This is a genomic window from Streptomyces sp. NBC_00328, assembly GCF_036139655.1.
Taxonomy (GTDB): domain Bacteria; phylum Actinomycetota; class Actinomycetes; order Streptomycetales; family Streptomycetaceae; genus Streptomyces.
Genome location: NZ_CP108013.1, coordinates 6886339 through 6943683, shown reverse-complemented (window position 1 = coordinate 6943683; position 57345 = coordinate 6886339). Strand labels below are relative to the sequence as shown.

General features: G+C 71.6%; 49 protein-coding genes and 4 pseudogenes (2 of these 53 cut by a window edge). 20 read left to right on the top strand and 33 right to left on the bottom strand.

The window, feature by feature from the left end; genetic code table 11:
• The 4 genes from OG485_RS30625 to OG485_RS30610 all read right to left on the bottom strand — a co-directional run.
• Positions 1-266, bottom strand: partial view of a hypothetical protein gene (locus OG485_RS30625; protein WP_328671831.1) — the 5' portion only. The gene continues 1024 nt to the left of window position 1, outside the view; 266 of the gene's 1290 nt are visible here — the first part of the coding sequence; the start codon lies at positions 264-266; the stop codon falls past the left edge of the window.
• Positions 267-580: 314 nt separating this feature from the next.
• A complete protein-coding gene (locus OG485_RS30620; RefSeq protein WP_328674726.1) occupies positions 581-2026 on the bottom strand; it encodes an aldehyde dehydrogenase family protein in 1446 nt (481 codons plus the stop codon).
• A gap of 293 nt (positions 2027-2319) precedes the next feature.
• Positions 2320-3987 (bottom strand): PucR family transcriptional regulator, encoded by a 1668-nt coding sequence (locus OG485_RS30615; RefSeq protein ID WP_328671830.1) that lies wholly within the window; start codon positions 3985-3987, stop codon positions 2320-2322.
• A gap of 180 nt (positions 3988-4167) precedes the next feature.
• The gene (locus tag OG485_RS30610; protein WP_328671829.1) at positions 4168-6573 is read right to left on the bottom strand and encodes an ATP/GTP-binding protein; all 2406 of its coding nucleotides are present in this window, start codon (positions 6571-6573) and stop codon (positions 4168-4170) included.
• A 302-nt stretch (positions 6574-6875) separates the two neighbouring features.
• Here OG485_RS30610 and gabT point away from each other — a divergent pair, with 302 nt between their 5' ends.
• Positions 6876-8210: a 4-aminobutyrate--2-oxoglutarate transaminase gene (gabT, locus tag OG485_RS30605; protein ID WP_328671827.1), complete on the top strand. Its 1335-nt coding sequence runs from the start codon at positions 6876-6878 to the stop codon at positions 8208-8210.
• Positions 8211-8655: 445 nt separating this feature from the next.
• Positions 8656-9306, top strand: a complete 651-nt coding sequence (locus OG485_RS30600; protein ID WP_328671825.1) for a phosphatase PAP2 family protein — start codon at positions 8656-8658, stop codon at positions 9304-9306.
• Here the strand turns inward: OG485_RS30600 and OG485_RS30595 are convergent.
• The 8 genes from OG485_RS30595 to OG485_RS30560 all read right to left on the bottom strand — a co-directional run bounded on the left by OG485_RS30595 (position 9245) and on the right by OG485_RS30560 (position 18979).
• Entirely contained in the window at positions 9245-11080 is a 1836-nt protein-coding gene (locus OG485_RS30595) for a chitinase (protein WP_328671823.1), read from the bottom strand. The two genes, OG485_RS30600 and OG485_RS30595, sit on opposite strands and share 62 nt — an antisense overlap.
• 119 nt (positions 11081-11199) lie before the next feature.
• Positions 11200-11658 carry a hypothetical protein gene (locus OG485_RS30590; RefSeq protein ID WP_328671821.1) on the bottom strand — a complete coding sequence of 153 codons (459 nt, stop codon included), beginning with the start codon at positions 11656-11658 and terminating at the stop codon, positions 11200-11202.
• 131 nt (positions 11659-11789) lie between these two features.
• Positions 11790-13217, bottom strand: a complete 1428-nt coding sequence (locus tag OG485_RS30585) for an NAD(P)/FAD-dependent oxidoreductase (RefSeq protein ID WP_328671819.1) — start codon at positions 13215-13217, stop codon at positions 11790-11792.
• 30 nt (positions 13218-13247) lie between these two features.
• Positions 13248-14048: an ABC transporter permease gene (locus OG485_RS30580; protein ID WP_328671817.1), complete on the bottom strand. Its 801-nt coding sequence runs from the start codon at positions 14046-14048 to the stop codon at positions 13248-13250.
• A complete protein-coding gene (locus OG485_RS30575) occupies positions 14049-14978 on the bottom strand; it encodes an ABC transporter permease (protein WP_328671815.1) in 930 nt (309 codons plus the stop codon).
• Positions 14978-16126: an ABC transporter ATP-binding protein gene (locus tag OG485_RS30570; protein ID WP_328674725.1), complete on the bottom strand. Its 1149-nt coding sequence runs from the start codon at positions 16124-16126 to the stop codon at positions 14978-14980. The genes OG485_RS30575 and OG485_RS30570 overlap by 1 nt, the downstream gene beginning before the upstream one ends.
• 5 nt (positions 16127-16131) lie before the next feature.
• The gene (locus tag OG485_RS30565; RefSeq protein WP_326785190.1) at positions 16132-17379 is read right to left on the bottom strand and encodes a polyamine ABC transporter substrate-binding protein; all 1248 of its coding nucleotides are present in this window, start codon (positions 17377-17379) and stop codon (positions 16132-16134) included.
• Between the two features lie 73 nt (positions 17380-17452).
• A complete protein-coding gene (locus tag OG485_RS30560; protein WP_328671813.1) occupies positions 17453-18979 on the bottom strand; it encodes a gamma-aminobutyraldehyde dehydrogenase in 1527 nt (508 codons plus the stop codon).
• Positions 18980-19187: 208 nt separating this feature from the next.
• On the opposite strand from OG485_RS30560, the gene OG485_RS30555 reads away from it, so the two are divergent.
• Entirely contained in the window at positions 19188-19769 is a 582-nt protein-coding gene (locus OG485_RS30555) for an NADAR family protein (protein WP_328671810.1), read from the top strand.
• A 129-nt stretch (positions 19770-19898) separates the two neighbouring features.
• A complete protein-coding gene (locus tag OG485_RS30550) occupies positions 19899-21494 on the top strand; it encodes an MFS transporter (protein ID WP_328674724.1) in 1596 nt (531 codons plus the stop codon).
• A gap of 66 nt (positions 21495-21560) precedes the next feature.
• On the opposite strand, the gene OG485_RS30545 is transcribed toward OG485_RS30550, so the two are convergent.
• The gene (locus tag OG485_RS30545; protein ID WP_328671808.1) at positions 21561-22814 is read right to left on the bottom strand and encodes a DUF4190 domain-containing protein; all 1254 of its coding nucleotides are present in this window, start codon (positions 22812-22814) and stop codon (positions 21561-21563) included.
• 94 nt (positions 22815-22908) lie between these two features.
• On the opposite strand from OG485_RS30545, the pseudogene OG485_RS30540 reads away from it, so the two are divergent.
• The 3 genes and pseudogenes from OG485_RS30540 to OG485_RS30530 all read left to right on the top strand — a co-directional run bounded on the left by OG485_RS30540 (position 22909) and on the right by OG485_RS30530 (position 26234).
• A pseudogene (locus OG485_RS30540) lies at positions 22909-24083 on the top strand (adenosine deaminase).
• A 17-nt stretch (positions 24084-24100) separates the two neighbouring features.
• Positions 24101-24784 carry a glycerophosphodiester phosphodiesterase gene (locus OG485_RS30535; RefSeq protein ID WP_328671806.1) on the top strand — a complete coding sequence of 228 codons (684 nt, stop codon included), beginning with the start codon at positions 24101-24103 and terminating at the stop codon, positions 24782-24784.
• Positions 24785-25037: 253 nt separating this feature from the next.
• A complete protein-coding gene (locus tag OG485_RS30530; protein WP_328671804.1) occupies positions 25038-26234 on the top strand; it encodes a serine hydrolase domain-containing protein in 1197 nt (398 codons plus the stop codon).
• Here OG485_RS30530 and OG485_RS30525 read toward each other — a convergent pair.
• Both OG485_RS30525 and OG485_RS30520 read right to left on the bottom strand, forming a co-directional pair.
• Positions 26227-26478 (bottom strand): annotated as a pseudogene (locus OG485_RS30525) (hypothetical protein); the annotation flags it as partial. The gene OG485_RS30530 and the pseudogene OG485_RS30525 overlap by 8 nt on opposite strands.
• Positions 26479-26507: 29 nt before the next feature.
• Complete coding sequence (locus OG485_RS30520; RefSeq protein ID WP_328671802.1) at positions 26508-27788, bottom strand: RNA-guided endonuclease InsQ/TnpB family protein; 1281 nt, start codon at positions 27786-27788, stop codon at positions 26508-26510.
• 76 nt (positions 27789-27864) lie between these two features.
• Here OG485_RS30520 and tnpA point away from each other — a divergent pair.
• A pseudogene (tnpA, locus tag OG485_RS30515) lies at positions 27865-28276 on the top strand (IS200/IS605 family transposase).
• 91 nt (positions 28277-28367) lie between these two features.
• Here tnpA and OG485_RS30510 read toward each other — a convergent pair.
• The 6 genes from OG485_RS30510 to OG485_RS30485 form a co-directional block, all read right to left on the bottom strand.
• Complete coding sequence (locus tag OG485_RS30510; RefSeq protein WP_328671800.1) at positions 28368-29732, bottom strand: FAD-dependent oxidoreductase; 1365 nt, start codon at positions 29730-29732, stop codon at positions 28368-28370.
• A 169-nt stretch (positions 29733-29901) separates the two neighbouring features.
• A complete protein-coding gene (locus tag OG485_RS30505; RefSeq protein ID WP_328671798.1) occupies positions 29902-30411 on the bottom strand; it encodes a hypothetical protein in 510 nt (169 codons plus the stop codon).
• A complete protein-coding gene (locus tag OG485_RS30500; protein WP_328674722.1) occupies positions 30395-30886 on the bottom strand; it encodes an RNA polymerase sigma factor in 492 nt (163 codons plus the stop codon). Before OG485_RS30500 ends, OG485_RS30505 begins: the two co-directional genes overlap by 17 nt.
• Before the next feature lie 149 nt (positions 30887-31035).
• Positions 31036-31668, bottom strand: coding sequence for a class F sortase (locus tag OG485_RS30495; RefSeq protein ID WP_328671797.1), 633 nt, complete (start codon positions 31666-31668; stop codon positions 31036-31038).
• Positions 31665-32030 carry a sortase-dependent protein gene (locus OG485_RS30490; protein WP_328671795.1) on the bottom strand — a complete coding sequence of 122 codons (366 nt, stop codon included), beginning with the start codon at positions 32028-32030 and terminating at the stop codon, positions 31665-31667. The genes OG485_RS30495 and OG485_RS30490 overlap by 4 nt, the downstream gene beginning before the upstream one ends.
• A gap of 180 nt (positions 32031-32210) precedes the next feature.
• Positions 32211-32444, bottom strand: coding sequence for an SCO4402 family protein (locus OG485_RS30485; protein WP_328671792.1), 234 nt, complete (start codon positions 32442-32444; stop codon positions 32211-32213).
• Positions 32445-32539: 95 nt separating this feature from the next.
• Here OG485_RS30485 and OG485_RS30480 point away from each other — a divergent pair, with 95 nt between their 5' ends.
• A complete protein-coding gene (locus tag OG485_RS30480) occupies positions 32540-32701 on the top strand; it encodes a hypothetical protein (protein WP_328671791.1) in 162 nt (53 codons plus the stop codon).
• A gap of 143 nt (positions 32702-32844) precedes the next feature.
• On the opposite strand, the gene OG485_RS30475 is transcribed toward OG485_RS30480, so the two are convergent.
• A complete protein-coding gene (locus OG485_RS30475; RefSeq protein WP_328674721.1) occupies positions 32845-34317 on the bottom strand; it encodes a SulP family inorganic anion transporter in 1473 nt (490 codons plus the stop codon).
• Positions 34318-34663: 346 nt separating this feature from the next.
• Here OG485_RS30475 and OG485_RS30470 point away from each other — a divergent pair.
• Positions 34664-34862 (top strand): annotated as a pseudogene (locus tag OG485_RS30470) (hypothetical protein).
• Between the two features lie 339 nt (positions 34863-35201).
• Positions 35202-36260, top strand: a complete 1059-nt coding sequence (locus OG485_RS30465) for a PucR family transcriptional regulator (RefSeq protein WP_328671789.1) — start codon at positions 35202-35204, stop codon at positions 36258-36260.
• Positions 36261-36273: 13 nt separating this feature from the next.
• Here the strand turns inward: OG485_RS30465 and OG485_RS30460 are convergent, their stop codons facing one another.
• Genes OG485_RS30460 through OG485_RS30450 form a run of 3 tightly spaced genes read right to left on the bottom strand, consistent with a single transcriptional unit; the run spans position 36274 to position 39584 of the window.
• The gene (locus tag OG485_RS30460) at positions 36274-37464 is read right to left on the bottom strand and encodes a polyamine ABC transporter substrate-binding protein (protein WP_328671787.1); all 1191 of its coding nucleotides are present in this window, start codon (positions 37462-37464) and stop codon (positions 36274-36276) included.
• 51 nt (positions 37465-37515) lie between these two features.
• On the bottom strand, positions 37516-38931 hold the full coding sequence (locus OG485_RS30455) for a sensor histidine kinase (RefSeq protein ID WP_328671785.1): 1416 nt from the start codon (positions 38929-38931) through the stop codon (positions 37516-37518).
• A complete protein-coding gene (locus OG485_RS30450; protein ID WP_328671783.1) occupies positions 38928-39584 on the bottom strand; it encodes a response regulator transcription factor in 657 nt (218 codons plus the stop codon). Before OG485_RS30450 ends, OG485_RS30455 begins: the two co-directional genes overlap by 4 nt.
• A gap of 315 nt (positions 39585-39899) precedes the next feature.
• On the opposite strand from OG485_RS30450, the gene OG485_RS30445 reads away from it, so the two are divergent.
• Positions 39900-40562 carry a hypothetical protein gene (locus OG485_RS30445; protein WP_328671782.1) on the top strand — a complete coding sequence of 221 codons (663 nt, stop codon included), beginning with the start codon at positions 39900-39902 and terminating at the stop codon, positions 40560-40562.
• A 164-nt stretch (positions 40563-40726) separates the two neighbouring features.
• Here the strand turns inward: OG485_RS30445 and OG485_RS30440 are convergent, their stop codons facing one another.
• Positions 40727-42166, bottom strand: coding sequence for a gamma-aminobutyraldehyde dehydrogenase (locus OG485_RS30440; RefSeq protein ID WP_328671780.1), 1440 nt, complete (start codon positions 42164-42166; stop codon positions 40727-40729).
• 187 nt (positions 42167-42353) lie between these two features.
• On the opposite strand from OG485_RS30440, the gene OG485_RS30435 reads away from it, so the two are divergent.
• From OG485_RS30435 to OG485_RS30405, 7 genes are all read left to right on the top strand, one after another.
• The gene (locus tag OG485_RS30435) at positions 42354-42869 is read left to right on the top strand and encodes an Lrp/AsnC family transcriptional regulator (RefSeq protein WP_328671779.1); all 516 of its coding nucleotides are present in this window, start codon (positions 42354-42356) and stop codon (positions 42867-42869) included.
• The gene (locus OG485_RS30430; RefSeq protein WP_328671776.1) at positions 42854-44236 is read left to right on the top strand and encodes an aspartate aminotransferase family protein; all 1383 of its coding nucleotides are present in this window, start codon (positions 42854-42856) and stop codon (positions 44234-44236) included. The genes OG485_RS30435 and OG485_RS30430 overlap by 16 nt, the downstream gene beginning before the upstream one ends.
• A gap of 273 nt (positions 44237-44509) precedes the next feature.
• A complete protein-coding gene (locus OG485_RS30425; protein WP_328674720.1) occupies positions 44510-45247 on the top strand; it encodes an ABC transporter ATP-binding protein in 738 nt (245 codons plus the stop codon).
• Positions 45229-46923 carry a hypothetical protein gene (locus OG485_RS30420; protein ID WP_328671774.1) on the top strand — a complete coding sequence of 565 codons (1695 nt, stop codon included), beginning with the start codon at positions 45229-45231 and terminating at the stop codon, positions 46921-46923. Before OG485_RS30425 ends, OG485_RS30420 begins: the two co-directional genes overlap by 19 nt.
• Positions 46924-47064: 141 nt before the next feature.
• Complete coding sequence (locus OG485_RS30415) at positions 47065-47472, top strand: VOC family protein (protein ID WP_326785224.1); 408 nt, start codon at positions 47065-47067, stop codon at positions 47470-47472.
• A 387-nt stretch (positions 47473-47859) separates the two neighbouring features.
• Positions 47860-48975 carry an LOG family protein gene (locus tag OG485_RS30410; RefSeq protein WP_328671771.1) on the top strand — a complete coding sequence of 372 codons (1116 nt, stop codon included), beginning with the start codon at positions 47860-47862 and terminating at the stop codon, positions 48973-48975.
• 186 nt (positions 48976-49161) lie between these two features.
• Entirely contained in the window at positions 49162-49821 is a 660-nt protein-coding gene (locus tag OG485_RS30405; RefSeq protein WP_425870595.1) for an LAETG motif-containing sortase-dependent surface protein, read from the top strand.
• Between the two features lie 72 nt (positions 49822-49893).
• On the opposite strand, the gene OG485_RS30400 is transcribed toward OG485_RS30405, so the two are convergent.
• The 4 genes from OG485_RS30400 to rlmN form a co-directional block, all read right to left on the bottom strand.
• On the bottom strand, positions 49894-50952 hold the full coding sequence (locus OG485_RS30400) for an ABC transporter ATP-binding protein (protein ID WP_328671767.1): 1059 nt from the start codon (positions 50950-50952) through the stop codon (positions 49894-49896).
• On the bottom strand, positions 50953-52551 hold the full coding sequence (locus tag OG485_RS30395) for an ABC transporter permease (protein WP_328674719.1): 1599 nt from the start codon (positions 52549-52551) through the stop codon (positions 50953-50955).
• A 164-nt stretch (positions 52552-52715) separates the two neighbouring features.
• Positions 52716-53774, bottom strand: a complete 1059-nt coding sequence (locus OG485_RS30390; protein WP_328674718.1) for a thiamine ABC transporter substrate-binding protein — start codon at positions 53772-53774, stop codon at positions 52716-52718.
• 314 nt (positions 53775-54088) lie between these two features.
• Positions 54089-55195: a 23S rRNA (adenine(2503)-C(2))-methyltransferase RlmN gene (gene rlmN, locus OG485_RS30385; protein WP_328671765.1), complete on the bottom strand. Its 1107-nt coding sequence runs from the start codon at positions 55193-55195 to the stop codon at positions 54089-54091.
• 335 nt (positions 55196-55530) lie between these two features.
• Between rlmN and OG485_RS30380 the strand changes: the two genes are divergently transcribed.
• Positions 55531-55863 (top strand): hypothetical protein, encoded by a 333-nt coding sequence (locus OG485_RS30380; protein WP_328671764.1) that lies wholly within the window; start codon positions 55531-55533, stop codon positions 55861-55863.
• 104 nt (positions 55864-55967) lie between these two features.
• On the opposite strand, the gene OG485_RS30375 is transcribed toward OG485_RS30380, so the two are convergent.
• The 3 genes from OG485_RS30375 to OG485_RS30365 all read right to left on the bottom strand — a co-directional run.
• On the bottom strand, positions 55968-56504 hold the full coding sequence (locus OG485_RS30375) for a DUF4240 domain-containing protein (RefSeq protein ID WP_328671762.1): 537 nt from the start codon (positions 56502-56504) through the stop codon (positions 55968-55970).
• Positions 56505-56589: 85 nt separating this feature from the next.
• The gene (locus OG485_RS30370) at positions 56590-56910 is read right to left on the bottom strand and encodes a GYD domain-containing protein (RefSeq protein WP_328671760.1); all 321 of its coding nucleotides are present in this window, start codon (positions 56908-56910) and stop codon (positions 56590-56592) included.
• A 383-nt stretch (positions 56911-57293) separates the two neighbouring features.
• Positions 57294-57345: the end of a carboxymuconolactone decarboxylase family protein gene (locus OG485_RS30365; RefSeq protein ID WP_328671758.1), read on the bottom strand. 422 nt of this gene lie beyond the right edge of the window; the window shows 52 of its 474 coding nt (coding positions 423-474); the start codon falls outside the window, past its right edge; it ends in the stop codon at positions 57294-57296.

Here is a 57345-nt window from a genome sequence, read left to right as displayed (position 1 = left end):
ACCGTGTTGAAGTTGAGGGCCGCCATCGTCTTGGGCGTGAAGCCGAGGTTCGGGCCGATGAGCGTCTTGACGCGGTCGCCGGTGTTCGGCGCGATCTGCGTGTACGTCAGCCGGCCGTCGGACAGCGTGCCGTACATCGACACGTCGCCGCTGCAGGACGCGACGGCGTGCGCGGCTCCGCCGGTGACCACCACCAGGCCGAGGGACATCGCGCCGACGGCGACGGCGGCGGCTGTGGTGCGGCGGACGGCATGGCTCAGCTTCATGATTTCTCCTGCGGTGAGTAGGTCGAGCGGGCGAAGCCACATCCCTGGCCCAGACAGCTGCCCTGCAGGTGCAGCCGTGAAGGATGTCTCGGGTGTGGCTCCCGGTGACAGGAACTACTTTCGCCGCAGGTCACGGGGGTCGGAAGAGAAATCGCGTGGACGCAAACGTCCCTGGCCCGTTGCGTCCTGACGGAGCGTCGGCAGCACCGGAACACCGGGCACGCACGGAAACCGCCGTCCGAAGCACCCGGACACGCCGACGGCCGCAGCCCCCGCACAGTGGGCTGCGGCCGTCGGCCTCGGTGAGGTCTTCGTCAGAGGGCGAGACCCGTCAGCACGAGCACCCGCTCGTAGGTGTAGTCGTCCATCGCGAACCTGACGCCCTCACGGCCGACACCGGACTGCTTCGCACCGCCGTACGGCATCTGGTCGGCACGGTAGGACGGAACGTCGCCGATCACGACGCCGCCCACCTCCAGGGCGCGGTGCGCGCGGAAGGCGGTCTGCAGGTCGTGCGTGAACACGCCTGTCTGGAGGCCGTACTTGGAGCTGTTGGCGGCCTCGAAGGCAGCCGCCTCGCCGTCCACCTTCTGCACGGTCAGGACCGGTCCGAAGACCTCCTCGCAGGAGATCGTGACGTCGGCCGGAACGTCGGCGAGGACGGTCGGGGCGTAGGAGGCGCCGTCGCGCTTGCCACCGGTGAGCAGCGTGGCGCCGGCCGCGACGGCCTCGTCCACCCACGACTCGACGCGCTCGGCGGCGGCCTCGCTGACCAGCGGGCCGACGTCCGTCGCGTCGTCGGACGGGTCGCCGGTGACCTGGGCCTCGACGGCGGCGACGATGCGCGGCAGCAGCCGCTCGTACACCGCGGTGTCCGCGATCACGCGCTGCACCGAGATGCAGGACTGGCCGCCCTGGTAGTTGGAGAAGGTCGCGATACGGGTCGCGGCCCAGTCCAGGTCCGCGTCGCTCGCGAAGTCGGCGAGGACGACGGCCGCGCCGTTGCCGCCCAGTTCCAGGGTGCAGTGCTTGCGCGGCACCGAGTCCATGATCGCGTAACCGACCGTCTCGGAACCGGTGAAGGAGATGACGGGAAGGCGCTCGTCCTGGACCAGGGCGGGCATCTTCTCGTTGGCGACCGGCAGGATGCTCCAGGAACCGGCGGGAAGGTCGGTCTCGGCCAGCAGGTCGCCGAGGATCAGGCCGGACAGCGGGGTCGCGGGCGCCGGCTTCAGGATGATCGGGGCACCCGCGGCGATGGCCGGGGCGACCTTGTGGGCGCACAGGTTCAGCGGGAAGTTGAAGGGCGCGATTCCGAGGACGACACCCTTGGGGAAGCGGCGCGTGAGGGCGAGCCGGCCCTGACCGCCCAGGTCGGTGTCCAGGCGCTGCGCCTCGCCGCCGTTGAAGCGGCGGGCCTCCTCGGCGGCGAACCGGAACACGGACACCGCGCGGCCGACCTCGCCGCGGGCCCACTTGATCGGCTTGCCGTTCTCGGCGGAGATGAGCTGCGCGATCTCCTCGGTGCGCTCGGCCAGACGGCGCGAGACGTGGTCGAGGGCGGCGGCGCGTACGTGGGCCGGGGTCGCGGCGAACTCGTCGCGCACGGCGTGCGCGGCGGCCACGGCCTCCTCGACCTGGGCCTCGGTGGGCACGCTGACCTGGCCGACGAGGCGGCCGTCCCACGGCGAGGTGACGTCGAAGGCGGTCTCGCCCGTGGCCTGGCGGCCGGCGAGCCAGAAGGCGTGGGTGGCCCCCACGATTTTTTCCTGGGGCATGTGCGAGTCCCGGCCCTTCCGTATGGGGGTGACGATGGGGGGTGTTCCTGCTGGTGCTGCTCTCGCGTCCACGGTAGGGCCGGGACCACCACGGGTCGTTTGTCCGGCGCGTAACAGTCGGGGGGCGAGGTACGCCGGTTTGGACTGATCGCCGACTGATCGCCCACCGGGCGCCCACGGGGTGGGCCCACTGATCGCCGGGATCCGCCGAGCGGGATCGCCGGATGTCCGCCGGGCGAGCCGCCAGGCGCGCGGCCGTCAGCGGCGGGACCCGGTCACTCCCCCGTCGCGGCCGTGGCCTTCAGGGCCAGCCAGAGTTCCATCCGGACGTCGGGGTCGTCCAGGGAGCGGCCGAGGATCTCCTCGACCCGGCGCATCCGGTAGCGCAGCGTGTGCCGGTGGACCCCCAGGTCGGCGGCCGCCGCGTCCCACTGCCCGTGCCGTGACAGCCACGCCCGCAGCGAGGCGACGAGGTCCCCGCGGCCGGTGGCGTCGTGCTCGTGGAGCGCCCGCAGGAGCCCGTCGGCGAACGCCCGCACGGCGTCGTCCGCGAGCAGCGGCAGTACGGACCCGGCCGCCAGTTCCTCGTGCTCGACGAGGAGCCGGCCCCGGCGCCGGGCGACGGACAGTGCCTGTTCGGCCTGCTTGTAGGCGGCGCGGGCGGCGATCGGTCCTGCGGGGGCCGAGAGCCCGACGACGAGTTGGCCCTCGTCCCCGGCCGCCCCGGCGGGCTGCTCGCGCGGGACGGCCCGCGCGGACTCCAGCCCCGCGGCGTAGTCCCCGCAGGCCGCCACCGCGGCGCCTCCGTCCACGGCGAGAACGACCAGCCGCTCCCCGTCGGGCACGACGAGCACCGACTCCCCCGAACGCGCGGCGGCGGATTCGACGACCTCCGCGAGGCCGCCCAGCGGATCGCCCTTGGCGTCGGGCACGGCGACGGCGGTCTTCGAGGGCGCGGCGGCACCCGGGCGCGCGTGGGCGTCGGCGTGGGCACGGCCGGCCGACGCGGACACCGACTCGGCGATGATCAGCCGGAAGGGGGCGTCGAGCAGTTCGCCGTACAGGTCTCCGGCGACGGTGCGCGCGTGGTCGGGTTCCCCGGCGAGCAGCATCCCGAGCACGGCCGCGCCGATCCGCTGCTCGGCGGCGTGCAGGGACCGCGAGCGTTCGGTGGTGAGGGTCAGCAGGGCGATGGCCGAGTGCACGGCGTAGCGCTCGGCGGTGCCGAGCGCGCCGGCGGTCCCGACGGCGAGCGCGGCGCGCGGCCTGCGTCCCGTGCCGAGGGAGTGCAGTTCGACGCGGTCCTCCCCGCCCACCACGGAGCTCGCGGGGGCGGGCCGCTCGCGCAGCCGCTCCACGTCCGGGGTGAGGCGCGCGGCGCGGCGTCCCGCCCAGTCGGGGGCGGCGGCGACGACGGAACCGGACGCGTCGTAGAGCGCCGCCCATCCGTCGACCTGTCCGGCGAGCGCGGTGAGCAGTCCCTCCGGCCCGCCGTTCAGGGCCTGCTTGGTGAGCTCGCGCTGCGCGGCGAATCCCGCGGTGACGGCCCGGTACTGATCCGCGGCGATGGCGGCGGACACGGCCTTGCTGATGGCGAGGAACGGGGTGCGCCGGGGCACTTCGAGGAGCGGCAGTCCCTCTTCGGCGGCCGCGTCGACGAGCGCCTTCGGGATCTCGTCGTAGTTGACCCCGACGGCGAAGCCGATCCCGACGACTCCGGCACCGGTCAGCCGTTTCACGTACCGCCGCATGACCTCGGGATCGTCCGCGTCCAGCTTGAGCGCGGTGATCAGCAGCAGTTCCCCGCCCTCCATGTACGGCACGGGGTCGGCGAGCTCGCTGACATGGGCCCAGCGGACGGGCACGTCCAGGCGGTCCTCGCCCGCACGCACCGTGAGCTTGAGCGCGGAGTGGTGGACGAGCGAGGCGAGCGTGGGGGGCATGGGGCCTTCAGGTCGGTGTGATCTCTGTGATCTCTGTGATCTTTTGGCCGCGGCGTATGAACGGCCTGTGTCGATTCTGCCTCACCGTACGGTCGCCGCGTGCGTTCATCCCCGGACACCCTGGTCAGCGGGTCCGTATATCCATACGTCGCCTTCGATACGTCCCGCCCCGGGTGCCCGTCAGCCGCGCAGGTCCACCAGCAGCGGCGGGGCGTGTTCCCCCTCGACGCTGGTCAGCGACAGGACGGCGTGGCCGGGCGGCACCGCGTGCGCCAGTTCGGAGGCGGACCAGCGTTCCCGCTCGACCTGACGCACGGTCACGGCGTCCGTGGTCACCGCCTTGCCGGTCACCAGCTTGCGCAGGGCGTGGATGGCCCGGGTCATGGGCTGGTCGGCGAAGACGGTGTGCTTGGCCACGTCCTGCGTCTCGACCCACTCGGTGCCCCAGGACTCGGCGAAGCGGCCGCCGTCCCAGGTCGTGACGCCGGAGAAGGCCATGCGGCAGCCGACCGCGCCGTACAGCGGCCCGTGCAGGGCCTCGGGGATGTCCCCGATGGTCCGCAGGGCGAGGACCACTCCGGCGTTGTACGCCCGCAGGCCCTGGATGCGGCGTACCGTCTCGGCGGTCAGGGCGCCGGTCGCGTCGTCGAGGACCAGGCAGGCGAAGTGCCCGCGCCGGTCGCCGCCGCGGACGACGGCGGCGAACTGGGCGAGCAGCAGCCGGGTGAGGAGCTGGGAGGCCTCTTCGTACCCGCGTTCCGGCAGATCGACACGGACGCGCAGCGGGTGATGCGCCACCGCCCGGAGCGAGAACGGCCGGGCGCTGGTGCCCGAGCCGAAGAAGTCGGCGAAGACGGGCCGGTCCAGCAGCGCCAGGCGGTCGGCCAGAACGGGGCCGGGGTCGTTCGGGCCGCCGCTCTGCCGCAGCCGTGCCTCCAGTTCGCGGAGCATCGCGGGGTGGCCCCCGGCCGACAGGTCCTGCCGCAGGGGTTCCAGCAGCGCGGGCACTCCTTCGAGCAGTTCGCGCAGCACGGGAATCGTGGGGAACGTGCCGTGCACGGCCCGGTAGGGACCGAGCAGCTGGGCCAGGGCGGTGGCGGCGCGCCGGACGTCGACACCGTCGACGCTGCCGACCAGGCCTTCCGCGAGAAACGCGGCGGCCTCGTCGGGGTCCTCGCAGTCGGCGTACAGATCCAGGTCGTGGACGGACTCGGGGTCACCGAGCTTCACGACGACGTCGTACGACGCGTCGGGGCCGACCGGTGTCCCGGCGGCGGCCACGACGACGACGGCGCAGCGCGCGGTGAGGGCCTGGAGCCCGAGGGATTCGGCGACGGGCCGCACGAGGTGGCGCGTCTTTCCGGATCCCGCGGGTCCGACGGCGAGGAGCGAGGTGCCGAGCGTCGCCGGGCCGAGGGCGGCACCCGCGCCGGAGTAGGCGAGCGGAGTGCGCTCGCGGGCGACCCACCGGCCGAGCCGCACCTGGGCCGCGAGCAGGTCGTGCGAGGCGGCGCGGACGGGCAGGTCGCGGGCCCCGGACGGATGGGTCCAGGCCGCGGCGCCCCGCCGCAGCACGGTGTCGCTGAAGCCGGCGAGCCCTCCGTCGCGCTTGGCCGAGGTCCAGGCGCGCAGAATCCTCGCGCAGTCGACGTCGTTCATGCGTTCCGTCAGCACCTCGGAGGACAGCAGTTCCGCCGCCTTGTGCTGACCGGTCGCCCTCAGTTCGGGCCATTCGGCCGGGGGGGCGGACGGCTCTTCCGGTGCGGCCGGGGAGGCCGCCGCGGCCGGGCGGGAACCGAGGCGCTCCTTGGCGAGCGGCCACCATCCGCCCAGTTTGGCGAAAGGCAGCAGGACCAGCACGGTGATCAGCGCTTCGACGCCGTAGCTGACCACAAGTGACGCAAACACGTCACGTCCGCCGGCGATCAGCGCCACCAGGGACAGCACCGGATCGACGATCGGCAGGGGGTCCCACCCGACGCCCGGGAAGGCGTCCGGCCAGACGAACATGAGGGTCAGCAGGGCCGCCAGGGCCGCGATGACGGCCCGGCCCGGCTGCGCGCGCCGTACGACGAAGTGATGGGCGATCTCGCGCCAGCTTCCGAGGCGCCCCATCGTGTAGACCAGCGCCGCGAAGAAGAGGCCGTCGTAGACGACGCGGGCGTCCACGCCCTGCCAGGTCTTCGGGGCCGTCGTCCCGCCCCACCACCAGTCCTCCGGTGTGAACAGTTTCAGCACGACCAGCTGGTAGGGGACGTTCCCCCGGCGCCACAGGGACCAGACGACGAGCCCGAGCACCAAGGGGATCAGCAGGCCGACGATCGTCACGGAGGGCAGACGCCTGCGCTCCTTCGACTCCCGGGGGGCGACATATCCGTACCGCCAGATCCCCGGTGCGGCCTCGGGACGGGGTTCGTTGAGCCAGTCACGCACGGCCCGGCGGGGTCCGGGCGGGCCGGCGGGGACGGGCGGCGGGCCCGAGGGCCTGGGCGGGGCTCCGCCGGGGACGGCCCCGGGGGGTGCGGCCGGACGAGGTACGGGATCGGCATGCGTGCCACGTGCGTCGCGCGTACCGTCGAAGTCCATCGTGTGCGCCCCCTGACCAGCCAGTCCGCCTGTCGCTCCGAGGCCAATCTAGTGGTCCTGCGGGGCGAGTTCACCGTTTACACGGCCGGGTCCGCGGCGGGACGGGGCCGCCGGGCGTCCGCTCCTCTATGTCCACCGCGGACAACGGATTCCTCCGACAACGCCCACATGGCGCATGCCGAGCCCCCCTCCTCGGCTCTAGCCTGCGAAGAAAGAAGGCAAGCGTCCGAAAACCCCCCGCCCGGACCAGCCCCGCGTTCGCCGGGGACCGTCCGGTTCGCAAGATCATCAGGGAGCCCCTCATGACCGCACTTCCGCAGGAGCGCCGCGTCGTCACCGCCATCCCCGGCCCGAAGTCGCAGGAGCTGCAGGCCCGGCGCACCGCCGTGGTCGCGGCCGGTGTCGGGTCGGTGCTCCCCGTCTTCACCACGCGCGCCGGCGGCGGGATCATCGAGGACGTCGACGGCAACCGGCTCATCGACTTCGGCTCCGGCATCGCCGTGACGTCGGTCGGCGCGAGCGCCGAGGCCGTCGTGCGCCGGGCCTCCGCCCAGCTCCAGGACTTCACCCACACCTGCTTCATGGTCACGCCGTACGAGGGGTACGTCGCCGTCGCCGAGGCGCTCGCCGAGCTGACCCCGGGCGACCACGCCAAGAAGTCCGCCCTGTTCAACTCGGGTGCCGAGGCCGTCGAGAACGCCGTCAAGATCGCCCGCGCGTACACCAAGCGCCAGGCCGTCGTCGTCTTCGACCACGGCTACCACGGCCGGACGAACCTGACGATGGCGCTGACCGCCAAGAACATGCCGTACAAGAACGGCTTCGGTCCGTTCGCGCCCGAGGTCTACCGTGTGCCGGTCGCCTACGGCTACCGCTGGCTGACGGGCCCGGAGAACGCCGGCGTCGAGGCGTCCACCCAGGCCATCGACATGATCAACAAGCAGATCGGCGCCGACAACGTCGCCGCGATCATCATCGAGCCGCTGCTCGGCGAGGGCGGCTTCATCGAGCCCGCGAAGGGCTTCCTGCCGGCCATCAGCCAGTTCGCCAAGGACAACGGCATCGTCTTCGTCGCGGACGAGATCCAGTCCGGCTTCTGCCGCACCGGCCAGTGGTTCGCCTGCGAGGACGAGGGCATCGTCCCGGACCTGATCACCACCGCCAAGGGCATCGCGGGCGGTCTGCCGCTCGCCGCCGTGACGGGCCGCGCCGAGATCATGGACGCGGCGCACTCGGGCGGTCTGGGCGGCACCTACGGCGGCAACCCGGTGGCCTGCGCCGGTGCGCTCGGCGCGATCGAGACGATGAAGGAGCTCGACCTCAACGCCAAGGCGAAGCACATCGAGTCGGTCATGAAGACCCGCCTCGGCGCCATGGCCGAGAAGTTCGACATCATCGGCGAGGTCCGCGGCCGCGGCGCCATGATCGCGATCGAGCTGGTCAAGGACCCGGCCACCAAGGAGCCGAACCCGGAGGCGGCCGGCGCGCTCGCCAAGGCCTGCCACCAGGAGGGCCTGCTGGTCCTGACCTGTGGCACCTACGGCAACGTCCTTCGCTTCCTGCCCCCGCTGGTCATCGGCGAGGACCTCCTGAACGAGGGCCTCGACATCATCGAGCAGGCCTTCTCCCGCATCTGACGACGCGGACGTCACCGCAGCACCGGAACCCCGGATCCGCCCACGCGGATTCCGCCGGGGTTTCGGTGCTGCGGCGTTCCCGTGGGGGCGTGTGAAGAAGGTGTGCGAGGTGCATGGCGGGACGCGAATCCGCCTGTCGGAGCCGCACCCCCTGCCGTAGGTTCTAACCGGATCAGGGATACACCCGCCCACAGGGGACTGTGGGCTGTACCGGGCCGAGGCTTCCCCGGCTTCGCCCTGGTCGTGCCCTCGCGCACACACCCGGAGCTTGCGGCTCCGGTTCTCCTCACCGATCGGACGGCCGCCCGCCCCAAACCCCCCGGGGCGCGCGGCATCCGGTCCGGGGCGGCCGCCTCGGAACCACCCCCCTGTTCCGGGGCGGCCGACTCCCTTCTTCCGCGGGGCCCGTGCCGCGACGGCGCCGGACAATGGCAGGCTGTCCCCCATGTCCCGCACGCCCCTCCTGTTCGGCCTGCCCGCCCTGTGCTTCGCGCTCATCACCTGGCAGGTCGTGGCGGGCGGCCCGCTCGTGAGCCTGGACGAGCGGCTGAGCGGCAGCCTCGTCCACCCGGGCCGGTTCTCCGAACTGCTCGCCGACCTGGGCAGCGTCCAGGTGGCGGTTCCGGTCCTGGCACTGGCGCTGCTTCTCGTCGCCACGCGGAACCGTGCCACCGGTCTGGACCGATGGTGGCTGCCCCCGGCCGCCGCCGCGGTCCTGATGGCGCTGGTCCCCGCGGTGATCGTGCCCCTGAAGGAACTCGTCTCCCGGCCGGGTCCCCCGGTCATGGGACCCGGCACCGGCTTCTATCCCTCGGGCCACACCGCCACCGCCGCCGTCGCGTACGGCGCGGCGACCCTGCTCCTCCTCCCGCTGCTCCGCACCGCGGGCGCCCGTGGCGCACTGCTGTGCGTGTGCGCGGCCCTGAACGCGGGCGTGGCGTTCGGCCTGGTCCGGCGCGGCTACCACTGGCCACTGGACGTGGTGGCCAGTTGGTGCCTCTGCGCGGTGCTGCTGTCGTCCCTGTGGCTCTTCGTCAGCCGAAGTACGCGTCGAAGTTCCGCGAGAACTCCCAGCCTCCGAACCGGTCCCAGTTGACCGACCAGGTCATCAGGCCGCGCAGGCCCGGCCAGGTGCCATGGGTCGCGTACGAGCCGCAGTTGGTCTTCTTCGTCAGGCAGTCCAGGGTCTTGGTGACCTCGGCCGGGGACACGTAGCCGTTGCCGGCGTTGGTGGTGGCGGGCATGCCGATCGCTATCTGGTCGGGGCGCAGGGGCGGGAAGACGTTGTTCGCGTCGCCCGCCACCGGGAAGCCGGTCAGCAGCATGTCGGTCATCGCGATGTGGAAGTCGGCGCCGCCCATGGAGTGGTACTGGTTGTCGAGGCCCATGATCGACCCGGAGTTGTAGTCCTGCACGTGCAGGAGGGTCAGGTCGTCGCGCAGGGCGTGGATCACCGGGAGGTACGCGCCGGCGCGCGGGTCCTGGCCGCCCCACTTCCCGGTGCCGTAGTACTGGTAGCCGAGCTGGACGAAGAACGTCTCCGGGGCCATGCTCAGGACGAACTTCGAGCCGTACTTGGCCTTCAGGGTCTTCAGGGCCGAGATGAGGTTGACGATCACCGGGGTGGTCGGGCTCTTGAAGTTCGTGTCGCTCGCGTCGAGGGAGAGCGAGTGGCCCTCGAAGTCGATGTCCAGGCCGTCCAGGCCATAGGTGTCGATGATCTTCGAGACCGAGGAGACGAAGGTGTCGCGGGCGGCCGCGGTCGTGAGCTGGACCTGGCCGTTCTGGCCGCCGATCGAGATCAGCACCTTCTTGCCCGCCGCCTGCTTGGTCTTGATCGCGGCCTTGAAGTCGGCGTCGCTCTCCACCGTGGGGCACTCGGTGACCGGGCAGCGGTTGAAGCGGATGTCGCCCGAGGTGGTGGAGGTGGGTTCGCCGAAGGCCAGGTCGATGACGTCCCAGCTGTCGGGCACGTCGGCCATGCGCGTGTATCCGGCGCCGTTGGCGAAGCTCGCGTGGAGGTAGCCCACGAGCGCGTGCGTGGGCAGGTCGGAGGAGCCTCCGCCGCCCCCGCCCGAGCCCGCGGAGGTGGTCGCGGTGACGGTCGCCGACTTCGCGGACTCGCCGGCGTCGTTCGTCGCGGCGACCTGGAAGGAGTACGCGGTGGAGGCCGTCAGCCCGCTCACGGTGGCCGAGGTTCCGGTGACGGTCTGGACCTTCACCCCGTCGCGGTAGACGGCGTACCCGGTCGCGCCGGACACCGCCGTCCAGGACAGACCGACCGAGGAGGACGTGACCGTGCCGGTCTTCAGCCCGGTGGGCGCGGCCGGCGGCTGCCCCGCCTCGACGCCGGGGCCGGTCAGCGAGAGGTCGTCGGCCCAGTAGGCGCCGGTGCCGTACCAGCCGTGCGTGTAGATCGTGACCTGCGTCGTGGCGGCGCCGGTGCGGAAGGTGGTGCTCAGCTGCTGCCAGTCGGCGGCGGACGGGGTCCAGGTACTGACGTCGGTGGTACCGGTGCCGGTCGCGCCGAGGTAGACGTAGCTGCCGCGGACGTAGCCGGAGAGGGTGTACTGCGCGTCGGGCTTCACCGTCACGGTCTGCGAGCACTGCGCGTAGTCACTGCCGGCCGGGGTGGCCATCATCGCCGAACTTCCGCTGCGCACCGGCGAGTTGACGACAGTGGATGCCGTGCAGGCCCAGTTGCCGAGGCCCGACTCGAAGCCGCCGTTCCTGGCCAGGTCGACGTCGGCCGCCTGGGCGGCCGACGAGACCGCCACCAGGCCGGGTACGGCCAGGACGGTGGCCGTACAGGCGGCGAGCAGCCGTCGGCGGTGGCGGGCGAGGGGTCTGTCGTGCCGCGTGGGGTCCATGAGTGCCTCCGGGCATGGGGGAGTTGGAGGATGGAGCGCGCCCAACTTGGTCCAGACCAATTCGGTTGTCAAGTCCTCTGGCAGGCAACGGAGTTCGGACGGCCGCCGGGAGCTCCCCCTCACCGGCGCCGGTCCCCGTCACGAGCGAGCCCCGCCGCGGCCTCGTGCATCGCCAGTTCGAGCAGCGCCGGGTCGGTGAGCGTGCCCGAGCCGTCCGGCGCGACCAGCCAGCGGACCCCTCCGGTCGACCGTCCGGGATAGGGCACGACGATCCATGTGCCGTGGCCCGCCGTGCGCACCCCCGTGCCCAGCCACCGGGTCGCGGTGCCCGCGGGCACGAAGAAGCCCATCCGGGCGTCGCCGAAGTCGACGAGCACCGGCCCGGGCCGGTCGAGCACCCGGGTCAGTACGTCGAGGGTGGGATAGCCGAGCCCGGCCGGAAGAATCAGGACGTCCCAGGCCCTTCCCGCGGGCAGCAGCGTGACCCCTCGGGGACTGCGCTCCCACTCCCAGCGGCAGGCTTCGGGGTCCGGAGCCACGGATGCCAGCCACTCGACCGCCGCCTTGGGCCCTGTCATGACGGAACCTCCCTCTCGTGTCGACGCGGGTCGCGTCACAGAGGAGAGGGAGGTCCGGGCGGTCCATTACGCGGGTTCGGGGGATCGATTGACAGAAATTCAGCTCACGCCCTTCGAGGGCGGGCGTGCCGTCAGCTGTCGAAGCCGAGACCCAGCTTGTCCATCGCCTTCAGCCACAGGTTGCGCCGGCCGCCGTGCGTGTCCGCCCGCGCCAGCGACCACTTGGTGAGCGCGATGCCGGTCCAGGCGAACGGCTCGGGCGGGAACGGCAGCGGCTTCCGGCGGACCATCTCCAGCTCGGTGCGTTCGGTGCGCTCCCCCGCCAGCAGGTCGAGCATCACCTCCGCGCCGAACCGGGTGGCGCCCACGCCGAGGCCGGTGTAGCCCGCCGCGTAGGCGACCTTGCCCTGGTGGGCGCTGCCGAAGAACGCCGAGAACCGCGAGCAGGTGTCGATCGCGCCGCCCCAGGCGTGCGAGAAACGGACGCCCTCCAGCTGCGGGAAGCAGGTGAAGAAGTGCCCGGCGAGCTTGGCGTACGTCTCGGGGCGGTCGTCGTGCTCGGCGTTCATCCGGCCGCCGTAGGGGTAGATCGCGTCGTAGCCGCCCCACAGGATCCGGTTGTCGGCGGACAGCCGGAAGTAGTGGAACTGGTTGGCCGAGTCGCCGAGACCCTGGCGGTTCTTCCAGCCGATGGAGGCCAGCTGGTCGGCGGTGAGCGGCTCGGTCATCAGCGCGTAGTCGTAGACCGGGACGGTGTACGGGCGCACGCGCCTGACCAGGTTCGGGAAGATGTTGGTGCCGAGGGCCACCCGGCGGGCGCGGACCGAGCCGTACGGCGTGCGGACGGCCATGCCGGCGCCGGACGGCTTCAGGGCGAGGGCGGGCGTGTGCTCGTACACCCGCACCCCGAGCTCCACGCACGCGCGCTTGAGGCCCCAGGCCAGTTTGGCCGGGTGGAGCATGGCGACCCCGCGGCGGTCGTGCAGCCCGGCCAGGAAGGTCGGGGAGTCGACCTGTTCCCGTACGGCCGCGGTGTCGAGGAACTCGATGCCGTCGGCGAGACCCCGCCGCTCCAGCTCCTGGTGCCAGTCGCGCAGTTCGGCCGCCTGGTGCGGCTCGGTGGCGACGTCGATCTCGCCGCTGCGCTCGAAGTCGCAGTCGAGGGAGTAGCGGGCGACCGCGGCCTCGATCTCGTCGAGGTTGCGGGCGCCCAGCTCCTCCAGCTTCCCGATCTCGTCCGGCCAGCGGGTGAGCCCGTTGGACAGACCGTGGGTGAGGGAGGCGGCGCAGAAGCCGCCGTTGCGGCCGGAGGCGGCCCAGCCCACCTCGCGGCCCTCCACCAGGACGACATCCCGCCCGGGATCGCGCTCCTTGGCGATCAGCGCGGTCCACAGTCCGCTGTAGCCGCCGCCGACGACGAGCAGGTCGCAGGTCTCGGCGCCGGTGAGCGCGGGCTCGGGGCGGGGTCTGCCGGGGTCGTCCAGCCAGTACGGGACCGGCTGGGCGTCGGAAAGGGATTTCGTCCACTGATTACCACGGGTCATGGCGCTTGGGGCCATGATTTCAACTCCCTACAAGGGTGACGAGCGTTATGCCTTCTGCCTGTTCCGGCGATTTCCGATGACCATTCCGAACAGGACGAACAGGACGGCGACGAGGAACATGGCCGTACCGATGACATTGATCTGAACGGGTGTTCCGCGCTGTGCCGAACCCCAGACGAACATGGGGAACGTGACGGTCGAGCCCGCGTTGAAATTGGTGATGATGAAATCGTCGAAGGAGAGCGCGAAGGCGAGCAGCGCGCCCGCGGCGATTCCGGGGGCCGCGATGGGCAGGGTGACGCGCAGGAACGTCTGCGCCGGGCCGGCGTAGAGGTCCTGGGCCGCCTGTTCCAGCCGGGGGTCCATCGACATGACACGGGCCTTGACGGCTGTCACGACGAAGCTGAGGCAGAACATGATGTGGGCGATCAGGATCGTCCAGAAGCCGAGCTGGGCGCCCATGTTGAGGAACAGGGTGAGCAGCGAGGCGGCCATGACGACCTCGGGCATCGCCATCGGCAGGAAGATCAGCGAGTTCACTGCGCCGCGCGCGCGGAAGCGGTAGCGGACCAGCGCGAAGGCGATCATCGTGCCGAGGACGGTGGCCCCGATCGTCGCCCATACGGCGATCTGGAGGCTGAGCCCGAGCGCGCCGCACATGTCGGCGACGCCGCACGGGTCCTTCCAGGCGTCCGTGGAGAACTGCTGCCACTCGTAATTGAAGCGGCCCTTCGGTTTGTTGAAGGAGAACACGGTGACGACGACGTTGGGCAGCAGCAGATAGGACAGCGTCAGCAGTCCCGCGATGACGACGAGATGGCGCTTGAGCCAGGTGACGAGGGGCATTTAGACCAGATCCTCCGTCCCGGACCGGCGGATGTAGACCGTGACCATGAGCAGGATCGCGGCCATGAGAATGAAGGAGAGCGCGGCGGCCGTCGGATAGTCCAGGATCCTCAGGAACTGGGTCTGGATGACGTTGCCGATCATGCGGGTGTCGGTCGAGCCGAGGAGTTCGGCGTTGACGTAGTCACCGGCCGCCGGGATGAACGTCAGCAGCGTTCCGGAGACCACGCCCGGCATCGACAGCGGGAAGGTGACCTTGCGGAAGGTCGTCCAGGGCCTGGCGTACAGGTCGCCCGCGGCCTCGTGCAGCCGGCCGTCGATCCGCTCCAGCGAGGTGTAGAGCGGCAGGATCATGAACGGCAGGAAGTTGTACGTCAGACCGCACACCACGGCCAGTGGCGTCGCGAGGACGCGGTCGCCCGCGGTCCAGCCGAGCCAGTCGGTGACGTTCAGGATGTGCAGCGTGTTGAGCGCGCCGACGACCGGGCCGCCGTCGGCGAGGATCGTCTTCCAGGCCAGGGTGCGGATCAGGAAGCTGGTGAAGAAGGGCGCGATCACCAGGATCATGATCAGGTTGCGCCAGCGGCCCGCCCGGAAGGCGATCAGATACGCCAGCGGGTAGCCGAGCAGCAGGCACAGGACCGTGGCGGCGGCCGCGTAGGACACCGAGCGCAGGAACTGCGGCCAGTACTCGGTGAGCGCGTCCCAGTAGGTCGCGAAGTGCCAGGTGACCTTGTAGCCCTCCTCCAGGGAGCCCGTCTGCACGGACGTGGAGGCCTGGTAGATCATCGGCAGCGCGAAGAAGACGAGGAGCCACAGGAGTCCGGGCAGCAGCAGCCAGTACGGGACGAGGCGGCCCCGCTTCCTGGGCTGCTTCTCCACGGACTGCGGCGCGAGCGGTGGCGCTTCGGCCTCGGTGACGGTGGCCATCAGGCGGCCTCCTCGGCCGTGTCGACACCCGCGTCGATGTCCTGGGCGGCGTCGAGGCCGAAGGTGTGCGCCGGGCTCCAGTGCAGGACGACGTCCGCGCCGGGGACGAGCCGGGAGTCGCGCTCGATGTTCTGGGCGTAGACCTCGAACTCGGGGCAGACGGCGCTGTCGATGACGTACTGCGTGGAGACGCCGATGAAGCTGGAGTCGGCGATCTTGCCGGTGATCCGGTTGCGGCCGACGGGTATCTCGCCCGCGTCGTCGGCGTGCGTGAGGGAGATCTTCTCCGGGCGGACGCCGACCAGGACCTTGCCGCCGGTCGTGGCGGGTGCCGAACAGCGCGCCGCGGGGAGCACCAGCTTGCCGCCGCCCGCCTTGAGCACGATGTCGTCGCCGCTGCGGGAGTCGACCTCGGCCTCGATGAGGTTGGAGGTGCCGAGGAAGTTGGCGACGAAGGTGGTGTTCGGGTTCTCGTAGAGGTCGGCGGGCGCGCCGAGCTGCTCGACGCGGCCGGCGTTCATCACGGCGACCGTGTCGGCCATGGTCATGGCCTCCTCCTGGTCGTGCGTGACGTGCACGAAGGTGATGCCGACCTCGGTCTGGATCCGCTTGAGCTCGAGCTGCATCTGGCGGCGCAGCTTGAGGTCGAGGGCGCCGAGGGGCTCGTCCAGGAGCAGCACCTTGGGGTGGTTGATCAGTGCGCGGGCGACCGCGACACGCTGCTGCTGGCCGCCGGAGAGCTGGTGGGGTTTCTTGCGCGCCTGCTCGCCGAGCTGGACGAGGTCGAGCATCTCCTCGACCTGCTTCTTGACGCTCTTGATCCCGCGCCGGCGCAGGCCGAAGGCGACGTTCTCGAAGATGTCCAGGTGCGGGAAGAGCGCGTACGACTGGAAGACGGTGTTCACCGGCCGCTTGTACGGCGGCAGGTTCGTCACCTCCTGGTCGCCGAGGTGCACGGTGCCGGAGGAAGGTTCCTCCAGACCGGCGATCATGCGCAGGGTGGTCGTCTTGCCGCAGCCCGAGGCGCCGAGCAGGGCGAAGAAGGAGCCCTGCGGCACGGTCAGGTCGAGCGGCTGTACGGCGGTGAAGGATCCGTAGGTCTTGCTGATCCCGGTGAGGCGGACGTCTCCGCTGGTTTCTGTCGTCATCATCGTCACGCCCCTGTGAGCTTCGCGAACTTCTCTTCGTAGGCCGTCTCTTCCTTCGAGCTCAGTGAGCGGAAGGAGTGGGACGTGGCCTGCATGGCCTTGTCGGGGACGATCAGCGGGTTGTTCGCCGCGTCCTGGTCGATCTTGGCAAGGTAGGGCTTCACGCCTTCGACCGGTGTCGCGTAGTTGATGTACGCGGCGAGCTCGGCGGCCTGCTCCGGCTCGTAGTAGAAGTCGATCAGCCGCTCGGCGTTCGTCTTGTGACGCGCCTTGTTGGGGACCAGCAGGTTGTCGGTCGACGTCATGTAGCCGCTGTCCGGGATGACGAAGTCGACGTCCGGGCTGTCGTTCTTGAGCTGGACGACGTCTCCGGCCCAGGCGACGCAGGCGGCGATGTCGCCCTTGGTCAGGTCGGAGGTGTAGTCGTTGCCCGTGAAGCGGCGGATCTGGCCCTTGTCGACGGCCTTCTGCAGCCGGGCTATGGCCGCGTCGTAGTCGTCGTCGGTGAACTTCGCCGGGTCCTTGCCCATGTCGAGCAGGGTCATGCCCATGGTGTCGCGCATCTCGGACAGGAACGAGACGCGGCCCTTCAGCTTCGGGTTGTCGAGGAGGTCGGAGACCGACTTCACCTCGATCCCGTCGAGTGCCTTCTTGTTGAAGGCGATGACCGTCGGGATGCCCTGCCACACGTACGAGTAGGCGCGTCCCGGATCCCAGTCGGGGTTGCGGAACTGCGGCGACAGGTTGGTGTAGGCGTGCGGCAGGTTGGACGGGTCGAGCTTCTGGACCCAGCCCAGGCGGATCACGCGCGCGGCCAGCCAGTCGGTGAGGACGATCAGGTCGCGGCCGGTGGGCTGGCCGGCGGCGAGCTGCGGCTTGATCTTGGCGAAGAACTCGTTGTTGTCGTTGATGTCCTCGGTGTACTTGACCGAGATACCCGTCCGCTTGCGGAACGTCTCCAGCGTCGGGTGGTGCTTGCCGCTGTCGTCGAGGTCGATGTACTCGGTCCAGTTGGAGAAGTTGAGGGTCTTCTCCGTGGCCGAGTGGTCCTGGGCGGACGTGCCGCCCTGGGTCCGGCCGGCCGCGGGGATCCCGCAGCCGCTCAGTGCCCCGAGTCCGCCGACGGCCAGCGCGCCGCCCGCCGAAGCACGCAGCAGTGAACGACGGGTGAGGGCGGCCCTGCCGTTCCGGAGGCTGCGCCGCATGGCGGCCAGTTGCACCGGGGACAGGCGTTCGGGCTCGTACTGCTCCATGCTCTGATGCCCTTTCGAGAGGGTCGCGGCCGTGGTCGCGGCCTGGTCTGCCACAGGGCCGTAGCCGGTGGGGCTACGGCCGGTCCCCGAAGACCGTGCGGTGCCAGTCCTTCCTGGCGACCGCGGTGTTGTCGAACATGACGTGCTTGACCTGCGTGTACTCCTCGAAGGAGTAGGCGGACATGTCCTTGCCGAAGCCGGAGGCCTTGTAACCGCCGTGCGGCATCTCGCTGATGATCGGGATGTGATCGTTGACCCACACGCACCCGGCCTTGATCTCGCGGGTCGCGCGGTTGGCCCGGTAGACGTCGCGGCTCCAGGCGGAGGCGGCCAGTCCGTACGGGGTGTCGTTGGCCAGCGCGATGCCCTCGTCGTCGGTGTCGAAGGGCAGCACCACGAGCACCGGGCCGAAGATCTCGGCCTGCACGATCTCGCTGTCCTGCGCGGCGTCGGCGACGAGCGTGGGCGCATAGTACGCGCCGCTCTTGAGCTCTCCCTGCGGTGCCTCTCCGCCGGTGACCACGCGCGCGTAGCCGCGGGCCCGGTCGACGAATCCGGCGACGCGGTCACGCTGGGCGTGCGAGATCAGCGGGCCGAGGTCGGTGCCGGGCGCGAAGGGATCGCCCACGCGGACGCTCGCCATCAGGGCGCCGGTGCGCTCCACGAACGCTTCGTAGAGCGGCCGCTGCACGTACGCGCGCGTGGCGGCCGTGCAGTCCTGGCCGGTGTTGATGAGCGAACCGGCGACCGCGCCGTGCACGGCGGCCTCCAGGTCCGCGTCGTCGAAGACGAGGAAGGGGGCCTTGCCGCCGAGCTCCAGGTGGAGGCGCTTGACGGTCGAGGTGGCGATCTCCGCGACGCGCTTGCCGACAGCGGTCGACCCGGTGAAGGAGGTCATGGCGACGTCGGGGTGCCCGACGAGATGCTCACCGGCCTCCTTGCCCAGACCCGTGACGATGTTGATGACACCGTCCGGGATCCCCGCGTGGGTGGCCGCCTCGGCGAACAGCAGGGAGGTCAGCGGGGTGAGCTCCGCGGGCTTCAGCACGATCGTGTTGCCCGCCGCGACCGCCGGGAGGATCTTCCAGGCGGCCATCTGGAGCGGGTAGTTCCAGGGCGCGATGGAACCGACGACCCCGATGGGTTCGCGGCGTACGTACGAGGTGTGGTCGCCGGAGTACTCACCGGCCGACTGGCCCTGCAGATGCCGGGCGGCGCCCGCGAAGAACGCGGTGTTGTCGATGGTTCCCGGGACGTCGAACTCGCGGGTCAGCTTCAGGGGCTTTCCGCACTGGAGCGACTCGGCCCGGGCGAACTCCTCTGCCCGCTCGGCGAGCACGGCGGCGAACCGGTGCAGCGCGTCGGACCGCTCCCCCGGGGTGGTGGACGCCCAGCCGGGGAACGCCGCGCGGGCGGCCGCGACGGCCGCGTCCACGTCGGCGGTGCTCGCCAGCTCGTACGTGTACACCTCCTCGCCCGTGGCGGGGTTCACGACCGCGTGCGTACGACCGGAGGTGCCCTTGGCCAGGCGACCCCCGATGTACTGCGCGCCGTCCGCGAGGCGGTCCTGCGCCTGGAAGCGATGGCCCGGTTTGTGCATGTCGCTCTCCTCCGCCGTCCTCCCCGTCGGGACGAGGGTCGGCGTAGCTCCAGCTCGATTTGAGTGCCGATCCTGACAGAGCAAAGGGACTCCAACAAGTGATTCCGTTGTTGCCTTTTGGTTACGCGACGGAATCCTTTGACCAGGTGTCGAGTCCTCCCGGAAAAGGCGGGACGGTGTGTCAGTGGTGCGTGCCACAGTGGCGTGCATGGGGAAGATCGATACACGGGAAGCACTGGTCAGTGCGCTTCAGTCGGGGACGCCGGTGAAGTACCTGCACTTCTGGGGGCACCGCCCGCAGCCGGACGGACGGCTGGGGTCGAGCTGCCTCAGCCAGTGGTGGCCGTCGCCCTTCGTGGTCGAAGGGGTCGTCTACGCGACGGCGGAGCACTGGATGATGGCGTCCAAGGCGCGCCTGTTCGGCGACGCCGAGGCCGAGCGGCAGGCCATCGAGGCTCCGAACCCCGCGCTCGCCAAGAAGGCCGGGCGGCTGGTGCGCGACTTCGACAACGCCGTGTGGGAGCGCGAGCGGTTCGGGATCGTCGTCGAGGGAAGCGTCCACAAGTTCGCCGCCCATCCCGGCCTGCGGGCGTTCCTGCTGGGCACGGGCGGGCGCGTGCTCGTCGAGGCGAGTCCCGTGGACCGGGTCTGGGGGATCGGACTCGCCACGAACGACGACGGCGCCTTCGACCCACGCCGCTGGCCGGGCGAGAACCTGCTGGGCTTCGCCCTGATGGAGGCACGCGAGCGGCTGCGCGCGGGGGACACGCCCACGGAGGCGGGCACCTAGGAACGGGCCGGCATCGATGCCTCCAGATGCGGGGGTGGCGGTCCGCGGATTCCGGGGCGGCCGCCCCGGGTGTGGCGATCCCCGGATGCGGTGGCGTCCCGACCGGCCAAAACTGTGCGTGTGAGTGGCATGTACGCAGAGCAGAACGACATCGCGTCCACCGCACCCCGCTCCCCGCGCCAGTCACTGGCACTGGCGGCGATGCTCTTCGCGGTGTCGATGACGTTCATCGACCAGACGATCGTCTCCATCGCGGCGCCGGACATCGTCCGCGAGCTGGGGCTGTCCGCGTCCGGAATGCAGTGGGTGGTGAACGCCTACCTGCTGTCGCTGGCCGCGTTCTTCGCCCTGGGCGGGCGGCTGGCCGACCTGCTCGGGCCACGCCGTGTCGTCGTCGTGGGCACCCTGGTGTTCGTCATCTCCTCGGTCCTGTGCGGCTGTGTGCCCGAGGGAGACCTCGCCCAGACCTGGCTGATCGTCTTCAGGGCGACCCAGGGCCTGGGGGCCGCTCTCCTCTTCCCCGCGGCACTCGCCGTGGTCGTGGCCGTGTTCCCGGTGCAGCGGCGCGGCCGGGCCCTGGCGCTGTTCTTCGGGCTGTCGGGAGCGCTGACGGCCATCGGCCCGCTGCTGGGCGGCTGGCTCACGTCGTGGACCTGGCGGGCGATCTTCTGGGTCAACGTGCCCGTCGCCGTCGTGGCGCTCGTCCTGACCGTGCTGGCGCACATCCCCGACCGACGGCGCGACGAGTCGCTGGACGTCGTCGGGGCCGTGCTCATCGCGGTGGGCATGGGAGTGAGCGTGCTCGGCTTCCAGCAGGCCGCGTACTGGGGCTGGGGCAGCGTGGCGACCTGGGCCTGCATCGTGGGCGGCCTCGTCGTCCTGGTCCTCTTCTGCCGCTACGAACGCGACCGGCGCCACCCGCTGGTCAATCTGGCGGTCTTCCGGGACAAGGCGTTCACCGTGGACGCCCTGGTGCTCTTCTTCGCCATGCTGGCCTTCGTCCCGGTCTTCTTCTTCGCCTCGGTGTACGCGCAGGTCTCGCTCAGCGCCTCGCCCAACCAGGCGGCGCTCTACCTGCTGTACTTCTTCGCCGGCTTCGCGATCGCCTCCCAGTGGGGCGGCCGCATGCTCGACCGGCAGGGCCCGCGGCCGGCCCTGAAGATCGGCACCATCGTGGGCGCGGTCGGTTTCTACCTCTGGGCCGGCAAGCTGACCGACCTGTCCATGCACGACCAATGGCCCTACGTCGCCCTCTCGGGAGCCGGGATCGGCTTCATCCTGGCGCCCGCGTCCACCGACGCCGTCAACCGGTCCATCGGAGCCTCCTACGGCGAGGTCACGGGCATCACCCAGACCGTCCGCAACTACGCGGCCAGTGTCGGGCTGGCCGTCTTCGGGACCGTCCTGACACACACGATGACGGACAAGGTCGTCTCGACGCTCCGGTCCCACGGCCTGTCGTCGACCGAGGCCCACGGCGTGGCCGGCGACATCGCCCAGGCGATCACGGGCAACTCCGACGCCCGGCAGCCGACGGGCACCGGCGTCACCGCGTCGACCATGCGGGAGGTGATGGCCGGCGTGCGGACGGACTTCGCCGAGGCCAACCAGCGGGTCTTCTACGGCATGGCGATCGCGCTCGCCGTCGCGTTCCTCTGCGCCCTGCGCCACCCCGGCGGCCGAGGGGGGACGAAGGAGCAGGAGGAACCCCCGCCGGCCGGCTGACGGCGCCGTCGGACCGGTCCACGGATGTGCCGGGCGCGGGCCGTCACCGTCCTGTCACGCGGGCCGTCAGCGCTGAGTCACCAGGGACGTGGAGAAGCCGTCGTCGCCACCCGCGTCACCGCTGCCGTCGTCGTCCGCGGCGAACACGATGATCAGGACGAACACGCCGACGGCGAGAACGAGTCCGACGGCTCCGCAGATGACCCCGGCCAGCGCCTGCCCGGGGTTCGTGGCCTCGCCGCGACGGGCCTTGGCCCCGCCGATCAGCCCGAAGATCACGGCGAGGACGCCCAGCACGATCGCCAGCGGCCACACGACGAACAGGACCGCCGCGATGATGCCCAGCACGAGCCCGGCGGTTCCCAGCCCGTTGCTCGGCATGGGCCCCGCCACGGGCCAGCCGTAACCCGGTACGCCCGGATGAACGGCACCCGCGGGAGCGCCGGGGTACCGCGGGTGGCCGTAGCCGTACGGGAGGCCGGGACCTCCGGGGGCGATCGGCGGCGGAGGGACGGGCTCGCCGGGAAAGGGCTGCGGGTAGGGGGTGCGGGCGGTCGGCGCCGCGAAGGGGTTGTCCCAGGCGGGGCCGCCGAGGTGTCCGGGTCCCGGCGGAACGGGCGGGCCGGGCGGGCCGGGCAGTGAGGTGATCGCCGGAAGCCCGTACCCCGGAGGAGGCGCGGCACTCCCCCGCGCGGTCCGCCCGGGCGAGGCGAGCTCCTCGGGCGGGGCCCAGGGGTTGAACTCGGATTCCCGGTCGGCCTCGCGCTTCCCGAGGGAGATCCGGGCGTCGGGGACGGGGACGGCGAAGGGCGCGGCGCCCTGGACGGGAACGGAACCCGCGGGCGCCTCACCGAACGCACCCCCCGCCGCGGGCGCCGCGTGTCCCGGTCCGCCGTCGAACGCGCTGTCGACCCACCGTGCGGCCGTCCCGGGCCCGAAGCCCGGAGCACCCTCCCGGCCACCGCCCGGGCCGGCGCCCCGGTCACTGTCCGAGTCGCTGCCCTGACGTCCGTCCCGACCGTCGTCCGGTCCGCCGTCCGCGCCGCCGTCCGACGCGAAGGCCGTCCGGTCGGGGCCGGCCGCGGGCGTCGCACGATCCGGGCCGACAGCGGGTGTCCCGTGATCCGCACCGGTGGCGGACGCGCGATCCGCCTCGGGTGTCGCGTCCTCCGCGCGACCGGAATCCGGACCGGTCCCGGTCCCGGACGATCCGCTCCGCTCGGGTGACCCGCCGCGCGCGGACATCGGGTTCGCCCCGCCCGGCGGGGCCCACGCACCCGCGTCGCGTGGGGCGGTCGGCCTCTGGGCGTCGTCGGACATGCGCGAGGTCCCCTCTCTCGTACGTTCCGTCATGCTACGGCCCAAGCCGCTCCCCGGATCTCGGTCGCACGACGGCCCTCTCGTCCCCAGCGGGGTGCACCGGGCCCGGACAGGGGCGGCCGCCTACGATGATCCCGAACCGTCGATCAGCCGATCACCGCGTCCGGCCGAACACGGCCCAGGGACGCCGTTCCGGGGAGGAACCCGTTGACCGAGCACATCACCGCACGCGACGACGCCCGCGACCTGCACACCTTCATCGCCGGGCTGCCCAAGGCCGAACTGCACGTCCACCACGTCGGCTCCGCCTCCCCGCGCATCGTCGCCGAGCTCGCCGCCCGCCACCCCGACTCCCGGGTGCCGACCGACCCCGAGGCGCTCGCGGACTACTTCACCTTCACGGACTTCGCCCACTTCATCGATGTGTACCTGTCCGTCGTCGACCTCGTCCGCACGCCCGAGGACGTACGGCTGCTGACGTACGAGGTCGCCCGCGACATGGCCCGTCAGCAGGTGCGCTACGCCGAGCTGACGATCACTCCGTGGTCCTCCACACGGCGCGGAATCGACGAGCGCGCCTTCATGGACGCGATCGAGGACGCCCGCAAGGCCGCCGAGGCCGAGCTGGGTGTCGTCCTGCGCTGGTGCTTCGACATCCCGGGCGAGGCCGGTCTGGAGGCCGCCGAGGAGACCGTGCGGCTCGCGACCGACGACCGGCTGCGGCCGGAGGGGCTCGTCTCCTTCGGACTCGGCGGCCCCGAGATCGGCGTACCGAGGCCCCAGTTCAAGCCGTACTTCGACCGTGCCCGCGCGGCGGGACTGCGGTCGGTGCCGCACGCCGGTGAGACGACGGGCCCGGAGACGGTCTGGGACGCGCTGAACCTCCTCGGCGCCGAGCGCATCGGCCACGGCACGAGTTCCGCGCGGGACCCGAGGCTGCTCGCCCATCTCGCCGAGCACGGCATCGCGCTGGAGGTCTGCCCGACCTCGAACATCGCCACCCGCGCCGTCCGCACCCTGGACGAGCACCCCGTCAAGGAGTTCGTGGCGGCGGGTGTCACGGTCACCGTCAACTCCGACGACCCGCCGATGTTCGGTACCGACCTCAACACCGAGTACGCGGTCACCGCCCGCCTCCTCGGCCTCGACGAGCCGGGCGTCGCGGAGCTCGCCAAGAACGCGGTGCGCGCCTCGTTCCTCGGCGAGGCGCAGAAGGCCGAACTCACCGCGGAGATCGACACGTACGCCGCCACCTGGCTCGCGCTCTGACCCAGCACAATGGCCCCATGCGCACCGTGACCGCAGTCGCCCACCGCGGCGACCCCTATCGCGCCCGTGAGAACACGATCGACTCGCTGCGTTCCGCGCTCCACCGGGGCGCGGACGCCGTCGAGATCGACGTACGGCTCACGCGCGACCGCGTACCCGTCCTGCTGCACGACGCGACGCTCAAGCGTCTGTGGGGACACGACCGGCCGCTGAGCTCGCTCTCCGGCGACGAGGTGCGCGGACTCACGGCCGGCGGTGTGCCCACGTTGGCGCAGGCCCTCGGGGCGACCGGCGACAGCCGGGTCATGGTCGACCTGCCGGGACAGGTGGACGTGGGGGTCGCGCGCGAGGTCGTGGACGTGGTGCGGGCGTGCGGGGCCGAGGAGCGGGTGTACTACTGCGCCGGGGCCCCCGCCATGCTCGCGGTGCGGGCCGCCGACGCGTCCGCGGAGATCGCGCTGACCTGGACGAGCCTGGCCCCGCCGCGTCCGGGCCTGCTCGACGTCGTACGCCCGCGCTGGCTCAACTACCGCTTCTCCCTGGTGAACCGCGACCTGGCGGCCCGCGTCCACCGCGACGGCCACCTGCTCTCCGTGTGGACCCCGGACACCCGCCGGTCCATGCGCCGCCTGCTCGACGCGGGGGTCGACTCGATCACGACCAACCGCATCGACGCGCTCACCGCCCTGCGCAAGGACTGAGCCGGGCAGGCGGCAGCCGGGCAGGCGGCGCATCGGATGCGGTGGGTGCGCCCACCGAAACCCCGGCCGGAGTCCTGCGCGCGGCGCGGCGGTCGCGCGGCACGCGGGGGTCGGGTCGTCGCGGTCGTCCCTTAGGGGCGACCCCGGCCCGGATGCAGGGGGCGGCACCCTGCCTGGTGAGGATCCGGAGGGTCGCGCCCGGCCGGAGGATGAGCGGTGTCCACTTCCGGCCCACCAGCCTCAGGAGCACTCAATGCCCGTACGCCGCCCAGCAGTTGTCCTGGCAGCCGCCCTCGCTCTCGGTCTCGCGGCCGGACCGCTGGGCGCTCCGGCGTTCGCCTCCCCCGCCGCGGCTTCGGCGCGGACGGCCGCCGGGCCCGACGCCGACGCGCTGCGCGCCGCGCTGGCCGGACTCCCGGACGCGGACGCGACGGCGGCACTCGTACGGGTCGGCGGCAGCGACGGCACGTGGCGCGGCAGCGCCGGGGTGCACGACCTGCAGAGCGGACGCGCGGCCGATCCGGACGCCCGCTTCCGCGCCGGTTCCACCACGAAGGTCGTCACGGCGGCGGTCGTCCTCCAGCTCGCGGCCGAGGGCAGGGTCGGGCTGGGGACGCCCGTGCAGAAGTACCTCCCCGGGCTGCTGCCGCCGGCCTTCGAGCCCATCACCGTACGGCAGTTGCTCAACCACACGAGTGGCATCCAGTCCGGTGACGGCTTCGGCGACGCCTTCGAGGACGCGTACGCGCACCGCTTCGACAGCCTCACACCGCGCGAGGTCGTGGCCTCCGCGGTGGCGAAGGGACCGGAGTTCACGCCTGGCACCCGGCAGGACTACCTGAACATCAACTACACGATCCTCGGACTGCTGATCGAGAAGGTGACCGGTCACCCGTACGCGCACGAGGCGGCCCGGCGGATCCTCGGGCCCGCCGGGATGCGCCACACCTACTTCCCCGGCACCGACCCGCGCATCCGCGGGCCGCACAACCACGGCTACCAGGCGGTGCGGCGACCCGACGGCACGACGACGTTCGTGGATGTCACCGACTGGAACCAGGCGGACCGCTGGGCGGCCGGCGACATGATCTCCACGACGGCGGACCTGGAGCGGCTGATCACGCGCCTGTTCAAGGGAGACCTCGTCCCGGCACGGCAGTTGGAGGAGATGTTCACCGTGCCCCCGGGCATCAAGGGCGCCGACATGAGCGCCGGACTCCAGCGCTTCGAGTACGGGGGCACGGTGTACTGGCTCAAGTCGGGCGCCCGGTACGGCTACAGCACCGCGGTCGCGGCCACCCGGGACCTGTCCCGCACCCTCGTGTACTCGGTCGACTCCACCGACGCCAAGGGCGAGTCGATGAACCCGGTCGCCCAGCGGATCGCCCTGGCCGCGCTCAAGCAGCGGGACCGGAGCGCCCTGGCAGCGATTGCCGGAGCGGTCAGGTAGCCAGGGCCGGGGCGGTCGTCCGGTCCGGGGCGAGCGCCTCCAGGCGCTTGATCTTCTGCCGGACGACGTACAGCGGGATCACCCCGAAGATCCCGAAGGACATGTCGATGACCGTCCACCAGAAGGGAATTCCGCGGATCGGTCCGCAGATCAGGGCCAGCGGGACGATGCCGGCACAGGCGATCATCCCGAACTCGACGACCCAGATGTTGCGGCCCGGATCGCGGTAGGGACCTTGAAGTGCTCTCCCAGTTAAAGCAGGGAGATTCCCGCCTACCTTGCGGTGGCGGGCTTGACGCGCGGTGCGCGCCTGACGACTGCCCTCCCGGCAGCCGGGAGGAGCGCGTGGCCCATCCGGTACAGGTGCAGGATGTTCTGGGCCGCGTTGTGGTCGGCGTTGCCGGACCATCCGCAGTCAGGGTTCTTGCACACGAACAGTGCCTGGGTCTCCCGGCTGCCGGGGGTGGTGAAGCCGCACGCGGAGCATCGTCGGGAGGTGCCCGGGGCGGGGACCTTGGCCAGGGTGCCGCCCTGGCAGGCGGTCTTGTACGTCAGCATGGTGACCGTGCGGCCCCACGCCTCTCCGCTGATGGAGCGGTTCAGCCCGGATTTCTGGGCGACGTTCTTCCCCGGCTCTTCGATGGTTCCTCTGGCGGACTTGACCATGTTCGTGATCTGCAATGCCTCCACCACCGCGACGCTGTACGTGCGGGCGATGTCGGTGGTGGTCTTGTGCTGCCAGTCCGTGGCCCGGCGCTTGGCTTTCGCGCGCAGTCCTGCGATCTGGTCGTAGGTGTGGTGCAGTCGGCGGGAGGTGCGTTCACCGGGCTTGCGGTGCTTCTTGCGCTGTGCTGAGCGCTGTTCCAGGCCCAGGAGTTTGGCCTGTTCCCGGTTGGTCAGCCACTCGCCGTGCCCGTAAGTCTCTCCGTCGGAGAGGGCGAGGGGCACGGTGATTCCGACGTCGATGCCGATCTCCGGCCCCTGGTGGGTTTCCGGCGTGTTTTCGAGGGTCTGGACGCGGAACGCGATGTGCCAGCCGAGCGCGTCCTTGACCAGGCGTGCACCGGTGATCCGGTTCTCTGCATTGGCACGCTTGCCGACGGGGAGGTCTTTGGTCCAGCGGAAGCGGACGCGACCGATCTTCGGCAGATTGGCCATGCCCCACCGGCGGTGCACGCGGGTGATGTTCAGGTCCCGGCCCTGCGGCACATCCACGGTCAGGGTGCTGCGGAAGCGGGCCTTAAAGTTCGGGGCGTCCGACCGGCCGGCCCAGCAGTTCTTCCACGCCTGGAAATACGACTTCAACACCGCCTGCGCGGCCTGCGCGGGAAGGACGGCGAGGAAATCGATCTCCTTGCGGGCCTGGCGGATCGCCGCGTCCGCGTTCGCCAGAGTCCGCTTCTCCTTCGGCATCATCTGCCACCAGGCGTGCAGGAGATTCCACATCGTGCGAGCCGCGTGCGCCTGGTCGTCAGCCTTGAGCGCCAGGGCAGGAGACAGTGCAAGCCGGGCGCGGTGCCCGAACTGCCGCGTCTCCAAGCCGCGATCACCCATGGACGAAACTGTAGAGTATTGGGTTATGTCACCACACTGAAACCCGAACCTTGATGCGCACACCGGCCGTCACGTCATCCACAAACTGACCGTCCATTTGGTTTTGTCACCAAGTACCGGCGGAATGCGTTCACCGACGCCGTGCCGACCCGCTGCGAGGAAGCCATGCGCGAGGTCTGCACCGACTTCGAGGCCGAGCCGAAGCAGTTCAACGGCGGGCAGGACCCCGTCACCTGCTCGTGCACCACCCGCCGAAGGTGCAGCTCTCCAAGCCGGCCAACAGCCTCAAGGACGTCTCCTCCCGCCGCCTGCGCCGGGACCACGACAGCCACGTCCGCAGATACTTGTGGTGCGGGCACTTCCGGTCCGGCTCCTACTTCGCCAGCTCACGCGGCAGAGCACCGCTGACCGTCGTACGGCAGTACATCGAGAACCAGCAGCCCCCTACGAGCCGAGACAGACAGCACGGACCCGCGCCCCCGTCGTAAACGGCGGCAGGGCGGCTCTGTCGCTCATACCGGCAGCGTACGCGCCGACTTGAACGTGTTCAAAACCGCCCCCGTCCGGGGCTCCGGTGGCTCAGGCGCCGCTCTCCCGCAGCATGTCCTCGCGCTCGACGAGCTTCACGCGCTCGCGGCCCTGCGGTTCACCCAGCGCCTTCTCGGCGGCGTCCAGCCGGTGCCAGCCTTCCCACGTGGTGAATCGGACGTCCCGCTCGCCGAGGAAGGCGTCGACGGCCTCCGGGTCGGGCGAGGAGGGCGTGAGCAGACGGCCGTTGGCGTGGTCGTCGAGCAGGCTCGCCACCGTCTCGTTGGCGTCGCCCTTGGTGTGACCGATCAGGCCGATGGGACCGCGCCGGATCCAGCCGGTGACGTAGGTGGACGGCAGGTGCTCGCCCGTGTCCTCCAGCACCCGGCCGGCCGCGTCCGGCACCGTGCCCGAGTCGACGTCCCAGGGCAGCTTGGGCAGGCTGTCGGAGAGGTAGCCCACCGCGCGGTAGACCGCGGTGACGTCCCAGTCCTTGAACTCGCCGGTGCCCTTGACGTTCCCGGTGCCGTCGAGGGCGGTGCGCTCGGTGCGCAGGCCGACGACCTCGCCGTTCTCACCGAGGATCTCGGTCGGCGACTCGAAGAAGTGCAGGAACAGCTTGTGCGGGCGGTCGCCCGCGTCGCGGATGGCCCAGTTCTCCAGGGTCTTGGCGACCATGTCGGACTGCTTGTTGCCGCGCCGGGTGGCGATCGAGCCCTCGTCGTAGTCGATGTCCTCGGGGTCGACGATGACCTCGATGTTCGGCGAGTGGTCCAGCTCGCGCAGCTCCATCGGGCTGAACTTCGCCTGCGCCGGACCGCGGCGGCCGAACACGTGGACCTCGAGCGCCTTGTTGGCCTTGAGGCCCTCGTGGACGTTCGGCGGAATCTCGGTCGGCAGCAGCTCGTCCGCGGTCTTGGCCAGGATGCGGGCCACGTCGAGGGCGACGTTGCCGACACCGAGGACGGCGACCTTCTCGGCCTCCAGCGGCCAGGTGCGCGGGACGTCCGGGTGACCGTCGTACCAGGAGACGAAGTCCGCCGCGCCGTAGGAGCCGTCGAGGTCGACGCCGGGGATGTCGAGGGCCCGGTCGGCCGTCGCGCCCGTGGAGAAGATCACCGCGTCGTAGAAGGCGCGCAGATCGTCCAGACTGATGTCGCGCGGGTAGTCGACGTTGCCGAAGAGGCGGATCTGCGGCTTGTCGAGCACCTGGTGCAGGGCCGTGATGATGCCCTTGATCCGGGGGTGATCGGGGGCGACGCCGTAACGGATGAGACCGAACGGGGCCGGCATCCGCTCGAACAGGTCGATGGAGACACCGGGCTCGACGGCCACTGCGGATTTCAGCAGCGCGTCGGCGGCGTAGATTCCGGCGGGGCCGGCTCCGACAATGGCTACCCGCAGAGGGCGAGGCATGATCAGGTTCCCTTCGAACTGGGGCGGGGGACTCGACGGGAAGCCTAAACTGAGGCAAACCTAAGTCAGTAGGCGGGTCCGGGCTATGACCTCATAAGGCTGACTTATGGGTACTGAAGGGCTGCTTTATGGGTGGCGCTCGGACGGCAGAGCGTACCCTCCGCGCCCCCTACCGCTGAGCCTCCCTGGCCGGTGTGGGAACGGCCCGGGTCCGGACCGCGGACGGTCCGGCGGTCGCGAGCTCGGAGGTCCGGGTCGCCGACGGAGTACGGGTGAGGGAGGGCACACCGGTCGTGCGGGGCGTGGGAGCGGGTGCGCTACCGGGCGCCGACGTCCGGTGGGACGGTCCGCTCACACGGGGACGGGGACTGACGCTCCCGGGCGACGACGGAGTGGGCTCGGCCGACGGGCTGCTCGCGGGCGGCGGGGCCAGCGGGACCACCGGGGACACCGGTGCCTCGGGTGCGGCCGACCGGAGCGGCAGCGCGACGAAAACACAGACGGCACACGCCACCGCGGCCCCGGCCGCGGCGCGCAGCAGCCGGCGCCGGGCCGCGCCCCGGCGGATCGCCTCGTAACGGCCGGGCGGCGGAGAGAGGTACTCGGACGGGGGCCGCATGATGACGGCGAGCGGGTCGTCGGGGCCGAGGTCCGGACCGTCGTCAGGGTGTGTGATCAAGGCTTCTCCTCAGGTGGGCGCGGAGCGTTTCGCGGGCCGCGTGGAGATCGGCCTTGATCGTTCCTTCCTTGCGCCCGGTCAGCGCGGCCACCTCCCGGATCGGCATGTCAGCGTAGTAGTGCAGCAGGATCGGGACGCGCAGCCGTTCGGGCAGCGACTGCACGAGCAGGCGTACGGACGGATCGGCCTGCTCGTTGGGCGGGCCGACGACGGCCTCGGCGGTGGCCCGGCGCATCGCCCTGCGTTCCCGCTCCAGCTTGCGCCAGTGGTCCCGGACGAGATTGGCCGCCGTGACGTAGAGGAACCCCCGTGGCTCGGCCACGGAGGTCCAGCGGGACCAGAGCCGGGTGAACGCCTCCGAGGCGATCTCATGGGCCGTCCCGTCGTCGTCGACGAGACGGCGGCACCAGCCGGCGAGGCGCGGGTAGAGGGCGGCGAACAGCTCGGACGCCGCCTTCTCACGGGACCCTTTCAACATTCTCCATGGTCGTGACGGTGCCGGGAGGGACGGATCCCGGGCCGCGGGGGTACGGTCCGACGGCCCAGGATCCCGCTTCCCGGTCCACAGGGGACGCGGGGGCGGCGACGGGGAGCCCGGCGCCCCGTCGAACAGCCGGTCGGGGGTCAGGGGCTCGCGGAGGTGAGCACCGCGAACACGATCACGTTGTCGCGGTAACCGCTTCCGGAGCGGGGACCTCCGCAGGTGATGAGCCGCAGCTCCGGGCGGTCCACGTCGCCGTAGACCGCGTCGGCCGGGAAGTCGGCCTTGGCGACCGTACGGACGTCGCCGACGGTGAAATCGGCCGACCCGCCGTTCTCCAGGCGCACCACGATCCGGTCGCCGTGGCGCAGCCCCGCGAGGTGACGGAAGACGCCGTCGCCGTACGAGCCGACCGTGACATGACCGAGGATCACCGACGGGCCCTTCTGGCCGGGCGTCGGCGAGTACCGGTACCAGCCGGCCCGGTCGTGTGCCGCGATCGGGGGCACCTGCACGCTGCCGTCCGGGGCCAGTCCGAGCCGGATCAGCGGGGTGTCGACCCCGATGGCCGGTATCCGCAGCCCGACCGGCGCCGAACGCCCGAGCGCACGCGCCGGCTTCGCGGCCGGCTCTGCGGCCGTGGACGCTCCGCCGGACCGTGCGGTCGCGGGTGTGCCGCCGGGCCGCGCGGGCGGGGCGGCCCGGTGGCCGCCGCAGCCCACGAGCACCGCGGCCACGGCCGCGGTGACGAACGCGCGCCTGGAGAGAGGCGTCATGCCCCCGTCGCCCGCCGACGGCGCACGACGAGGACGGCCGCGCCCGCGGCGAACACGGCTGCGGCGCCCCCGCCGACGAGCCCGCCCGGGACCGAGGACGGCGTCGCGGTCGTCGCCACACCGGTGTCGGGCGCTCCGCCCGGCCGGACGGAGACCTGCCGCGAGGCCCGCGCCCGCGTCGGCGCGGAGCTGGGAACGGCGGAGGGCGCCCGGGTCACGGTGGGGCTCGCCGGGGCCGGTGCCGCGGTGACGCCCGGACGGGTCCTGGGGCTCGGGGAGGTCCCGTCGGCGAACGCGGGCACCGTGCCCACCAGCACGGCGGTGCACGCGAGTGCCGTGGCACTGAAGACGGTTCGGCGCATGAATCGCTCTCTTTCGTCGGTCCGCCCGCCCGTTGGCACGGCGGGCTGCGTTACGGATCGAGCGGAGAGACGAGGCAGCGAGGGACGGGGTTGTAAAGAGCAGGCAAAGGCGGGCGGGGTGCCGCCCGAGGGGCCTGGCCACAGCGAACGGTGGGCCCGTCCCTCGGGGTTCACCGCGTCTCAGCGGTCGGCGCGCATCGCCTCGAGCACGTTCTGCGCCGCCGTCACGACGGCCGGCCACCGGGGCGACGCGAGACAGACCTCGTCGCCGGCGTCACCCAACTCGTCGACGAGCGGCCCCAGTACCTCGGCCGGCTTCCGCGCGGCCCGTGCCTCGTCCGCCGACCGCAGCACCTCCCCCACCGTCGCCTCGGGCTCCTCCAGAACCCGTGAGTCGTCGAAGAGGACGTGCACGGCCAGGTCCAGGTCGTCGACGCCGCCACCGGGCGCGGGGGCTCGCGCGCGCCGAGGCGGCCCGAGCCGAGCGGACCGGGGAACGCCTCACCGAGGTGGAGGCACGGATCGTCCTCGGGACCTCGCTGTCGCGGCTCGCCCCGGCGCGGGAAGGCGCGAAGGAACTGACGCGGGCCGAGTCGCCGGCCCGGGCGCTGCCCTACCCGGCCGGAACCCGTCGGCTGGCCCGGGCCCGGGAGCTGCTGCGCGAACCGTGACACCGGCTCGGCACCGGCCACGCGGCCGAGAAGGGCCGGATGCCGCGGGGATCGCGCTCACGTGAGGAGCCCTCTTGTCGCCCGGCACTCCGGGGGCGGGAGATTGCCGGTTCCCGGCAGGACCGAGCCCTGTCGGGTGATCGTCAGTGCCCGGCCGCGAGTTCGCCGCTGAGCTTGCCGTGGAGCCTGGCACTGGGGGCGTTGAGCCCGGTGATCTCGACCGTCTTGCCGCGCTGGGCGTACTTGGCCTCGATCGCGTCCAGGGCGGCGACGGAGGACGCGTCCCATACGTGCGCCGCGGACAGGTCGATGACGACCATGTCCGGGTCGGTGGCATAGCCGAACCGGCCGACGAGGTCGTTGGAGGAGGCGAAGAACAGCTCGCCGGTGACCCGGTAGACGACCGTCCGGCCGTCGGGGTCGGTGACCGAGGTGACCTCGGCCAGGTGGGCGACTCGCTTGGCGAAGATCAGCACGGCGGTGACGGAACCGACGACGACGCCGATGGCGAGGTTGTGGGTGGCCACCACGCAGACGACCGTGACGGCCATGACGGTGATCTCCCCAGCGGGCATCCGCCTGAGGGTCTTCGGAGCGATGGAGTGCCAGTCGAAGGTGGCGACCGACACCATCACCATGACGGCGACCAGCGCGGCCATCGGGATGTCGGAGACGACCGGGCCGAAGACGATGCAGAGCACCATGAGGAACGCTCCGGCCAGGAAGGTGGACAGGCGGGTACGGGCGCCCGAGACCTTCACATTGATCATCGTCTGGCCGATCATCGCGCAGCCGCCCATGCCGCCGAGGAACCCGGTGACGATGTTGGCGATGCCCTGCCCGATGGACTCACGGGTCTTGTCGGAGTGCGTGTCCGTGATGTCGTCGACGAGCTTGGCCGTCATCAGCGACTCCATCAGGCCGACCAGCGCCATCGCGAGGGCGTAGGGGGCGACGGTCCGGAGGGTGTCCAGTGTGAACGGCACGTCCGGCAGTCCCGGGACGGGAAGCGAGGAGGGCAGGTCCCCCTTGTCGCCCACGGTGGGCACCGCGATGCCGGCCGCGAGTGTGATCACCGTCAGCACGACGATCGAGACCAGCGGGGCGGGGACCACCTTCGTGATCCTCGGGAAGAGAACCAACAGGGTCAGGCCGGCGGCGATCAGCGGGTAGACGGCCCAGGGCACGTCCGTCAGCTCCGGCACCTGGGCCAGGAAGATGAGGATCGCGAGGGAGTTGACGAAGCCGACCATCACGCTGCGCGGCACGAAGCGCATCAGCCTGGCCACCCCGAGCGCGCCGAGCGCGATCTGGAAGACCCCGGCGAGGATGACGGCGGCGACCAGGTACCCGAAGCCGTGCTCGCGGTTGAGCGGGGCGATGACCAGGGCCACGGCACCGGTCGCCGCGGAGATCATCGCCCGGCGTCCGCCGACGACGGCGATCGTCACGGCCATCGTGAACGAGGCGAACAGGCCGATGGCGGGGTCGACCCCGGCGATGACCGAGAACGAGATCGCCTCGGGGATCAGGGCGAGGGCGACGACCAGGCCGGCCAGCACCTCGGTGCGCCAGACCTTCGGGTCGGACAGCCAGTCGGGCTTCAGGCCACGCAGGCGCGCGCCGGGGGAACAGCGGAAGCGGCGGAGGACAAGAGATCAGTAACCCTGTCGTGCTCGGGCACACCCGCGTGGCAGGCCGGGAACGTGCGAGAGGACGCGGAGGGGCCGGGTCGGCACTCCGCGGACGGCCCCGTGAGCGCGGAGCCGGAAGACCGGAGGAAAACGACGGACCAGCGCAAGGCGCCGGGGTCACGTCCGAGGGCGACGATTCATGGCGGGCAGGCCGCGGCGCCGGGCGTCATGGGCTCGCGCACGCTTCTCTCCTGCAAAAAAATTGGGCTTTCACCGGGGGCACCGACCCCGGCACGGCGCGGCGGGGCAGCGCCGGGCCGTCACGGCCATCGGCAACTCTACCCGCGGCCCGGTCGTCCCCTCCGCCCGCTCCCAAGGAGGCTTCCGCCTCCGCACCGGAAACGACGTCGCCCGCCTCGTGGCAGGCCGCCACCCAGCGGGTGGAGAGACTGCGGATCCAGCCGGCTCGCGCGGAGGACTTCGCGGCCACCCTCCGCGGACGCCTGCCGCACGCCGACCGCGGCTGATCCCGCGTACCAGGCGGTGCAGGCGGTGCAGCAACGAGGGCGGCGATGAACAGGATGCCGGGCGGGCCGGTCGCGGCCTCCACGACCGGCCCCGTCCCCCGACCGCCGTCCCTCCCCCCACGTGGCGCACCTGGGCGGCGACCGCTCCCCTCCAGGCCCCGGGCCGGGCACCGTCTGCCGGTGTCCGGCACCAGAGCCGTTCGCAGTGCTCCCCGCACGTCATGGTGCACGGCCGGGGCGCGCAGGCGCATTGCCGATTCCCGGCAACGTTCACTAGGGTCTGCATGCCGGTGAGCCGCTGAGGATCCGTCACCGACGCGTCAGGATTCGGGAGACGACGTGACCGACCGGGAGAATCCCGCGCACTATCTGCACGGCTACGCCGAGATCCTGGCCGACGTCTCGGCCACCGGCCGGCGCCTCACCCGCGTGGAGATCGAGTCCCGGCGCGCCCTGGGCGAGCAGGCGGCGGAGGCCGGACACGGACTGCGCACCCTCGTCAGCGAGCACCTGACCGCCGCGCGCTCCGCCTGGCCCCACTCACCCGGCTCCGCCGACATCGCGCTCGGCGCCGTGCAGCAGGCGATAGACGCCTTCGCCGAGGGCTACGAACGCGCGCAGCGCCAGGCCGTTCGACAAGAAGAGGCCGCGCGCCGGGAGTTCATCGACGATCTCCTGTACGGCCGCAGCGACCTGGGCCGTCTCGCCGAGCGCGCCGAGCGCTTCGGCCTGCGCCTGTCCCACGCGCACGCGGTCGCCGTCGCCGAAGGCCCGGCCGCCTACGACGAGGGCGACGCGGTGCCCCGACGGGTCGAGCACGCGCTCATCGGCCGCTTCGGCGACCGCAGCATCCTGATCACCACCAAGGACGGGCGACTGCTGTGCGTGGCCCCCGGCCATCAGGACGAGATCCTCACCTGTTTCGCCCAGCAGGCTCATGCCGCCACCGACGGCGGACGCGTCGCCATCGGCCGCCCTCAGCCGGGTCCCGGCGGCGTCGTCCAGTCCTACGAGGAGGCGCTCAACGCCCTGGAACTGGGCGAGCGTCTGGGCCTCGACGAACCGGTCCTGCGCTCTGCGGACCTGCTCGTCTACCCGGTCCTCACCCGCGACCGCCAGGCCATGGCCGACCTCGTCCTCGACGCCCTCGGACCGCTCAGAACAAGCCGCGGCGGCGCCCAGCCCCTCCTGGACACCCTCACCGCGTACTTCGACTGCGGCTGCGTCGCCGCCGAGGCCGCCCGCCGTCTGACCCTGAGCGTGCGAGCCCTGACCTACCGCCTGGAACGCATCCACAAACTCACCGGCGCCAACCCGGCCGATCCGGCCCACCGCTACATGCTCCAGACCGCGGTGATCGGGGCACGGCTGCTGGACTGGCCCGCCCAGGACCTCTGACCCCGGCTGTCTGTCACAGGCCCGCTATCGCGTTCCAGCGCTTGGCGAACTCCGTGCGTTCGGTGGCGGAGATGTCGCGGGCGATCGCGAGACGCCTGCGCATCGTCGCGTCCGGGAAGATCAGGGGGTCCTCGGCGAGGGCGGCGGTGTCCTTGTCCTTGGAGGAGGCGAGGATGTCCTGGGCGGCGGGGACCGGACAGACGTAGTTGACCCAGGCGGCCAGTTCGGCGGCGACCTCGGGCTCGTAGTAGTAGTCGATGAGCTTCTCGGCGTTGGCCTTGTGCCGGGCCAGGTCGGGGATCATCAGCGACTCGGCCCACAGTTCGGCGCCCTCCTCGGGGACGACGAAGCGGATGTCGGGGTCGTCGGCTTGGAGCTGGATCACGTCGCCCGAGTAGGCCTGGCAGGCCAGCACGTCCCCGCCGGCGAGGTCCTTGATGTAGTCGTTGCCGGTGAAGCGGCGGATCTGGCCCCGGCGGACCTGCTTCTCGACCTGATCGCACACGTGGTGGAAGTCGTCGGCCCGCCACTTCGTGATGTCGACGCCGTTGCCCTGCATGAGCAGCGCGAACGCCTCGTCCAGGCCGGAGAGCAGGGTGACCCGGCCCTTGAGGTCGTCGGCCCACAGATCCGAGACGTGCCGGATCTCGCGGCCGACCCTGCGGCGGTTGTACGCGATTCCGGTGATCCCCGACTGCCACGGCACCGAGGACTTGCGGCCGGGGTCGAAGGCGGGCGAACTCAGCAGCGGGTCCAGGTACTTGACGACGTTCGGCTGCCGGGACCGGTCCATCTCCTGGACCCAGCCGAGCCGGACGAAACGGGCGCACATCCAGTCGCTGATGACAATGAGGTCGCGGCCGGTCCGCTGGTGGTTCATCAGGGACGGGCTGATCTTGCCGAAGAACTCGTCGTTGTCATTGATCTCCTCGATGTAGTCGACGGAGATCCCGGTGCGCTTCCCGAAGGCCTCCAGCGTCGGCCGCCGGGTGCTGTCCTCGTCGTCGGTGTCGATGTACAGCGGCCAGTTCGCCCAGGTCAGCCGCTTGTCCGTGGCGGAGAGGTCCGCTCCGGCCCGCTCACCCGGTCCCACGTACGCCGCCGGTACCCCGCATCCCGCGAGCGCTCCGAGCGCGGCACCGCCGCCCAGGGCGCGCAGCAGGGACCGGCGGGAAGGGGGCGAGGTCTTCCGATTCACTGGCACACGGGAAGCATGCCGACCCGGGCTCGGCCGGGACAATGGACGCTGCGTCGATCAGTCGCCCGCCGACCCGACACCCTGTCGATCCGTTTCCCGGCGTTCCGAGAACTCCGCGCGCGCGACCGCCGCCCGTCCCCGGCCCTGTGCCGGGCCCGGCCTCGACGCGGGCGGCGCGCACGGCGGGAACGCGACCCTCACGGACAGGCCGCCGCGCGGACGGGGCCATGCCTCGACCGTTCCGCCGTGGGCGGTGGCGACGGCCGTGACGATGGACAGGCCGAGCCCGAGGCCCTCGCGGGGGCGGCCCTTCCCGCGCGGGCGCGTCCCGGTCCGTTCCGCGCCCAGCCGCCGGAACGGCTGGAAGAGTCCGGCCACCTGGTCGCGCGGGATCACCGGGCCGGTGTTGTCGATCCGCAGGACCGGGCGCCCCGCCTCCGTCCCGGTCCACACCTGGACCCAGCTCTCCTGGTCCCCACGGGTGTTGTGCCGTACGGCGTTGTCGGCGAGGTTGACCACCAGGCGTTCGATCAGCTGGGGGTCGCCCAGTACGGGCGCGGAGCCGAGGTCGGCCCGCACCCGCGGCCCGCCGGTCCCGGGCCCGCCGTCCGGCAGCAGCTCCCGCACCGTCTCGGCGAGGTCGACGAACTCCCTTCGCTGAAGCCCGCGTTGACTGCGCGCGAGGGTCAACAGGGCGTCGATGAGGCGCTCCTGTTCCTGCCCGGCGGCACGAACGCGCAGGCACGCGGCCCGCAGGCTCTCCACCGACGCCCCCGGGTCGGCGAGCGCGACGTCCACGATCGCCTGCTGGAGCGTGAGCGGAGTGCGCAGTTCGTGCGACGCGTTGGCGACGAACTGCTTCTGCGCCTCGAACGCGCCCTCCAGCCGCCCCAGTACGTCGTCGAAGGTGTCCGCCATGGCTTTGAGTTCGTCCTCGGGACCCGGCACCGCCAGCCGCTGGCGGAGGTTGTCCGCGGAGATCCGCCGGGCGGCCGAGGTCATCGTGCGCAGCGGCGCGAGGACGCGTCCTGCCATGAGCCAGCCCAGGGCCACGGAGGCGAAGGTCATCACGGCGAGCGCGACGCCCGCCTCGACGAGCAACTGGTGCAGTTGATCGGCGCGCAAGGCCTCGGCGTACATCGTCAGCGTCGGCGGATCGGGGGTCTGTCCCTCGCCCCCGGGCAGCCCGGGGGCCACGGACGAACCCCCGACCGCCGTCGACGGCGCGGTCCGCGAAGCCAGCAGATAGGTGAAGCCGAGCAGGGCGGCCCCCGCCACCACGAACAGCGCGCTGTAGAGCAGGGTCAGCCGCCAGCGAATGCTGCGCGGGGCGAGCCGCCACCGGACACCGCCGAGGGCCGGCCGGCCGCGGGCGGTCCGCAGTGCTCGCCACCAGCGGCTGCCGGGTGGTGCCGGCCGCGGGCGCGTGCCGTAGGGGGCCGGGCGGTCGGCTCCGGCGGATGCGTCCGTCATGCGATCCGGTACCCCGCCCGGTCCACCGTCGCGATCAGCTGCGGCTCCCCCAGTTTGCGGCGCAGCCGGCTCACCGTGACCTTCACAGTCTGGCTGAAGGGGTCGGCCGCCTCGTCCCAGGCCCGCTCCAGGAGTTCCTCGGTGGAGACCACGGCGCCCTGCGCGGCCAGCAGGAGTTCGAGCACGGCGAACTCCTTCGGGCTGAGGGCGAGCCCCGAGCCGCCCCGGGTCGCCTGCCGCCGCGCCGGGTCGAGCCGCAGTTCCCCGCGGACCAGGACAGGGGGCAGCGCGGGCTGCGCGCGTCGCGCCAGGGCCCGTACACGTGCGACGAGTTCGGCGAAGGCGAAGGGCTTGGGCAGATAGTCGTCGGCACCGAGACCGAGTCCCATGACCCGGTCGGCCACCGTGCCGGACGCGGTCAGCATCAGCACCCTCGCCCGGCTGCCGCCCGCGGCCAGCGTCCGGCACACCTGGTCGCCGTGGACGCCGGGCAGATCGCGGTCGAGCACGACGACGTCGTACGCGTTGACCGCGGCGCGCTCCAGCGCCGTGGGTCCGTCCAGCGCGAGATCGACCGCCATGCCCTCGCGGCGCAGCCCGGCGGCCACGGTCTCGGCCAGTTCCTCATGGTCCTCGACCACCAGCACACGCATGGCGGTCAGTGTGGCGGCCCGGGGGTTACACGGGGATAAGCGTTGCCTGTGCGAGCGAGCCCCGCACCCCGGGCGGGCCCGCACCCTCCGGCCGGGCCCTGCCGTCCCGGCGTACGCCTTCCGCTCGCCGTCGGTTCGCCATAAGGACGGCCGTTCCCGTGCCGTAACCGCCCCCGGGCTTGGCTGGAGCACAACACGACACCGCGCACCCCGCCCTGCCGGTCGAGCCACGACATGTGACGGCGCGGCGGTGCGCCACCGTGCGCCAACACGTCCGACCCGGCGGCACCGCCGCCCGCCCCATGGAGGAAACCCATGCGTGCACTGGCCACTCGGCCACAACGACTCGCCCTGGCCTGCGCCTTGATCTCGGCCGCCACCCTCGGAACCGTCAGCGCCTCGGCCGCTTCGGCGTCCGACAGGTCCACCGTGACCACGGCGACGGCGTGGACCGCCGCGTCCGCCCGGCTCACGCAGCACTCGACGACCGGCAAGCCGCCGAAGGGCGGCCTTCCCCCCGCCGGGTTCCCGGGCGCCGTCGGGTACCGGCCCACCTCGCACGCGCCGGGGGACGTGAACACCGCCAACGACGCGTTCGCGGCGTGCATGCGCGGCCACGGCCAGAAGGTCTTCCCGGCCTTCCATGCCTCGAAGGACAAGCAGGGCCGCATCCTGTTCAGCGTGCGAGTCGGGGCGACCAACGGATTCGACCCGAATTCCAAGAGCTACCGGGCCGCGCAGAAGGCGTGCGCGCCGATCCTGAAGAAGGCCGGCATCACCCTCTCATCGAAGGCCGGCCTGCCTCCGCTGCCCGTTCCCGGCAAGCCCGGCAAGCCCGGCACCGGATCCGGCGGAAGCCCTGTCGGCGGCTCCGGCGGCGGCTCCGGCGGCCTGCCCGGCTTCCACACGGAGAAGGGGGACGGGAAGGCGGGCGCACCTGGCGGACCCACGCTCTCCAGCGTGACCGAGAGCGTCTGAGCCGAACACCCCGGGGGAACACGTGGCCCCGGCCGGGATCGAATCCCGTCCGGGGCCACGTGGTGCGTACGAGCCGAGCGTGAACGCCGCTCGGTCAGCCGTCAGCCGTCAGCCGTCAGCCGTCAGCCGTCAGCCGTCAGCCGTCAGCCGTCAGCCGTCAGCCGTCAGCCGTCCAACGACGTCATCACGTGCTTGATGCGCGTGTAGTCCTCGAAGCCGTAGCCCGACAGGTCCTTGCCGTAGCCGGACTTCTTGAAGCCGCCGTGCGGCATCTCGGCCACCAGCGGGATGTGGGTGTTGATCCACACGCAGCCGAAGTCGAGGGACTTGGACAGGCGCATCGCCCGGCCGTGGTCCTTGGTCCACACCGAGGAGGCGAGGGCGAAGTCGACGCCGTTGGCCCACTCGATGGCCTGGGCCTCGTCCGAGAAGGACTGGACGGTGATAACCGGGCCGAAGACCTCGTTCTGGATGATCTCGTCGTCCTGCTTGAGGCCGGAGACGACGGTCGGGGCATAGAAGTAGCCCTTGTCGCCGACCTGCTGACCGCCCGTCTCGACCTTGGCGTGCGCGGGCAGGCGCTCGATGAACCCGGCGACCTGCTTGAGCTGGTTGGGGTTGTTCAGGGGGCCGTAGAGCACGTCCTCGTCGTCCGGCTGACCGGTCTTGGTCTCGGCGGCGGCCTTGGCGAGCGCCGCGACGAACTCGTCGTGGATGGAGTCCTGGACGAGGACGCGGGTCGCGGCCGTACAGTCCTGGCCGGCGTTGAAGAAGCCCGCGACCGAGATGTCCTCGACGGCCTTGGGGATGTCGGTGTCCTCGAAGACGACGACCGGGGCCTTGCCGCCCAGCTCCAGGTGGACGCGCTTGACGTCCTTGGACGCCGACTCGGCGACCGAGATGCCCGCGCGGACGGAGCCGGTGATGGACGCCATCGCCGGGGTCGGGTGCTCGACCATCGCGCGGCCGGTGTCGCGGTCTCCGCAGATGACGTTGAAGACGCCCTTGGGCAGGATGCCGCCGAGGATGTCGGCGATCAGGACGGTGGAGGCCGGGGTGGTGTCCGAGGGCTTCAGGACGACCGTGTTGCCCGCCGCGAGAGCCGGGGCGAACTTCCACACCGCCATCATCATCGGGTAGTTCCACGGCGCGACCTGGGCGCAGACGCCGACCGGCTCGCGGCGGACGATCGAGGTCATGCCCTCCATGTACTCGCCGGCCGAGCGGCCCTCGAGCATGCGGGCGGCACCCGCGAAGAAGCGGATCTGGTCGACCATCGGCGGGATTTCCTCGGACCGGGTCAGACCGATCGGCTTGCCGGTGTTCTCCACCTCGGCCGCGATCAGCTCCTCGGCCCGCTCCTCGAACGCGTCCGCGATCTTCAGAAGCGCCTTCTGGCGCTCGGAGGGCGTCTTGTCCCGCCACTGCGGGAAGGCCGCGGCGGCCGCCGCCATGGCGGCGTCCACGTCCGCCTCGCCGGAGAGCGGCGCGGTCGCGTACGCCTCGCCGGTCGCGGGGTTGACCACCTCCGTGGTCCGTCCATCGGCGGCATCGCGGAACTCTCCGTCGATGTAATTGCGCAGACGACGCAGCTCGGTGCTCACTGCCCGGCCCTCCTGTCGGATGTCCAACGGCCCAGGTGTCCACTACCTGAGATGCCTGGGCCCCACCCTAATCCGTGGCTCCACGTTTTCAACACCCCCGAACGGCCCAGAGCTGCGAAATCCGCAAGACGCGTACCCGTAAACAACGAATTTCATCGCCGCATGCTTGCGGAACTGTCGATACGTCGTGCACAGTGAGCCCGTGGCCAGTCGAAGCGCGGAACCCAGGGACTCCCGCGAGTCCAGGAACGGCAGTCCCCAGTTGGACACCGTCTCCCTCGCCATCATCGAGCAGCTCCAGCAGGACGGACGCCGCCCGTACGCCGCGATCGGCAAGGCCGTGGGCCTCTCCGAGGCCGCCGTGCGCCAGCGGGTCCAGAAGCTGCTCGACCAGGGCGTCATGCAGATCGTCGCCGTCACGGACCCGCTCACCGTGGGGTTCCGCAGGCAGGCGATGGTCGGTGTCAACGTCGAGGGCGACCTCGACCCGGTGGCCGAAGCACTGACTGCCATGTCGGAAGTCGAGTACGTGGTGATGACCGCGGGCTCGTTCGACATCCTCGCCGAGATCGTCTGCGAGGACGACGACCACCTGCTGGACGTCATCAACAAACGCATCCGGGCCCTGCCCGGGGTGCGCTCCACCGAGAGCTTCGTTTACCTGAAGCTCAAGAAGCAGACCTACATGTGGGGAACCCGATAGCCGTGAGCACCAAGGACCTCAGCAAGACCGCGTACGACCACCTGTGGATGCACTTCACCCGCATGTCCTCGTACGAGAACGCGCCCGTTCCCACCATCGTCCGTGGTGAGGGCACCTACATCTACGACGACAAGGGCAAGCGCTACCTCGACGGTCTCGCGGGCCTGTTCGTGGTCCAGGCCGGCCACGGCCGCACCGAGCTGGCCGAGACGGCCTTCAAGCAGGCCCAGGAGCTGGCCTTCTTCCCGGTGTGGTCCTACGCCCACCCCAAGGCCATCGAGCTGGCCGAGCGCCTCGCGCACCACGCGCCGGGCGACCTGAACAAGGTGTTCTTCACCACCGGTGGCGGCGAGGCCGTCGAGACCGCGTGGAAGCTGGCCAAGCAGTACTTCAAGCTGCAGGGCAAGCCGACCAAGTACAAGGTCATCTCGCGTGCGGTCGCCTACCACGGCACCCCGCAGGGCGCCCTGTCGATCACCGGTCTGCCGGCCCTGAAGGCCCCCTTCGAGCCGCTGGTCCCGGGTGCCCACAAGGTCCCCAACACCAACATCTACCGCGCCCCGCTCTTCGGCGACGACCCGGAGGCCTACGGCCGCTGGGCCGCCGACCAGATCGAGCAGGAGATCCTCTTCGAGGGCCCGGACACGGTCGCCGCGGTCTTCCTGGAGCCGGTGCAGAACGCCGGTGGCTGCTTCCCGCCGCCGCCCGGCTACTTCCAGCGCGTGCGCGAGATCTGCGACCAGTACGACGTGCTGCTGGTCTCGGACGAGGTCATCTGCGCCTTCGGCCGCCTCGGCACGATGTTCGGCTGCGACAAGTTCGGCTACGTACCGGACATGATCACCTGCGCCAAGGGCATGACCTCGGGCTACTCCCCGATCGGCGCGTGCATCGTCTCCGACCGGATCGCCGAGCCGTTCTACAAGGGCGACAACACCTTCCTGCACGGCTACACCTTCGGCGGCCACCCGGTCTCCGCGGCCGTGGCGCTCACCAACCTCGACATCTTCGAGCGTGAGGGCCTGAACCAGCACGTGCTGGACAACGAGGCCAACTTCCTGCAGACCCTGCAGAAGCTGCACGACCTGCCGATCGTCGGCGACGTCCGCGGCAACGGCTTCTTCTACGGCATCGAGCTGGTGAAGGACAAGGCCACCAAGGAGACCTTCACGGACGAGGAGTCGGAGCGCGTGCTCTACGGCTTCGTCTCCAAGAAGCTCTTCGAGTACGGCCTCTACTGCCGCGCCGACGACCGCGGTGACCCGGTCATCCAGCTCTCGCCGCCGCTGATCTCCGACCAGTCGACCTTCGACGAGATCGAGGGGATCGTCCGTCAGGTCCTGACGGAGGCGTGGACCAAGCTCTGACCGCACCCCGTCGGCCCCGGCCGCGAGCTCGGCCCGCCGGTTTCCCCCCGGCGGCTCCGGTCTTCCGTCCGACTGATCAACACCGGCCCCGGTGGCGCCCGTTCGAGTGAGAATGGGCGGCCCGGGGCCGCGTGCTGTCCGGCCTCCCGGCCCCGACTCCCTAGCGTGCCCCTTGACCGATCGGCCCTGCCCTTCGTTCCCCCGTCCGGGGGACCGAGCGACCTCGAAGAGATCGCCGGGCACGGCACATCAGCTCTGAACGAGGTGTACGCGATGGTGGCCCCGCCTGACAACGACGTGCTCTGGGCACGCGCCCTGCACGTCAAGCACAACGGCTCGCCCGCGCTCAGCGGTGTCTCGCTCGGCGTCCGTGAGGGCGAGATCCTCGCCGTCGGCGGCCCGCGCGGCAGCGGCAAGACGACCCTCCTGCTGTGCCTGTCCGGCCAGCTCCTGCCGCAGCAGGGCGAGGTCTGGTTCAACAGCTCACCCGTGCACACCATGGGCCCGCTCACCCGCGAGCGGCTGCGCCGGGACCGGTTCGGCTGGATCGGCCCCGTCCCGACGCTGGTCCCCGAGCTGAACGCCTGGGAGAACACCGCCCTCCCGTTGATGCTGCGCGGCTGGACCCGCCGGGCCGCCAAGACCGCCGCCCTGGAGTGGCTCAAGCGCCTGGACGTCGGCGACTGCGCCCGCAGACGCCCGCACGCCCTGCTCCAGGCCGAACGGCAGCGCGTGGCCGTCGCCCGCGCCCTCGCCCCCGCCCCCACCGTGCTGTTCGCCGACGAGCCGACGGCCCCTCTGCACCGCGCCGACCAGGCTCATGTGCTGCGCACCCTGACCTCGGCGGCCCGCTCGCACGGCATCACCGTCGTCCTCGCCACCCACGACCCGGACACCGCGGCCCTCGCCGACCGCACGGTGAACCTGCTCGACGGACGGCGTGTGAACACCGTCCACCTGCCCCCGGTCGCCGAGACGGAAGGCCGGGCCGCGTGCTCGCTCTCCGTCTAGCCCGCGGGGGCCACCCCCTCGTCCAGCTCCGCCGGCTCCTGGTCGCCGCCGCCTCCGCGGGCACCGGGTTCCTGCTGCTGTGCACGCTGGGGTACGCGCTGAGCCATCCGGACGCCTCGGCCGCCGGCGCGCTGCGCCTGGCCTGGTGCGTCGTTCCCCTCGCCGCCACGGTCTACTTCGCCGTCGCGGTGGCCCGCACCGACCCCGCCACCCGGCCCCGGCCCGGCCTGTCCGCCATCGGCCTCGGTCCGGGCCGGCTGATGGCGATCTCCGCCGCCACCACCGCCCTGTCCACGCTCCTCGGATCTCTGCTCGCCCTGGTCCTCTTCCTCCACCTGCGCGGCGACCTGACCGGTATCCCGTTCGGCGGCGCGGCCACGGACTTCCTCGCCTCCGGCCGGTCCCTGCCCCTGCCCGCGGCCCTCACCCTGCTCGTCGTGGTGCCGGTCGCGGCCTCCGGCGCGGCCGCCCTGGCCCTGCGCCCCCGGGGCGGCGGTCCGGTGCGCGCCGCGTGGTCGTACGGCCGCACCTGGATGTCGGCGCGGCAGAACGCCGTCGCGGGCGCTCCGCGGCCCGGTACCCGCGGCGGCGGACGGCCCACGGGCGGCGCCCCCGGCACGCCCGCGCCCATCACCGCGCCCGGCGGGCCCACGGCCTCCGCGGCGACCCGCACGGCCGCGGGTCCGACCGTGACCGGCACGGCCGCGGCTCTGACCGTGACCGGCACGGGCGACGGATTCCGGGACGCGTCGACGGACACCGACGGCGCCGCCCTGCCGGCACCCGACCCGCGGGCCCCCGCGGCCGACGGCTCCGGCGGCCCCGACTTCCACTGGACCGCCGAGGCGTACGCCTCCGACGAGACCCGGAGGACGGCCACGGAGGACCTGCCGCCCGCCGTCGCCCACGGAACGCCGCCCTCGTACGAGCGCCCGGACATCGCGTACGGGGACACGGCACCTTCGTACGCACACCCGGAACCGGCGCACGAGGGTCCCGTCGTGCCCGGTGCGCGCCCGGACCGGCGCCGGGCCGCCGAGGCCGGATCCCGCGCGCTGCCGCCCGCGCAGGGCTGCCCGAACGGTCTCCCCTGGGGCGCGGCCGCGCTGGCGGCCGGGCTGGCCGTGGAGACGTACGCGAGCCGTCCGGGACACACGCCCGCGCTCGCGCTGCCCGGCGGATTCGTCGGCGGTCCGGCCGGGGTACTGCTCGGCTGGGTGCTGACGGCGGTCGGTCTGGCCCTCGCCGGGCCCGCGATCACGTATCTGTGCGGATGGCTGCTCCAGGCCGTACGTCCGGGCGCGATGCGGCTGCTGGCCGGGCGGGTGCTCCAGGCGGAGGCGCGGCGCATCGGGCAGCCGCTGGGGGTGGTGTGCGCGGTGGCGTCGGGCGGGTTCGCCATGACGACGCTGTACACCGGCGCCCGGCCCGCCTTCGGTCCGCTGACCACGCTCGGCGCCCTGCTGGTCGCCGGGTGCACGCTGCTGACGCTGGCGACCGCCGCCGTCGAGGTGCGGCAGGCCCGTGCCGACACCACGGCGGCACTGCTGCGGCTCGGGGCGCCCGCCACGATGCTGCGCGGCGCCGCGGCCCTGCGCGCCGGGGCGCTGTTCGTCGCGTTCGCCCCGCTGACCTGGGCGGTCGCCGAACTGGCCGCGCTTCCGCTCATCACCTGACCGGCCCGCGGGCCGGTCAGGTGACGCGCCCGCGGGCCGCCCGGCGCGGTCCTCGGGGAAAAGTCCGTACCGGGCGATGATTTCCGGGCGACCCCCCGGTCTATCCCTGCGAACGGCACCACACCGACGGGAGTACCTCGCATGTACCAGCAGATGATCTTCGTGAACCTGCCCGTGTCCGACGTCGCCGCCTCGAGGAAGTTCTTCACGGAGCTCGGCTACACGATCAACCCCCAGTTCTCCACCGACGACTGCGCCTGTGTGGTGATCAGCGACACGATCATCGCGATGCTGCTCGGCAGGCAGCGCTACGCGGACTTCACCAAGAAGGAGATCGCGGACGCGACGAAGACCAGCGAGGTGCTGCTGTGTCTGAGCGCCGAGAGCCGCGAGAAGGTCGACGAGCTGGTCGACGCCGCCATCGCGGCGGGCGGCTCGGGCACCGGCGAGGCACAGGACCAGGGCTTCATGTACGGGCGTGCCTTCGACGACCTCGACGGCCACACCTGGGAGGTCATGTGGATGGACCCGGCGGCGGTCCAGGGCTGAGCCTCACCGCCGGGTCGACGTTCCGGTGCCGGCGCGCGGTACAGGGGTCCACGCGCCGGCCCGCCTCTTCGGGTACGGGGGAATTCAGCCCCTCCGGCGTTTGAGGAGCGGGGTCTGGGGCGGAGCCCCGGGTACGGGAAGGGCAGGGGCGGAGGGGGCGAAAGAAGGTTGCCGGTCCGGCGTGCCGTGAAGCGGCGGGGGTGGACCGCTCGGCCGGCGCCGGGCCGAGGCCGATTGCCCGGGTCGGGTCGCGGTCAGCGGTCAGCTGAGAGGCCGGGGTGACCCGGGGTCTGGTCGCGAGGCCGGGGGATGACCCGGGGTCACGTCGCGGCGGGCGGGGGTCCAGAACCCCGGTGCCCCTTGGGCGGCAGCACCTAGCATGGCCGGGTGCTGCCAACTCCCCTTCACGTCTCCCACGACCGTGAGATCGAATCCCTCGCCGAGTTCGACGAGGCCGTCTCGGCGGGCGGCTCGCTCGCCGGGTTCCGGGTCCAGGCCGTCGATCTGACGGGCCGTACGCCGGACCTGCTGTCCGCGGACACCGCGGGTGCCGTGTTCCTCGGCTGTCCGATGCAGCCCGAGGCGGCCGCGCGGGTCCGGCTCTCGGGTGCCCTCGTCTTCCCGCCCGTACCGGGCCTCCCCCTCGACCCCTACCGGGGCCACCTCTACTCCCCCGACGAGCTCTTCGCCTCGCTCGACGCGGGGTACGAGTCGACGCCGGACGCCCGCGCGTACGCCTGGTTCCAGCGGACCAAGGCCGACGGCGACATATTCGCGTCGATGGTGCGCGCGGTCCACGACGACTCCGTCTCGGACGCGCTCGAGGAACTCCTCGTCGGCGTACGGGTGGTGGGCGTGATGGGCGGCCACGCGATGGCGCGCGGCACGGAGGCGTACGCGGGGGCCGCGCGGCTCGGCCGCACACTCGCCCGCTCCGGTCTCATGGTCGCCACCGGCGGTGGCCCCGGCGCCATGGAGGCGGCGAACCTCGGCGCGTACGCGGCCCCGTTCGACGACGGCATGCTCGACGAGGCCCTGCGTGTGCTGGCCGGCGTCCCCTCGTTCACCCCGTCCGTCACGGACTGGGCGCGCGCGGCGTTCGAGGTGCGCGAGCGCTGGCCCTCGGGCGGCCCCTCGGTCGGCATTCCCACCTGGTTCTACGGCCACGAGCCGCCGAACGCCTTCGCCGCGCACATCGCCAAGTACTTTGCCAACGCGACGCGTGAGGACGGGCTGCTGGCCCGCTCGAACGCGGGGGTCGTCTTCCTTCCGGGCGCCGCCGGGACCGTACAGGAGATCTTCGACAACGCGACTCCCAACTACTACGGATCCAGGGGCGAGCCGACCCCCATGGTCCTGGTGGACCGGGAGCACTGGACCGAGAAGTACCCCGCCTGGGCGCTGCTGACGTCGCTGGCCAGGGAGCGCCCGATGGAGTCGCGCATCACCCTCGTCGACGGCGTCGATGACGCTCCGGAAGCACTCAAACACCTGGGACCTTAACAACTCGGCAAAGCCAACAACAGGGCATGGTCTACGCATTGACAGCACTTAGGTCGCGCTTATACACCTGTGAGGCTCCTGGGGGCGCTGTTGCTGGAAAGATCGCAGCAAATCCCCCGACACCCCCCGCAGTTGCGCAACCTGTGAAGGGCAATCGTGTCCATATCTCGACGCACCGCACATTCCGTGCGAATCCTCGGCGTTGCCTCCGCCTCTGCCGCGCTCGCGCTCGGCGTCGCCGGCAACGCACTCGCTTGCAACATCAAGGACTTCTCGGCCGCCGCCACCTGTGACGGCAACGGGAAGGGCATCATCACCGTGACCGACATCGACGCCTCCGCCAAGGAAGCCACGATCACGGTCTTCCTCGAGCGCAACGGCGCCGACGACCACCAGGTCGGGTCCGCCCAGAAGGTCACCGGCAGCAAGGACGGTGCCACCATCTCCTTCTCGGAGGACTGGGCGCCCAAGGCCGAGTACCGGATCCACGTCAGCGTCCCGAACATCGTGGACAAGGACATCTCGCCGAACCTGGTGACCAAGGACGAGGCCTGCACGACGAAGTCGGAGTCGCCGTCCCCGTCGGCGAGCCCGGAGCCGTCGGAGTCCGCCTCCTCGGACACCCCCTCGGACTCGGCCAGCCCGTCCGACTCGGAGAGCAGCGCCGCTCCGGCCACCCCGGGCGACAACCAGCCGTCCGCGGCCGCCGGTGAGTCCAACCTCGCCGAGACCGGTGCGAACTCCAACACCCCGATGATCGCCGGTATCGCCGGCGCGCTCGTCGTCGTCGGTGGCGGAGCGGTCTTCTTCGGCATGCGCCGCCGTGGCGCCTCGAAGGCGAGCTGAACCACCTCCTGAACGACCGTGTGGCCCGCCCCCGTCGAGGGGGCGGGCCACACGGCTGTCCGGACGTCCCGCTCAACCCGCCTGCCGCGCCGGCCGCTTCGCGGGGGCCGGCGCCCCGAGGACGACGATCTCCGCGGCGTCGAACTCCACCCCGACCACGTCCCCGGGCTCCGGAGCGTCCCGCAGCGCGCACGCGGCCTCCAGCCGGGGCGCGCCCTCCGGCTGGAGCTGTACGGCGACGTGGGTGCCCCGGAAGGTGCGCGCGGCGACCGCGCAGCGCAGCCCGTCCGCCGCGGCCACGAGCCGTACACCGGCGGGCCGTACGAGGAGGGTTCCGGGCCCCTGGGGGGCGCCCCCGGGCACCGGGACCTTGCCCCAGGGGGTGTCGGCGGCACCCCCGCTCACGGTCGCGTCGACCACGTTGTCGAAGCCGAGGAAGCGGGCCACGAAGGCGTCCGCGGGCCGCTGCCAGACCTCGAGTGGCGTACCGGACTGGGCGATCCGTCCGTCGCGCATCACCACGACCCGGTCCGCGAGCGCGAAGGCCTCGCCCTGGTCGTGCGTGACGGCGAGCACCGTCGTACCCAACTCGCCGAAGAGCTGGCGGAGTTCGACGACGAGCCGTTCGCGCAGCGAGCGGTCCAGCTGGCCGAGCGGCTCGTCGAGCATCAGCAGCCGGGGGCTCGGCGCGAGGGCGCGGGCCAGCGCCACGCGCTGCTGCTCACCGCCGGAGAGCGAGGCGACGGCGCGGTCCCGGGCTCCGGGCAGCCCGACGAGGTCCAGCAACTCCCCCACCCGGGCGGCCTGTCCGCTCCTCGACGTGCCCTGCATCCGCAGTCCGAAGGCCACGTTGCCGCCCACGTCCCGCTGCGGGAAGAGCTGATGGTCCTGGAACATCAGGCCGACGCCCCGCTTGTGCGCGGGGACGCCTCCCTGGTCGTGTCCGTCCAGCACCACACGGCCCGCGTCCAGCGGCTGCAGTCCGGCGACCGTCCGCAGCAGTGTGGACTTTCCGCTGCCGCTCGGCCCGAGCACGCACACGATCTCGTGCTCGGCGACCTCGAGGTCGACGGCGTCGAGCACGGGCCGCCCGCCGAAGCGTACGGTCGCGCCCTGGAGGCTCAGCAGCATCTAGAACTCCCCGGTCCGGTCGGTCCGTACCCGCTCCAACAGCAGCAGCGCCACCGCGCACACCACCATCAGGATGGTCGAAAGGGCCATCGCCTGGCCGTAGTTGAGATCTCCCGCACGCCCGAGCAACCGGGCGACGGCGACCGGCAGCGTCGGGTTGTCGGGCCGTGCGATGAAGACGGTCGCCCCGAACTCCCCGAGGGAGACGGCGAAGGCGAACCCGGCCGCGATCAGCAGCGCCCGCCGCACCATCGGCAGATCGACCTCGCGCCACACCCGCCACGGCGACGCCCCGAGGACGGCCGCGGCCTCCCGCAGCCGCCCGTCCACCGCGCGCAGCACGGGCAGCATCGTCCGTACGACGAAGGGGACGCCCACCAGCGCCTGCGCCAGCGGCACGAGGATCCAGCTCGCGCGCAGGTCGAGCGGCGGCTCGTCCAGGGCGATCAGGAACCCGAAGCCCACGGTCACCGCGGAGACGCCGAGCGGCAGCATCAGCAGGGCGTCGAAGCCCCGCATCACCCGGCCCGCGCGCCGGGTGAGGGCGGCCGCGGCCAGACCGCCGATCAGCACGGCGATGGCGGTGGCGGCGAGCGCGTACTCCAGGGAGTTGCCGACCGCCTCGATCGGGGCGACGAGGAAGACGCCTCCGTCGTCGTCGGTCAGGGCCCGGTAGTAGCCGAGCCCCGGTGCGCCGAGGGAGCGCTGGACGAGGACGGCGAGCGGCAGCACGAGCAGAACCGCGATACTCGCCAGCACACCCGCGAGGAGCGCCCACTGCCCGGCACCGCGCGGCCGGCGCGCGGTCGTCGCCGGCGCCACCAGCCGCAGGGCGGTCTCCCGTCGGCGTACGGTCGCCGCGTGCACGGCGAGGATTCCGCCGACGGCCACGAACTGGACGATCGTGAGCACCGCCGCCGTCGTGAGGTCGAAGATCTCGGACGTCTGCCGGTAGATCTCGACCTCGAGGGTGGAGAAGGTGGGTCCGCCGAGGATCTGCACCACGCCGAACGAGGTGAAGGTGAAGAGGAAGACCATGAGGGCGGCGGCGGCCACGGCGGGCCCGAGCGCGGGCAGCGTCACCCTGCGCCAGGCCGCGAGACGCGAGGCCCCGAGCACGCGCGCGGCCTCCTCCTGGCGTGGGTCGAGCTGCGACCAGAGCCCGCCGACGGTCCGTACGACGACGGCGTAGTTGAAGAAGACATGCGCGAGCAGGATCGCCCACACCGTGGTGTCCAGGCGTACGCCCCACAGCTCGTCGAGCAGCCCGCCCCGGCCGACCAGCGCGAGGAACGCCGTGCCGACGACCACGGTCGGCAGCACGAAGGGCACCGTCGCCACGGCCCGGAGAATCTGTTTTCCCCGGAAATCGAAGCGCGCGAAGACATACGCGCCGGGGAGCGCGACCAGCAGCGTGAGCACCGTCGAGGCGAGCGCCTGCCAGGTGGTGAACCACAGCACGTGCCGGATGTCGGAGCGGGTCGCCACGTCCCAGATCCGGCCCAGCTCCCAGCCACCGTCCCCGTGGAGCCCGCGCGAGACGATCGCTGCGACCGGCCAGGCGAAGAACACCGCGAAGAACGCGACGGGCAGGACCATCAGCCCGAACCGCACCGCGCTCCGCCGACGCGCGCCGCGCGAGGCCGCGGCCGCGGCTGCGGCTTCTGCTGCGGCGGCAGCTTCGGGGCCGATGTCGCCGACCCGGCCGGTCCCGCCGACCGAGTCGGTCTTGCCGACCGGCTCGGTGGGACCGGCCTTGTCCGTTACTTCAGTACGAGTGAGGTCCACGACTTGACCCACTGGTCGCGATCGGCGGCGATCTTCGCGGGCGCCAGGATCTCGGGATCCTTGGCCTGCGGACCGAACCGGGTGAACTCCGCGGGCACCCGCGCGCCCTCACGGACCGGGTAGACGAACATGTTGAGCGGCATGTCCTCCTGGAACTCCTTGGTGAGCAGGAAGTCCAGGAACGCCTTGCCGCCCTTGGCGTTCTTGGCGTGGCTGAGCAGACCCGCGTACTCCACCTGCCGGAAGCAGGTGCCGTCCGCGACGCCGGTCGGGGCCGTGGCGGGCTTCGGGTCGGCGTAGATGACCTCGGCGGGCGGCGAGGAGGCGTACGAGACGACGAGCGGCCGGTCGGCCTTGGCCTTCTTGCCGCCGGCGGACCCCGAGAACTCCTCGTTGTACGCCTGCTCCCAGCCGTCCACGACCTTCACGCCGTTGGCCTTGAGCTTCGTCCAGTAGTCCTCCCAGCCCTTGTCGCCGTAGTGCGCGGCGGACCCGAGCAGGAAGCCGAGGCCGGGCGAGGAGGTGGCGGCGTTCTCGGTGACGAGGAGGTTCTTGTACGCGGGCTTGACCAGGTCGTCGAAGGACCGCGGCGGCGCCAGCTTGTGCTCGCTGAACCAGGCCTTGTCGTAGTTGACGCAGATGTCGCCCGTGTCGATGGGCGTGACCCGGTGCTTGTCCTGGTCGGTCCGGTACTCCGGCAGGACCTGGTCCGCGCCCTTGGCCTCGTACGGCTGGAACAGCCCGTTGTCGAGCGCGCGGGAGAGCAGGGTGTTGTCGACGCCGAAGAAGACGTCGCCCTGGGGGTTGTCCTTGGTCAGGACGGCCTTGTTCACGGCCTGACCGGCGTCGCCGTCCTTGAGGACGCGGACCTTGTAGCCGGACTGCTTCTCGAAGTCGGCCAGCACACTCTTCGACACGAGCCACGAGTCGTGGCTGACGAGCGTGACCGTCTTCGAATCGCCCGAGCCGGAGGCGCCGGACGAGCCGCACGCGGACAGCACGGGCAGCGCGACGAGACCGAGCCCGGCGGCCATGACGGCGAACCGTCTGCCGCTGCTGACGGTGGTGGTGATGCTCACTGATTCCTCCTGGGTGACCAGGAAGAGACGCGGCCCTGCCCGGGACCTCTGACGGTTCCCGGGCAGGGCGCAACAGCTTGAGTAACGACCGAACTTCCTACCCAGAATGACCTGGGCAAGGTTCAGAGGGTCTGCGGTCTGTCCCGCACTCTCAGCGCTGTGGCGCTCCCCTGTCGGAATATGAAGATGTCGGACGGTGAAGATGCCGGACGATGGGGTTGTCCGACCATGGTGATGTCGGACGACCGTACGGGCCGACTCGGTTCAGACTACCGCTCGGTCGCGGCGAGCTGGCCACACGCTCCGTCGATCTCCTGCCCCCGGGTGTCCCGGACGGTGACCGTGACGCCATGGGCCGCGATCGCCTCGACGAACGCCTTCTCGTCCTCGGGCCGCGACGCGGTCCACTTCGAGCCCGGGGTCGGGTTCAGCGGGATGAGATTGACGTGTACGGGCTTGCCCTTGAGCATCCGCCCGAGCCGGTCCCCACGCCACGCCTGGTCGTTGATGTCGCGGATCAGCGCGTACTCGATGGACAGGCGCCGTCCGGACCGGTCCGCGTATCCCCAGCCGGCGTCCAGCACTTCGCGCACCTGCCACCGCGTGTTCACGGGGACGAGGGTGTCGCGCAGCTCGTCGTCCGGGGCGTGCAGGGAGATCGCGAGCCGGCATTTGAAGCCCTCGTCCGCGAACCGGTTGATGGCGGGGACGAGCCCGACCGTCGACACCGTGATACCGCGCTGAGAGAGCCCGAGGCCGTCCGGCTCGGGGTCGGTCAGGGCCCGGATCGCTCCGACCACCCGCTTGTAGTTGGCGAGCGGCTCGCCCATCCCCATGAAGACGATGTTGCTCAGCCGCGCCGGACCCCCGGGGATCTCGCCGTCACGCAGCGCCCGCATACCGTCGACGATCTGGTGCACGATCTCGCCTGTGGACAGGTTCCGGTCGAGGCCGGCCTGCCCGGTGGCGCAGAACGGGCAGTTCATCCCGCAGCCCGCCTGCGAGCTGATGCACATGGTCACCCGGTCCGGGTAACGCATCAGCACGGACTCGACGAGCGTGCCGTCGAAGAGCCGCCACAGCGTCTTGCGGGTGGTGTCCTGGTCGGTCGACAGGTGCCGCACGACCGTCATCAGCTCGGGAAGCAGCGCTTCCTGGAGCTTTCCGCGCGAGGCGGCCGGGATGTCCGTCCACTCGGCGGGGTCGTGCGCGTACCGGGCGAAGTAGTGCTGCGAGAGCTGCTTGGCACGAAACGGCTTCTCACCGATCGCGGCAACCGCCTCTTTGCGCTCGGCGGGCGTGAGATCGGCAAGGTGCCGCGGCGGCTTCTTGGCTCCGCGCGGCGCGACAAAGGTGAGTTCTCCGGGTGCAGGCATAACCCTTCCAGTGTCGCAGATCAATACCACCGGCCCAGGCCACAACGGGGTGGGGGCGGTCACCCCTGGCTGCCGCCCGTCACCTTCCTCCGACCTCGCACGGCCCGGGGGCGGCCCGGCGCGGCACCCGGCCGGACCCTCCTGGCGATGTCAGTGCCGGTGTGTGCCTCTCACCTGCTGCGACGATCCACAGGCGTGCGTGCCGGTGAGCAGATGGCCCCGCACCCCGGGTCTGGTCACCGGCTCCGCTCAATCGACCTCAGTGCGCTACAAGGCCTCCCGAAGGAGTACGCCCAGTCGCCGCGCGGTGATCCGTCTGGCACGTACTTCCGCAGGTGTGGGCTGCCTGGCCGGGCTGGGACCAGCATCGTGACGTGCAACCCGACGGCTCGACGACCGGCCCCTACGAGGCATGGCAGGTGATCGGGCTGGTGCTGATTCCGCTGGCACCGGTGTACTGGGCGGCATCCCGGCACTACACCCGAGCCGCTGTCCTCGGCACCACGGCCGGCCTCACCGTCGCCGCCTACTACGACTGGTCGGACGACTCCAGCGGCCTCTTCATGGTCGGCGTGGTGCTGGTCATGATCGGAAGCCTCGCCGTGACCGCCGTCGTATCAGCGATCGTCTCCGCGACACGACAGGGCGGGCGGCCTCCGGGACACTGACGTCTCGGGCCGTCTGCGGGCCAGGAACCGGGCACGCCGCCGGCTTCGAACGGCAAACCCGCCCCACCGACCCTGCCACCGTCGAGGCCGCGGGCCGGTCCGGGTCAGCCCGGGTACAGGGCGGTGAGCCGGGGCAGCAGGGCGGTCATACGCTCACGGTCGTCGAAGCCGAGGTCCGGATCGACTGCTGGGTGGTCGAGGGCGAAGGCGCCCTCGGGCAGTTCGGTGCCGGTCGCCCTCTCGTAGGCGTCCTGGGCGATGCCAAGAATCTCCTCACCGTCGGGTTCGATCCCCTCGGGCGCCGACGCAGAGATCTCCGGGAGCTCCGCCAACTGGTCGGCGTGCGCGACGACGCGTTCGAAGACCTCCCTGCCCTGGGCGATCAGCCATCCGCGGAAGTAGTCGAAACCCTCGTCGAAGCAGGGACTGCCGCCGCTGATGACCCAGGCCGCGGCCCAGAGGGGAGCTCGGTCGGACGCGGCCATCAACTCTTGCAGGACCCGCTCGGCGCCGAGGATGTCCCGGGGGGCGTGCCCGGCCAGCAGCACGGTGGCCTGCTCGGCGATGTCCTCGACGTCGGCCAGGTCGACGGCCATACCGCGGGCCCGCTCGATCAGGTTCCAGAACTCGTCCGCGTCCATGGAGCAGAGCATGGCACCCGGGCTGGACTCGCCAGCGAGGGTCCAGCCGGAGCGCCTGAGGTGGAGTGCCCCCGGCCGGATCGGGTTACGTGCCCGGAGGGCGGAAGGCGACCTCTCTGCGGGCGGCCTCGTCGACTTCGTCGAGGGTGAGAAGCGGTGTGGCCCGGGTGTGGAGGGCACCGCTGGCCTTGACGCTGAGACTGACGGCGGCCATGGAGACCGCGTCGGGGAAGTCGAGGATGCACACGAAGTCGTCCTCTCCGAAGGAGAAGTACATGGCCTCGACGCTCCCGCCGAGGCCGGCGACGACGTGCTCGACGGCGGCGCGGCGGCCGCTCGCGCCTTCCTTGAGCAGGCCCTTCGCCCCCTCGGGGGTATAGCGGGCCTGGATGAGGAACTTCGGCATAGGGGGTGCTCCCTGCCATTGAGGTGTCGGTACGTGGATGCTCTTCCCGCCGACGCCTCGGCCGCCCATCGGAGAACGCCGGGATTCACTCGTAAGACACCGACCGTCGATCGGAGAACGGCGGCGTTCACTCGTACGACCCCGGCCGCCGGACGATTCCGGTGGGCCCCTCGCCGCATGAGCCCACCGCATGAACAACCTGCGCGGCCGAGAAGGAGGAGGAAGAGCAAGAGGAGGAGGAAGGCAGGATCGTCACCATTCCGCCGCCGTCCCCGCCCCCGCCCCACCCTCTCCCTCTCCCTCTCCCGAACCGTCCCCGCCCGAACCGGCGCAGCCCTCCCCGTGAATCAGGTCCCGGCCGACGGACCCCTCGCGTCTCCCGGTTACGCGAACTGGCCGGGCCGGTAGTCGCCGGCGGGCTGCTGGATCATGACG

Excerpts from the sequence above, each read along its gene's own strand:
- OG485_RS30580 (WP_328671817.1), bottom strand. The coding sequence starts at position 14,048 with ATGCCCCTCGTCACCTGGCTCAAGCGCCATCTCGTCGTCATCGCGGGA.
- OG485_RS30415 (WP_326785224.1), top strand. The coding sequence starts at position 47,065 with ATGTACCAGCAGATGATCTTCGTGAACCTGCCCGTGTCCGACGTCGCC.
- OG485_RS30375 (WP_328671762.1), bottom strand. The coding sequence starts at position 56,504 with ATGGACGCGGACGAGTTCTGGAACCTGATCGAGCGGGCCCGCGGTATG.
- OG485_RS30595 (WP_328671823.1), bottom strand. The coding sequence starts at position 11,080 with ATGGACCCCACGCGGCACGACAGACCCCTCGCCCGCCACCGCCGACGG.
- OG485_RS30425 (WP_328674720.1), top strand. The coding sequence starts at position 44,510 with ATGGTGGCCCCGCCTGACAACGACGTGCTCTGGGCACGCGCCCTGCAC.
- OG485_RS30400 (WP_328671767.1), bottom strand. The coding sequence starts at position 50,952 with ATGCTGCTGAGCCTCCAGGGCGCGACCGTACGCTTCGGCGGGCGGCCC.
- OG485_RS30570 (WP_328674725.1), bottom strand. The coding sequence starts at position 16,126 with ATGACGACAGAAACCAGCGGAGACGTCCGCCTCACCGGGATCAGCAAG.
- OG485_RS30560 (WP_328671813.1), bottom strand. The coding sequence starts at position 18,979 with ATGCACAAACCGGGCCATCGCTTCCAGGCGCAGGACCGCCTCGCGGAC.
- OG485_RS30610 (WP_328671829.1), bottom strand. The coding sequence starts at position 6,573 with ATGGACTTCGACGGTACGCGCGACGCACGTGGCACGCATGCCGATCCC.
- OG485_RS30520 (WP_328671802.1), bottom strand. The coding sequence starts at position 27,788 with ATGGGTGATCGCGGCTTGGAGACGCGGCAGTTCGGGCACCGCGCCCGG.
- OG485_RS30510 (WP_328671800.1), bottom strand. The coding sequence starts at position 29,732 with ATGCCTCGCCCTCTGCGGGTAGCCATTGTCGGAGCCGGCCCCGCCGGA.
- OG485_RS30535 (WP_328671806.1), top strand. The coding sequence starts at position 24,101 with ATGCGCACCGTGACCGCAGTCGCCCACCGCGGCGACCCCTATCGCGCC.
- OG485_RS30370 (WP_328671760.1), bottom strand. The coding sequence starts at position 56,910 with ATGCCGAAGTTCCTCATCCAGGCCCGCTATACCCCCGAGGGGGCGAAG.
- OG485_RS30575 (WP_328671815.1), bottom strand. The coding sequence starts at position 14,978 with ATGGCCACCGTCACCGAGGCCGAAGCGCCACCGCTCGCGCCGCAGTCC.
- OG485_RS30555 (WP_328671810.1), top strand. The coding sequence starts at position 19,188 with ATGGGGAAGATCGATACACGGGAAGCACTGGTCAGTGCGCTTCAGTCG.
- OG485_RS30395 (WP_328674719.1), bottom strand. The coding sequence starts at position 52,551 with ATGGTCCTGCCCGTCGCGTTCTTCGCGGTGTTCTTCGCCTGGCCGGTC.
- OG485_RS30445 (WP_328671782.1), top strand. The coding sequence starts at position 39,900 with ATGCGTGCACTGGCCACTCGGCCACAACGACTCGCCCTGGCCTGCGCC.
- OG485_RS30600 (WP_328671825.1), top strand. The coding sequence starts at position 8,656 with ATGTCCCGCACGCCCCTCCTGTTCGGCCTGCCCGCCCTGTGCTTCGCG.
- gabT (WP_328671827.1), top strand. The coding sequence starts at position 6,876 with ATGACCGCACTTCCGCAGGAGCGCCGCGTCGTCACCGCCATCCCCGGC.
- OG485_RS30495 (WP_328671797.1), bottom strand. The coding sequence starts at position 31,668 with ATGACGCCTCTCTCCAGGCGCGCGTTCGTCACCGCGGCCGTGGCCGCG.
- rlmN (WP_328671765.1), bottom strand. The coding sequence starts at position 55,195 with ATGCCTGCACCCGGAGAACTCACCTTTGTCGCGCCGCGCGGAGCCAAG.
- OG485_RS30490 (WP_328671795.1), bottom strand. The coding sequence starts at position 32,030 with ATGCGCCGAACCGTCTTCAGTGCCACGGCACTCGCGTGCACCGCCGTG.
- OG485_RS30585 (WP_328671819.1), bottom strand. The coding sequence starts at position 13,217 with ATGGCCCCAAGCGCCATGACCCGTGGTAATCAGTGGACGAAATCCCTT.
- OG485_RS30390 (WP_328674718.1), bottom strand. The coding sequence starts at position 53,774 with ATGGCCGCCGGGCTCGGTCTCGTCGCGCTGCCCGTGCTGTCCGCGTGC.
- OG485_RS30565 (WP_326785190.1), bottom strand. The coding sequence starts at position 17,379 with ATGGAGCAGTACGAGCCCGAACGCCTGTCCCCGGTGCAACTGGCCGCC.
- OG485_RS30455 (WP_328671785.1), bottom strand. The coding sequence starts at position 38,931 with ATGACGGACGCATCCGCCGGAGCCGACCGCCCGGCCCCCTACGGCACG.
- OG485_RS30615 (WP_328671830.1), bottom strand. The coding sequence starts at position 3,987 with ATGCCCCCCACGCTCGCCTCGCTCGTCCACCACTCCGCGCTCAAGCTC.
- OG485_RS30545 (WP_328671808.1), bottom strand. The coding sequence starts at position 22,814 with ATGTCCGACGACGCCCAGAGGCCGACCGCCCCACGCGACGCGGGTGCG.
- OG485_RS30450 (WP_328671783.1), bottom strand. The coding sequence starts at position 39,584 with ATGCGTGTGCTGGTGGTCGAGGACCATGAGGAACTGGCCGAGACCGTG.
- OG485_RS30530 (WP_328671804.1), top strand. The coding sequence starts at position 25,038 with ATGCCCGTACGCCGCCCAGCAGTTGTCCTGGCAGCCGCCCTCGCTCTC.
- OG485_RS30590 (WP_328671821.1), bottom strand. The coding sequence starts at position 11,658 with ATGACAGGGCCCAAGGCGGCGGTCGAGTGGCTGGCATCCGTGGCTCCG.
- OG485_RS30550 (WP_328674724.1), top strand. The coding sequence starts at position 19,899 with ATGTACGCAGAGCAGAACGACATCGCGTCCACCGCACCCCGCTCCCCG.